Genomic DNA, 57,671 nt, shown 5'->3' with positions numbered 1-57,671 from the left:
GCTATCGCGGCAACTCTTGCAGCTTATGGTTATATTGCTCTTCCAGGATTTGGTCCAGTTATCGCAATGGGTATAGGAGCAGCACTTTCTTCCGGAATAATAATAGGAGCACTGATAGGATCAGGAATGGGAGGGAGTGTCGGTATATGCTGTATTTTATTGGGAAATTTATATGAATCATAATAATTTTTTCTCTTATAAATTACATAATGCATAGAAATTTCTCGTCATTTTTTCTATGAAAAACAATTAAATCATCAACAAATTATATGTTCTTTTTTTGATGAAACGATTATCATATTATAAATGAAATAACATCTAACTTACTAAAATTCCTTATTTAATTTCTTATTATACCTCAAAAAGTAGATTTTTTAAAAACATCTCTTGAAGAAATGTAAGTGAGATATAATTATCCATCCATAAAAGCTGTATTATTTATAGATAATAATCTATTTAAAGATAAGTATAAAGGTACTTCATGAAAAAAATATTATTATCATTATTGTTTTTTATGGCATTTTTAATTCATAAAAATTCTGCATTAGCACTATCAAAACAAGTAAATATTTATAAATTAGAAGATAACAATTCCAAAAAGGCTATTGGTAGCATTAAAATTGAAGAAACCACATACGGTTTGATTTTCATCCCTAATTTATCTACTTTATCAGAAGGAATGCATGGTTTTCATGTACATGTAAATCCTTTATGTGATACAAAAGATGGTATAATTGGTGGAAGCGCAGGTGGACATTATGATCCGGAACATACCGGAAAACATTTAGGACCTTATAATGTCAATGGTCATCTTGGTGATTTACCAGCACTTTATGTTGATAAGCAGGGATATGCCATAATGAGCGTTCTTGCTCCACGATTAAAAAAAATCTCTGAAATTAAAGGGCGCTCTTTAGTCATTCATTTAGGGGCTGATAATCAATCAGATAAACCATTACCGCTTGGCGGAGGTGGAGCACGTTTAGCGTGCGGTATTATTGAAAAATAAAGAGAGTATTGTGGCAGACTCCGACAGTACACACTCCCTTTACCATAAGGTGTGAGAGAAATTTATTTTTTAAATCTATTTCAAGAAATTGAGTAAACTATGTGAATATTTTATAAAATTAATGTTTTTTTGAATGTTTACTTCGGATAACAAAAAGCTTAATAATCATCAAAACGAACAGTAATAGAAATTAAAGAAATAGTAGTGTAAATTCTCCGTAAGAAGACTATAATAGCAAATTTATAATAAATTATAATCATTAAGTCTAGTATCTAATGGAATCACGCTCAATGCACAAAATAAAACAGGACTAAAACAGAATTTTTACTCTTCCCCTACTCATGAGGTACGTGAGAAAAATTTTAATTGATACAATATCAATATAATAAGTCAAACAAAATAGTTAGAGTAATTTTTCATCACTCTGAAAAAAAGTCTTTTAAACAATAGAGTCTTTTTAAAAATACCCCTCATAGATACATATGATCCCAATCTAGTGGACGCATCTCACCAGTTTGATAAAATTGACGAATGAGCTTAATATAATCAAGAAAATCTTTGTTTTCCTCCACTAATCTATTAGCAGTATCCCAATCAATATCACTACGTTCTTTGGCAGGAATTAAGATCTCACTCTCGGAAGAGTTTTCCTTATTAAGTCTTATAAACCCAATTCCATGCAAACTTGAAAGCATCCGAAGCTCTTTTAATGTATCAACTCCTTCAATTTCACTAGCAACTAAATAACTCAAATTAGCCCATGAAGAATTACTAACTGTTTGAAAAAATGCTTTTCGTAAATTTGAACGATTGATGAGAATTTTTACTTCAAAAGACCAAAGCTTTGTCTTTTTATCAAAATATTGCAAAACACAGTCTTTGATTTCACGATTCCATTCCTTGCTTAAATCTTGCATCCCTACGAGATCTGGATAAAGCCATTTATTTCCGCCTGCACCATGTTTATTACGAGAACATTTCTCATTAATGCGTTTGCTATAAACTGCAAGTTCTGACCATAAAAATTTAGATAATAACAGATAAAGATTATGCTCTTTAACAGAGCCATCTTCTGTTCTACTCTTTGCTTTGTCCTCTATTGCATCAATTTCAGCACTATCTGTTTGTTTAGTAAAATAATATTGTCGCGGTCGTCCTTCAGTGGTTTTAATTTCTGGATAACGCTTTTGTAATTGAGGGCGCTGCGATCCTATTTCAGCAACAATTTGCTGAATAAGAGCTGCATCACTATTAAGGGGATTGATTATCGCCGTTGAATGCTTTTGTTTTTGACGGCATTTTTCTGGGTAATTTTCAAATATCCATTGAGCAATTTCTCGAGCTGTAAACTTTTTTGTCGGGTTTTTCTTTAAAAAATTAAAAACAGTGTTTGTTAAATTTAAAGTCATATGAAAAACTCCCCCTTTTATCCTCTGAGTATTTCATTATATTCAGGCGTTTTAAATGAAAGAACAATAAACTGTTTAAGTTTTTTAAAAAAAGAACATTTATCAAATTACTCAATAAAATTAAAGTATTTTTTTAATTTATGACTATAACTCAAAGATCTTTTCACATAACGAAAATAAGATTGTACTTTTATAAAAAATTGTAAATGTACTACAAATCACCATAAAAAAGCATAATCTTGTGTAACTTTTCTATACATTTTTCCTTTTATTTTAACGTCGTTAGAAAAAAGTTAAAAATAATTATTCAAACATTTGATTAAACCTCACACCCGTCAATTAAAAAAACTTATGTGTTTTATTTTTGAAGCAAAAAGTTATAAGCTCTCAAGTATAGATTCTGAAATGGTAAACTCTGCACACAAACCTTCAAAACTACTATTTGCTTTAATAACATCATGGGGAATAAGAACATAATACCATTTTTTATCGCCATAAGTCGCTGCATAGCGCGTTGCATGACAACACCATTGAACTGCAGCTTCTCTCTTTTTTAAAACAATAGGATTTTGCATTTCAGAGGCTTTTTTAGGCTCACAAAGATATTTGGCATCCTTCGTTTCTACAACAAAGTCTGGTTCATAGATTGATCCTTTATCATATTCTATCTTGAAAAAACCTCGAGCGGGTTTCATCCATTTCAAGACTTGTTCATCATCCTCTAATATTTGAGCAAATCGTAATTCCCCTTCTACTGAATCAAACTTTTGTAAAGGATAACAGCATTTTCTAAAGCCGCTGAATACAAGTTTTTTAATATCGCTTTTAATGGCAGGAATATTACGAAAATAAAGAGGAGACGTCCCTTGCGGCAACACATAATGGATAGGTTGTAAAGTTGTAAAACCTCGTGTAACTTTAACCGCATAATCTTTTTGCGTTTCCCATTGATGTTCTCTTAATTGCGCAACAATAAAACTAGTAAGCTTGTGCTGATAGTGAATTAATACGTTCTCAACAGCTGTATCATTGGGTAAATAAGATCGGAAATGTTCTACTATCTGACTAGCTAATTTTCGTAATAAGAGCGTATGGTTATCATAATCGACAAAGTCATTATCAATCAAACCACGAATGATGTAGTTTTCAAGATAAGGCTCTTTGACATATTCATTCTTAGATGTGAGAAAAATGCTTTTATGGGTACGCAATTCTCGAATTAAAAGTTCTTTACTAACAGGTTGAAAATTTAAGTTTTCTAAATTTTCCAAATCAAAATCATAAAAACCATAAGTAACATCACGCGAAGGTATGAGTATAATATTTGGAATATCTATTATCAGTTCTGTTAATTGTTTTGTCAGAATTGTCACCACTTTTGATACAAGAGACTTTTGTGATGAAGGCTTAATATTCATAACTTTATTAGCAATTTTTTCTTGTATCTGTGCAGAACAAAGCATTTGAGAACTTGGCAATTTATCATTCTCTTTGATAAGATCCCACGCGATCGCTGCAATATCTTGCTCTTCAGGCGTTAATGTAGGGGAATCTGTATGACGTAATATGATACCTTGTAAATCAGAAGATGCTCCATTTATATCGGAATTACGTGTTACCATCGTTTGCATCAATAAAGCTTCTACTTGACTTGGAACTGTCACTATATCTGTCTTTTCAGAGGATATATCACCCCCTGTTCCAATCTCAATATGCTTTTTTATAATTGAGTTTGGATCGTTCGCACGATCAATAATATCTTGAAAACGATCATGCGCAATAATTGTTAAACGATCAATAGCTTCCACGCCTGTTCTATACCCATAAGGCAAACGCAATCCACGCCCAATTGTTTGCTCTGTTAAAATTTCTGAAGCCGATGCACGCAACGGTACAATAGTATAGAGATTCGTAACATCCCACCCCTCCTTTAATTTATTAACGTGAATAACAATTTCTGTTGGATCATGAGAATCTTCAATTGCAATCAGTTTTTGAATATTTTGATCTTCTTCTATATTCGACTGTTTTGTATGAATCTCTATAACTTTTCCCTTATAAGCTCCTGCAAAAAAATCATCTGATTCCAATAAATCACGCAATTTCTGTGCATGATTTGTATCTTGAGCGACAACTAAAATAAAAGGCTTAACAAACTTTTTGTTATAATCTTTGGCATAGGCAATTAAATCTGCTTTCACGTTTTCATGGGCATGAATTGCATCTTGTAATTTGATATGTTCTAATTGTTCAGATGTATAATTTTGAGGTTGAAAATCTTTACGTGTAGCAACAGCAGGCTCTTTTACAAAACCATCTCTCATAGCCTCTGCAAGTGAATAACTATAGACAACATTTTTAAAATCTACGGGTTTTGCACCTATTGTTTTTGGTGTCGCTGTAAGCTCTATTCCTAAAACAGGTTTTAACTCATTAATTGCTGCCGCACCAGCAGAAGCTCGATAACGATGTGCCTCATCCATTAACAAAACTAAATCAGGAAGATTTGCGAGATAATCAAAATAACTTTCGCCAATTGTCTCTTGTAAGCGTTTAATCCTCGGCATACTAGATTTTAGTGCGCCTTTTTTATTATCTGTTGTATTAATTTTAGAAATATTAAAAATATTGATAAAGGCCGTATCTCTATTCTCAAACAAACGCTTTTGTCCTTGAAAATGGTGTTCATCAACGCGAATACCTTTACCACTTTCATAATCTTCACCTGTAATAATAACGGGTCTATTGGCAATAAATTCACTCATTCCACTGAAAACATACTTCGGACTTTGGGGACTAAAATCCTGTTTTAACTTTTCATAAATAGTCAAATTTGGCGCTAAAACAAAAAAATGGCGACTGCGACCTGTTAAATAAAGATAGCTGATAAAAGCCCCCATAAGTCGCGTTTTCCCAACACCCGTTGCTAAGGCAAAACAAAAAGAGGGAAAGTTTCGTTCAAAATCTTGTACAGAAGGATAAAGATTTTTTATCACTTCTAACTCTGCAACCAAATCAGCATTTTTAGAAAGCTCTATATTTTCTAAGATTTTTACCAAAATATTTAAAGATTCACGTTGAGGATTACGTAACGATAAGCGAGCAGAAATCCTTTTTTCAACAGTGTTCATGAAAAACTCCGCTTTTTATATATTATTCAAATAGATCTAATTCTGCTTGCGCAATATCTTTATTTTTGCTGTTTTCTTTTACCACAATCACTGGTTCAAGATTGGCTACATTTAAACTGTAATCGTCCCTTCCCCATTCGCATTTTTCTAATATTGCACGGGGGATTTTAGTGAGTGTCAGATTTTCAAAGGATGCTGATTTTGTATCAAAGGCTGTACCACAAATCAGCAACGTGCGATGAGAGCCTACCTCTTCACTCATTATACGGAGTTGTTCATGGGTCATAGCGCTTGTTGTGACATAAATATAATCTGTTTCGGTTGAATACCCTTGCATCCAATAATGATTTTCATCAGGTGCATAGGTAAATCCCATATGTTTACACATTGCTTCTGAAAGCATCGCAGCATTATATTCGCGACTAATAATCCATTGTCCCCATGGATCTTTTTGCAACAGAGAAGGTGCAAGGCGATAATAACGGAATCCACCGCCACCTTGCCAATTGACACTTTTGGAAATTCCCCCTTGATCAGTTCCATCAATGACTTGTTTTAAACGAGGGATAATGTGGGTGTGACAATGCTCACCAAGTTCAATCATAATCCACTTCCTTCCCATTTTATGGGCAACAGCACCGGTTGTGCCAGAACCAGCAAAAGAATCCAGTACAAGATCACCGGGATTTGTAGATATCTTAATAATTCTTTGAAGAAGATGTTCAGGTTTCGGAGTATTAAATAATTCTACTTCATGATTAATAAATATTTTTTTTAATTCATCTTTAGCATTTGCATTATTGGAGAGACCTATCCAAATAGTTTCTGGAATACTTCCTTTATTTTCTGAAAGAAAAAATTTACGGTATAAATTATTTCCTTTAATAAGAAGGCGATCCTCTTTATCTAACTGTTGCATACTTTCTAGATTAACAAGCCAAAGGCGTTTAGAAAAAAACTTCCCTGTTTTGGTGGTGTATTCATATTCAGATCCGCCTTGCTGTCTAGCCCACAACCCAAGAATACGATATGCACCTCTTGAATCATTATCTGGATTTACATATGCTTTTTTTGTTACATCATCTAATTCAATTCGATTAATATAAAATTTTGAAAAGTCTTTTGCATAAACTAAGATATGATCGTGGGTTGTGCTAAAATAACGAGAAGAATTATCCTTTCCTCTTTTTTTATGCCATATGAGATTAGCAACAAAATTATTACGTCCAAATAACTCATCACACAGTATTTTAGCATAATGTATTTCATTGTCATCCAACTGCATAAAAAGCGCACCATCATCCGCCAGTAAATGATGTAACAATTCTAGCCTGTCTCTCATAAGGCTTAGCCATAGGGAATGCTCCAAACCATCTTCATAATGTTCAAAGGCATTGCCTGTATTATAAGGTGGATCGATATAGATACATTTTACCTTCCCCATATATTCTTGTTCAAGCGCTTTGAGTGCGAGTAAATTATCACCAAAAATGAGTTTATTATCAAAAATATCTTGGGTAGATACTTGGTGCGGAGCGTGATAAGATTTTTCAAGATCTTCCAATAAAATACGAGGCTCTAGTTTTGGGCGTTTTTCTTTTCCAATCCAAGTGAGTTCTAGTTTTTGTTTATTATAACTCATGCGATCGTCCTTAAATTCAAATGCTTGTGAAAAGTAAACAGCTTATTCATGAATGGCTAAATTAGAGTCTCTTAACAATACTTTTAGTACCATCCGACAGCAATTTGAGCTTCTTCTGACATACAATCAGGTGTCCATGGTGGATCAAAAGTCATAGTGACTTCAACATACGAAACCCCTTCAACTGCACTGACTGCATTTTCTACCCACCCTGGCATTTCACCCGCAACAGGACATCCCGGTGCTGTAAGAGTCATTTCAATTTTTACTGAACGATCATCTTCAATATCAATACGATAAATCAGTCCTAGCTCATAAATATCAGCAGGAATCTCTGGGTCATAAACTGTTTTGAGAGCAGCAATAATATCATTTGTCATACGATCAATTTCGTCTGCTGGAATTGCTGATATGTAAGATTTTTTATTTTCGCTTACAGTTTCAACGGATTCTGTAGAATGACGCTCTTCAATTGATTCAGCCATTAAAAAATGTCCTTGTTTCTTGCAATGCTTCTACTAATTGATCTATATCCTCTTGAGTGTTATACATGGCTAACGATGCGCGGCAAATAGATGTTAGACCAAAGCGCTGTAATAAAGGCTGTGCACAATGGGTTCCCGCGCGGATTGCAACTCCTTTTCTATCAATAAACATAGCGATATCATGGGCGTGAATCCCTTCAATTGTAAATGATATAATAGCTCCTTTATTGGGAGAATGACCATAAATACGCAATGACTCAACCATTTTAAGTTTTTCCTGCGCATAAGCTAAAAGGGACCTCTCATGGGCATGAATCGTGCTACGACCTTTCTCTTGTATATAATCAATAGCCGCAGTTAATCCAATAGCTTCAACGATAGGAGGAGTGCCTGCTTCAAAACGGTAAGGAGGAGCATTATAAAAAACCTTATCGGTTGTTACCTCCTCGATCATTTCCCCTCCCCCTTGAAAAGGACGCATTTCTTCTAATCTATCTTCTTTACCATACAAAACACCAATACCAGTGGGACCATAAAGCTTATGACCTGTAAAGACATACCAATCACAATCGAGATCTTGTACATCAACGGTTAAATGTACTGCTCCTTGAGAACCATCAACAAGAACAGGAATAGAATTTTGATGTGCTAGCTTAATAATCTCTTTAACAGGAGGCACAGTTCCTAATATATTGGACATATGCGTTATAGCAACAAGCCGCGTTTTTTCGCTTAAAGCCTTTTGGAAATCTTCAATGTGCAGAACACCATTTTCATCGACAGGAACAAAAATAAGTTTAACACCTTTTTGTTCACGGAGAAAATGCCAAGGAATAATATTTGAATGATGTTCCATGATCGTTAGAACAATCTCATCACCTTCTTTGAGTTTTGGCATCGCCCAACCATAAGCAACAGTATTAATAGCTTCTGTTGCATTTTTCGTAAAAACAATTTCTTCAGCTTTTTGAGCATTTAGAAAAACACGAACGGTTTCACGAGAATTTTCATAGGATTGTGTTGCTATATTGGCTAAAAAATACATTCCCCTATGCACATTAGCATAACTATAGTGATAATAATTATTCATTGCATTGAGTACTGACATTGGTTTTTGGGCAGAAGCACTACTATCAAGATATGCTAATCGCTTTCCATAAACTTGATGGTGCAAAATAGGAAAATCACGCCGAATTTCTTCGACATTATAAGTAAATGTTTGTACGTTATTTTCCATTTTTTCTACCTTAAACATTTTTTTCAAGCCATTTACTAATGATATTCTCCAAAACGATTTGAATATTATCTTGCTTGATGTCATCAATGAGCTCAGAGATAAATCCTTTAATCAAAAGCGCACGAGCCGTTTTAAAAGGGATACCACGTGTCATAAGATAAAAAAGATAATCATGATTAATATTAGCAACTGTTGCACCATGACCACATGCAACATCATCAGCAAAAATCTCCAGTTCAGGCTTTGCATTAAATTCTGCATCATCTGAAAGAATAAGGCTATTACAAGCCATGCGTGCATCTGTTTTTTGCGCTTTTTGAGAAACACGTATTATTCCTTGGAAAACACCAACAGCCTTATCTGTAACCACATTGCGTATAATTTCGGTTGATGTTGATTTTTCTTCCACGTGACGAACAGTCATTGTAAGATCACTATGTGTTTGTCCTGATAATAAATTTATGACGCGTAATTGAAAATCAGATTCTTCTCCCTGTAATTCAATATTGATTTCTTGGCGATTTAATTGACTCCCTATATTAATGACATAAAGTGATAACTTCGCTCTTTGATCAAGAACAGCACAAAATCGACCAAATTGTGTAGAATTAAAATCACGATTGCGAATGAGAATCCACGTAACATCACTATCAGCAGCAACACTTAATGAAAATATTGAACTGACAAAGGTATCTTTATCATTGCCAACCTGATGTTCAATAAACATAACTTGACTATTTTTATCAACTTTTATATCCGAAAAAATATGAGATTGTCCCCCCATTTGTATATTTTGTAATTCAATGGGGATATTTAACTTTGTATTTTCAGGGATGTGAAAAAGCCAACCATCTGTAACAAAAGCTGTATTTAACTGTCCAATAAAATCTTCATCAGAAATGTTTTGATTTATCTGTACAGAATTATCTTCTAATGCGTCTGAAAGGCGTTTTACTGCAATGTTGTCTACCTTTGACTCTATCGATGTTTTTCCATTGTTTATGGAGAAAACAGCACTTTCTGAAAGCAATGCATCAACCAATTGATTGTCTTGAACTTTTGAAAAATTGCTAATAGACTTCAGTAAGGTACGCAGATTGGTATAATGCCAACTTTCTATTTTACGGGAAGGAAGCCGTGTCGTTTGAAACTGCTCAATAGTTTTCTTGCGGATTTCTTGTACAGCTTTATCACCAGGTAAGTGGTTTACATACTGATTAAAATTACTGAGTATATTTTCTTCAACCGTTAACAAGTTTTGCTGTGCATTCATATTTAATAACCTCAAACCGCTTCTCTAATAAGATCAGCATACCCATTTTGCTCTAAATAAAGCGCTAAGGATTTATCACCGCTTTTGATAATTTGTCCTTTATAAAGAACATGTACCGTATCAGGAATAATATAATTAAGCAGCCGTTGATAATGGGTAATCACCAAAAATGAACGTTTTGAATCCCGAAGCTTATTAACACCATCTGCAACAATTTTTAGTGCATCAATATCTAAACCAGAATCCGTTTCATCTAAAATGCAAAGTGTAGGTTCAAGAAGTGCCATTTGTAAAATTTCAGCGCGTTTTTTTTCTCCACCTGAAAAACCTACATTTAATGGACGCTTTAGCATATCCATATCTATTTCAAGTTTGGCTGAAACTTCTTTAACACATTTTATAAATTCAGGAATTTTAAGTTCTTCGTCACCTCGCGCTTTGCGTTGAGAATTCATCGCAACTTTTAAAAATTCCATTGTTGCTACCCCTGGTATTTCCATTGGATATTGAAATGCAAGAAAAACACCATATGCAGCACGTTCTGCTGGATCCATTTCTAAAAGTGATTGTCCATTATAGAGAATATCTCCTTCTGTTATTTCATAATCATCACGACCAGCAAGCAAATAAGATAAAGTTGATTTTCCGGCTCCATTTTGTCCCATGATAGCAGCAACTTCTCCATCTTGAACTGTCAAGTTTAAACCACGAATAATTTCTGTATCGGTTTCAGCAATACGGGCGTGCAAATTTTTGATCTCTAACATAATTTAATCCTGTTTTGGCTGTTTTTCAGATATCAATGCGTATTATTTTACCTTAGCATCCATCTACTTTTGTAATTACCATAGAGGTCATTTTTAGCATTATGTGCTACCGTTACAGCCTTTTTACATAAAGTCTTCTATTTATCTAATTAAATAAAATTATCCAACACTACCTTCAAGGCTAATACTAATAAGCTTTTGTGCTTCGACAGCAAATTCCATGGGAAGTTTTTGAATGACCTCTTTTACAAAACCATTTACAATTAATGCGATAGCTTCTTCTTCGGGAATTCCTCTTTGCATAACATAAAAAAGTTGGTCATCAGAAATTTTTGATGTTGTGGCTTCATGTTCAAACTGAGCTGTTGCATTTTTTGCTTCAATATAAGGAACTGTATGCGCACCACAATCATTTCCGATTAACAAACTATCACATTGCGTAAAGTTACGCGCATTTTGTGCTTTTCGATGAGCTGTGACTTGTCCTCGATAAGTGTTATTTGAAAAACCTGCAGAAATACCTTTGGAAATAATGCGACTGGATGTATTTTTTCCCAAATGAATCATTTTTGTACCAGAATCAATTTGTTGATAACCGTTTGCAACAGCAATAGAATAAAATTCTCCACGCGCATTATCACCACGGAGTAAGCAGGATGGATATTTCCAAGTAATCGCAGAACCAGTCTCAACTTGTGTCCATGAAATTTTAGAGCTATCACCTCGACAATCTCCACGCTTCGTCACAAAATTATAAATACCGCCCTTTCCATCTTTATCGCCAGGATACCAGTTTTGTACTGTAGAATATTTAATCTCTGCATTTTCAAGGGCAATAAGCTCAACAACAGCAGCATGAAGTTGGTTTTCATCACGTTGGGGTGCTGTACACCCTTCAAGATAAGAAACATAGGAATCTTCAGCGGCGATAATCAATGTTCGTTCAAATTGGCCAGTGTTGCGTTCATTAATCCTAAAATAAGTTGAAAGCTCCATAGGACAACGAACCCCTTTGGGAATATAAACAAATGAACCATCTGTAAAGACAGCTGCATTTAAGGCCGCATAATAATTATCACTTATAGGTACAACTGTTCCTAAATATTCTTTAATAAGCTCAGAATGTTCAATAATCGCCTCTGAAATAGAACAAAAAATCACACCAGCACGTGCCAGCTCTTTTTTGAATGTTGTTACAACAGAAACAGAATCAAAGACTGCATCAACAGCCACCTGCCCCGATACAGACATACTATCATCAAAAGTGGAGGGATCAGACTGTTTTCTCACTCCTGCCAAAATCTCTTGTTCTTTAAGGGGAATGCCAAGTTTTTCGTACGTTGCTAATAACTCAGGATCCACTTCATCCAAAGATTTTGGTCCTGTATGATTTTTTGGAGCAGCATAATAATAAAGCTCCTGAAAATCAATTTTAGGATATTCAAGACGCGCCCAATGAGGCTCTTGCATTGTCAGCCAACGGCGGTAAGCTTTTAAGCGCCATGTTAACATCCATTCAGGCTCATTTTTTTTAGCGGAAATAAATTTGATAATACCCTCATTTAAGCCTTTTGGAGCTTTATCGGTTTCAATATTGGTTTCAAAACCATATTTATATTGGTCAACATCTATTTCACGTACTTGGCGTATCGTTTCTTGTACTGCCGGCATAAATTTTCTCCATTTTTTGGCGTCAAAAACCGGTAACTAAAGTCTTGTTTTTTACAAGATTAAAGTAAGCAAGTTATCTCCTAGGCTATAGGTAAAGTGCAAAAATTTCAATCAAACTTATTTTATTTTTAAAATAATTCTAATTTTTATAACTTTCTGATGATAAATCTTCCCCTTTTCTCCTGCTTATAATTTGAGAAAAAAACGACAGAAAATCATCAATATCTTCAGAAGTTGTGCCACGCCCTAGCGAAATGCGAATGGCACCATTTGGAACATGATACCCCATTGCCTCCAACACTTTGCTTTGTTTTACTTTTCCCGAAGAACAGGCAGAGCCGGATGATAAAGAAAACCCTTCTAAATCAAAAGCAATTTGCATCGTTTCAGCTTTTATATTTTTCACGGTAAAGTAAGTTGTATTTGGCAAACGTTGAACTCTTTTGCCAAAAATCTCAACATTTTTACTTATTTTTTGTAGTCCATCTTCTAATTTATTGCGTAAATATATTAACTGTTTTATTTCCTCCTGTGTGAAGCAATCAGCCATTGCTGCCCCAAAAGCAGCAATAAGGGGCAATGCTTCTGTTCCTCCACGGAGACCTTTTTCTTGTCCTCCTCCAATAATAAGAGGGTGTGGCATGAGAAGATTACCACATGAAACAAAAGCACCAATTCCTTTAGGACCGCCAATTTTATGGGCAGACAGTATAAAAAAGTCTCCTCCTAACTGATGAATATCCACAAAATTTTTATCTACATATTGTGTCAAATCAACTATAAGAGTGCCTCCTAAATCCCGAACAATAGCGGCGATTTCTGTTAACGGTTGAATAACACCCGTTTCACTATTTGCAGCTTGAATAGCAACAAGAGGTAAACCTTTTGTTTTATCGTGAACCGTTAAGAGTGATGTTAATTTATCTTGTTGTATGAGCCCATCTTGATCAACATCAATGACGCTTATCAATTCTTTAGAAAAACGTCCTCCCTCTGCAACAGAGGGATGTTCAGTCGCTCCAAGGTAAAGATGAGAAAATTTAACTTTTGCTTTCCCCATATTGTAAAAAGGTGTTAACAAAGTCATTGCGGCTTCACTCGCACCAGAGGTAAATACCACGTGATCTGGATCTGTTTTAAGATTTTCAGCGATTTGCCGACGGGACTTTTGCAACAAAGTTTTAGCGGCACGCCCTTCCTTATGAACCGATGATGGATTACCAAATATCTCTAAAGATTCCAGTAACGCTATCCGTGCCACTTTTTTGAGCGGTGTTGTTGCGTTATGATCAAAATATCGGCGTTTTATAACCATTTTACATCGCAATCATTAATCTTATGAATTGATTGAAAAAATAGCGCATTTTTCTTGAAAAGTGCACTAAAAAAAGAATATCTAATAATTATTTAAGAGATTCTATGGTAAAAGTCGACCAGGGTCAAAGAGAGCCTTTTATTGCATTAAGGAGCATTTTATGCCAGAAATTATTTTTAACGGTCCCGCGGGTCGGCTCGAAGGGCGTTATCAACCTTCACAACAAAAAAATGCACCCATTGCGATCATTTTGCATCCTCATCCCCAATTTGGTGGAACTATGAATCATAAAATTGTCTATGACCTCTTTTATATGTTCCAACAACGTGGCTTTACAACTTTACGTTTTAACTTTCGTGGTATTGGTCGTAGTCAGGGTGACTTTGATTATGGAATAGGAGAACTTTCAGATGCTGCTGCTGCTCTCGATTGGGTGCAAACACAACATCCAGACTCTAAAAATTGTTGGGTAGCAGGATACTCATTTGGAGCATGGATTGGTATGCAGCTTTTAATGCGCCGACCGGAAATTGAGGGATTTATCTCAGTTGCCCCTCAGCCTAATGTTTATGACTTTTCATTTCTTGCACCTTGTCCCTCTTCTGGACTTATCATTCATGGCGGTATCGATAAAGTTGCCCCTCCAAAAGATGTTCAAATACTTGTCGATAAATTAAAAACACAAAAAGGTATCATCATTACACAAGAAATATTGGAAGAGGCTAATCACTTTTTCAGTGGATGTCATGAAAAACTTATTGAACGATGTGCCCACTATTTGGATAACCATATCTCCAATGAACTTCTCGCTCCTCCTTCTGAAATACTTTCACTAACTTAGGAAAATACGATAGATTTATAAAAAATTAGCAAAAGCCGTTTCTGATCATAACAAAGTAATTTTTTCAGTTTGCATTTAAAATTTTTCTAAATTTTATTTCAGGATAGAAATGAGAATAACAGCATACCTGTTTTCTATCACTGAAAAGTCTCTTTTTAGCGTAAAAAGGAAATAATACCTGTATTATTATCTTTATATTACCAATAGGTCTCTTTCTCTTGTGAGGTGTGTGTCAGTTATGATAGATAACGCATTAATAATTCATTATATAATCGCCTATTATATAAAATAATGCACTCTTATAATTAGGAAATTAAATCTGTGTTTGCCTTTAAATCTGATTTTTTACACATTATGAGCGAACGTGGTTTTATCCACCAAATTTCAGATGAAAAAGGCTTAGATGATCTTTTTTCAAAAGAAACTGTAAGCGCTTATACTGGATTTGACCCAACAGCATCGAGTTTACATGCTGGAAGTCTTCTTCAGATTATGATGCTTTATTGGTTACAAAAAACGGGTCATCGCCCCATTGCTTTAATGGGCGGAGGGACCGGATTGATTGGTGATCCTTCCTTCAAAGACGAAGCGCGACGCCTTCTGACACAAGATGATATTGCTGCAAATATTGATGGTATTAAAAAGGTATTTGCTAACTATTTGACATTCGGTGACCGAGAAACCGATGCTTGTATTGTGAATAATGCTGAATGGTTATGCAATTTAAACTACTTAGAATTTTTGCGTGATGTAGGAAAGCATTTTTCTGTCAACCGTATGTTGTCATTTGATTCTGTCAGACTCAGACTTGAGCGTGAGCACTCTTTGTCATTCTTAGAGTTTAATTATATGATTCTGCAAGCTTATGACTTTGTTGAACTTTATAAACGTTATGGGTTGCGCATGCAAATGGGGGGCTCTGATCAGTGGGGCAACATTATTAACGGAATCGAATTAGGACATCGTTTAGGAACACCGCAATTATATGCGTTAACATCACCATTGCTGACAACCTCTTCCGGTGCCAAAATGGGTAAATCATTGAATGGGGCTGTATGGCTGAATGCGGATAAGCTTTCACCTTATCAATTTTGGCAATACTGGCGCAATACAGAAGATGCTGATGTAACACGATTTCTAAAGCTCTATACTCCATTGCCGATGGATGAGATTCTTAAACTTTCTCTATTACAAGGAACTGAAATTAACGAAGCAAAAAAAATTCTTGCAACAGAAATTACAGCAATGTTGCATGGACGTGTTCTTGCTGATGCAGCAGCAGAAACGGCTCGCAAGACGTTTGAAGAAAAAACTCTGGGAGAAAATCTTCCAACTGTTGAAATTAATGCCTCAGAATTAAAAAAAGGTGTTGGATTGCTCACTCTTTTAGTACAAGCAGGACTCGCTAGATCTAATAGTGAGGCACGCCGACACATTCAAGGTGGAGGTGTCCGTGTAAATGATCAAATTATTGAGGATGAAACACATCTTATTATTGAAGGGGATGTCAGTGCAGAAGGAACCATTAAACTTTCTTTTGGTAAGAAAAAACATGTTGTGATGAAACCAGTATAATCTTTTGCTGTTTTGTTTATGTTGTTCACGTCGAGCTTGTTCTTTCAATTCAATCGTTGTGATAGGGCGAGTTTTGTTAGGAAAATAAAGGTCTCTTCAAAACAATAATATTTCTAGAGAGTTGAATAGTTCTTTTCTTCTGTGTACTCTGATATCTTATACCTGTTACACAAAAAAGAAAGATGAAAACAATGACAAGACCAATGAAAGGTGCTCTTGCTCCTGATTTTACTTTGCCGCGCGATGGAGGAGAGACAGTGTGTCTTTCTGACTTTAAAGGAAAGCCTGTTGTTTTATATTTTTATCCAAAAGATGACACCAGTGGTTGCACAAGTGAAGCACTTGATTTCACAAAATTAAAGATGAAATTTGATGAAATCGGTGTTGCTGTTATTGGAATCTCTCCAGATAATGTAAAAAAACATGATAAATTTAAAATAAAATATGAACTTGATGTCATCTTGGTTTCTGATGAAGAAAAAACGACCCTCGAAGCTTATGGTGTTTGGGTTGAGAAAAGCATGTATGGACGCAAATATATGGGAGTTGAACGGAGCACTTTTTTAATTGATGCAAATGGAATAATAGTAGAAGAATGGCGCAAAGTAAGCGTATCTGGGCATGCTGAAAATGTTTTAGCTACTGCAACACTTTTATATCATAATGGTAACTTGTAAATTGAGTGTTTGATTTACCTTCAAAAGCAAAAGTTATTCCCCCTAATTGATTTTAGTTTTTAAATGGATTCAATTTTTACAATATATTGATTTATAAGGATAATGAATTGTTTTACATTTATATTAGTCCCCTGAATATCGCAAAATTTTCTTATTTCAGATTCTTCCTATCACTTGCAATATCATAAGCAGAATTAGCGTGTGAGAAAAAATTGAAGAAAGAAACAAGAAAATCCTCCTTTAAACCTTTAAAGTATCAAAGGCTATATAACATCACAGCATCAATAAAACGAACAGCTTAAGAAAAAATCTATATGGCTTGAAGGAAGGATATATATTTAACGAATATCCTCAATTTTTTTGTCTTGTCCATAAATGCGCCGTGCGAGTGCTGCTTCTATAAATGCATCTAAATTACCATTAAGTACGGATTGTGGATCCGTATTTTCAATTCCTGTACGCAAATCTTTGACAAGCTGATAGGGTTGAAGAACATAAGATCTAATTTGATGTCCCCATCCGATTTCTGTTTTAGAAGATTCAGCAGCATTGGTTTCTTCTTCTCTTTTTTTAAGCTCTTCTTCATAAAGCCGTGCACGCAACATCGACCAAGCCGTAGCGCGATTTTTATGTTGAGAACGTTCTGTTTGACATTGAACAACAATACCCGTTTTTATATGTGTGATGCGAACAGCAGAATCTGTCGTGTTAACATGTTGTCCTCCTGCTCCAGATGCACGATATGTATCAATACGCACATCTGCCTCTGAAACATCAACTTCAATATTGTCATCAATAACTGGATAAACCCAAATGCTCGCAAAAGAAGTATGGCGCTTTGCATTCGAATCAAATGGAGAAATCCGCACTAAGCGATGAACGCCTGATTCTGTTTTCAACATTCCATAAGCATTATGCCCTTTTACAAGAATAGTCGCTGACTTTATTCCTGCTTCTTCTCCATCATGAATTTCTAAAATTTCAACCTTCATTTCATGCTGTTCAGCCCATCGCATATACATACGTAAGAGCATAGAAGCCCAATCTTGGCTTTCTGTTCCCCCTGCTCCAGCATGAACTTCTAAATAGGTATCATTCGGATCTGCCTCTCCTGAAAGAAGTACGTCAATTTGCCTTTTATCTATCTCATTTTTAAGATTACGTATTGATCTTTCTGCATCAGCGATAATTTCAATATCACTTTCTTCTTCGCCCATCGCAATAAGCTCAATGCATTCTTCAAGTGTTTTTGTAAATGATAAAAGACCATTGATTGAATCATCGAGACGTTGACGCTCACGCATCATATCCTGTGCTCGTTGTGCATCATCCCATAATGATGGATCTTCCGCTTTTTGATTAAGATATTCAAGACGCTTTAGTGATTGATTCCAGTCAAAGATGCCCCCTTAGCAATTGTATTGCTTTCTGGATTTCATCAACTAATGTTTCTATTTCTGCTCGCATAATTTAACACCGTATTTTAAAAAACTCTTTTTGGTTGTGTCTCTTAGCATTTTATACAAATTTAATAGCTGCTATCAGAAAATGGTACAATTCTATCACTCTATTTACAGAACTGACATTGTAAAAAAGAGATAAAAACCATGACTCATGGCGAAAGGAGATTTTGTTGATTAATAGAGCCCACCTGTCCCACTTTCAAGGGCTTTATTGACTTGTGGAGAAGTCGTTACTGCAGGAACACCTTCTTGAAAAGAATTTGTACTCCCAATAACTTGATATATATCAGCAGGACCAGTCCCTGGTTTAAATGCTTCTATAATGACATCTTGATCTCCTCTTTCCGCAAGCATTCCTGTTTTCCGATTAATTGGCATTAAAATCATACCCTTTGGCATCTTAAAGGGAACATCTGGCTTTCCTTTAAGAGCATCTGCCATAAACTCACCAAAAATAGGTGCAGCTAATGAACTTCCTGTTCCATTATATCCTAACGGAGCTGGTTGATCATAACCGACAAAAATACCAACGACAATGTCAGGAGTAAATCCCATAAACCAGACATCCTTAGAGTCATTGGTTGTTCCTGTCTTAGCGGCAATATGTCGATTAAGATAACGTAAACGTGCTGCAGTACCACGCTGAACAACCCCTTCCATCATCGATGTAATTTGATAAGCTGTCATAGGGTCAAGAACTTGATCTCGCTCATCAATCAATGTGGGTTCACGTTGATTATTCCATGAATTCGTATTACAATTTTCACAAATACGATCATCATGACGATAAATTGTCTTTCCATAACGATCTTGAATTCTGTCTATCAGAGAAGGCTTAATAGAGCGTCCCCCATTGGCAATAACTGAATAAGCTGTAACCATTCGTAATACTGTTGTTTCACCAGCCCCTAAAGCCATGGGAAGATAAGGCTGCAATTTATCTACGATCCCAAAGCGTTCTGCATATTCAGCGACAAGAGGCATTCCCATATCATTGGCAAGCCGTATTGTCATAAGATTACGAGAACGCTCAATACCATAACGCAACGTTGAAGGTCCTGCAAAGGTACCTCCATAATTTTTGGGTTGCCAAACTTCACCATTATATTGACGAACTTCAATGGGACCATCTAAAACAACGGATGCTGGTGTATATCCGTTATCAAGAGCTGCTGCATAAACAAAAGGCTTAAAAGCAGATCCCGGTTGGCGATAAGCTTGGGTTGCACGATTGAATTCAGATGCGGCAAAAGAAAATCCTCCCACCATAGCAAGAACGCGCCCTGTATGAGGTTCCATAGCAACAATTGCACCTTCAACCTTTGGAATTTGTTGTAAACGATAAGTGTTATTTGTATTGGATAGTTTTTCAACAAAAATGACATCCCCAACTTGCAGAACATGAGATAAGCTCTGAACAGTTTTTCGATAACCATTTTCTTTTACAACATGGAGTGCCCATTTTGAATCAGCTTCAGATAAAACAGCAATTTCCCGTTTTTTTGATAATATACCTGAAGCTTCGCGCTGTGGCTGTAAACCAATCTCTACTTTGTTGGGATTAGTAGAAAGAACAACAGCTAAACGCCATTCAGGAACATCACTTAGCCCTGTGATATCTGCAAGTTCTGTCCCCCAATCCCCTTTCTCATCAATATGCGCATAAGCTCCACGCCATCCTTGCGCATGATCAAATCTAATTAATCCATCGTGTAAAGCACGTCGCGCAATAAGTTGTAAATGCGGATCAAGCGTTGTACGAATGGAAAGCCCACCTTCATAAAGTGTTTTAGCCCCATAGCGATGTATTAAACGACGCCGCACTTCTTCAGTAAAATAATCAGCCGCAAAAACATAGCTATCACTCCCACGGATTGTCGCTCCTAAAGGTTTAGCTTTCGCTTTTTCACCTTGTTCACGCGTTACATATCCATTTGCAATCATCCGGTCTATAACCCAATTACGCCGATCAATAGCACGTTGTGTATTCTTAAATGGATCATAATTTGCTGGTCCTTTTGGAAGAGCAGCCAAATAAGCACATTGTTCTAGCGTCAGATCATTGACGGATTTATTGAAATAGGTCAAAGAAGCAGCTGCTATACCATAAGTGCCACGCCCCAGATAAATTTCATTGAGATAAAGTTCGAGAATATGATCTTTTGAATAAGTTTTCTCAATACGCATTGCTAAAATAGCTTCCTTAAATTTACGTTCTAACGTTGTTTCTGAACTTAAAAGGAAGTTTTTAGCGACTTGTTGCGTTATAGTTGATGCACCCTCTGGACGTCTTCCAGAACCAATATTACGAATATTATTGATCAAAGCTCGAGAAAGTCCTTCAGGATCTAAACCAAAATGATGATAAAAGTTTTTGTCTTCAGCCGAAATAAAAGCATTTATAACAAGCTTTGGTATTGATTGAATCGGTAAATAGAGGCGATGTTTTGTTGCAAACTCTGCCATAAGACGGCCATCAGAAGCATGGACGCGGGTCATTACCGGCGGCTCATAAAGTGAAAGAACTTCATAATCAGGGAGTGCATTTGCTTGACCACTGGTCATAACACCCCACGTTATTGCACCACAAAGTCCAATAGCAATAAAAAAACGAAGAAGATATCTTAAAAAAATCATCATAAAAACGGCTATCGCTTTCTTAAGAATTAATTAAAGAAAAAAATACGTTACTTCAAACACACCAAGTGGATATCACCACAAGATTGAGATCAAGAGAAATCGTTTTCTATCTTTTATTTATACTAGGGTACACTAGAAGCCCATATAGATACTCTATTTTCTCACAAATTTAAAGAGGCTGTATCATTTTCTGCCTATAATCAGCAAATTGACGAATAGAATGAGCAATAGAGGCTGCCATTTGTTTTCTCCAATGAGGATCATTTAATAACTTTTCATCCTCTTTATTGGATAAATAACCTATCTCTATCAAGACTGAGGGTATATCTGAAGCTCTTAAAACTTGAAAATTAGCATAACGATGTGGGTTATTAATCAAGTTAATATGATTCTTTGATAAACTTGAAATAACACTATTTGCAAAATTAACCGAAAATGTATGTGTCTCACGTCGTGTAAGATCCATCAAAATATCTGTAACTTCGAGCGTTTCATCTGCAGGCAAACCATCAAGCAAATCAACTTTATTTTCATTTTCAGCTAAAGATTTTGCAATGGCATCAGAGGCTTTGTCTGATATGGTATACACTGTGGCACCGCGAAGAGAATGTAGATCAATCGTATCCGCGTGAATAGATATAAAAAGATCAGCATCAAACTCTTGCGCTTTTTTAACTCTTTCACTTAGTCTTAAAAAAATATTGGAATCTCGTGTTAAAGCAACGGTAATATGAGAATCCTTTTGTAATTCGTCTCGCAATGCACGCGCAAAGTCTAAAGTCACATCTTTTTCTAAAATTCCAGTAACCCCCCGCGCACCACCATCAATACCACCATGACCAGGATCAAGAACAACACGGAAATTATATGCTGGCATTAACTGTGTTTTTGTATCAAAATTGATCCTTTGCTGTTTTTTTAATATCTCATCAAATTTTTCTTGTGTACTTTTACGAATATCAATCAGCAACTGCCATAAACCATTATTTAATTTTTTTACGACATTTTTTTCAACTACAAAAGCCGTTTTACTTGTCAAAACAATGCGTGAAGTCTGTATGTCAGAGAAAGCGTAACGCACATCTGAAAGCATAACGGATAATGTATTCCTTTTCTTTAAAGGCGTATTTTGCATCGAAAAGTCAATTGTAGGTAAATTGATAACCAAACGTGCTGGCCTGTCCAAAATCTGTAAACGAACATTTGGTTTTGAATTAAAAACCGCAATAATACGCGTATGAACACTATCACCAATGGTTCGAAAATTAATAAGTCTCAGAGGATCTCCGGCTTGAAGACTGGTTTGGAGTAGCAAAAAAGATAATAAAAAGTATGTGACGAACACAATAACATCCCCATAAGCTGTTTTCAGCTTTTTGGTAAAAAAAACTCTTATCATAAGCAAAATACTCTACATTACCTTTGTAATAATTTATCTTGGTTACATAAAACGATACACCAATTTATTATCTATTTTTCAATAAAAGCTAAATAAACACCTCAAAACGAAATTAAGGTCATAAAGATATTATAATTATACATGATTTACATTGTTACTTGCCAAACGCATGATATCAACATAAAAGAATATTTATGCTTCCTAGCTGATAATAGTCATCTAAATTATCTGTAACTCATATTAAGTTGTCTTTAGAAGTTTTTTGTCTATTATGCGTTGAGACTTTTTTATGGATGAAAAATTTCTATGTTGTAACATTAGGATTGCATTACTTAAGATTCGTTGGTTCGGATATCCGAACTGTTTTAAAGATTATTTTACCGGAGACTTTTAAGAAATATGAGTCATAAAAAACAGATGGAAATAATGATGAGAAATGGTGTAAATGCAGTCATGCCTTTGCACGTGGTGTTCCGTCCTGTTTTTCTGGTACCTCCCTTTTATGGCAGACAGCCTTTTATATTTACGAATAGTTATAGCATTCGTTTGAATAAAATTGTGCATGTCGCCTTCAGGATATTAACTTATGTCAAACAAAATGCTTATAGATGCCTCCCATCCGGAGGAAACACGTGTTGTTGTTGTTCACGGCAACAAAATTGAAGAACTTGATTTTGAATCAGAACATAGAAAACAGCTCAAGGGGAATATTTATCTCGCACGTATTACGCGTGTAGAACCGTCTCTCCAAGCGGCTTTTGTTGAATATGGTGGAAACCGACATGGTTTTTTAACATTTTCTGAAATTCATCCTGATTATTATCAAATTCCTATTGCTGATCGCCTTGCTCTTCTTGAAGAAGAAGAAAAAGAAGCTGTAGGAGAAAATTCTGTAGATACCTTTACGGAAGAAGCAACTAAAAATAAAAAACGCTCCAGAAGAACAAAAAAAAGTGAAAAAAACAATGTTATAGCAGCCGATATTGAAAATGATATCACATCTGAAGCGATAATAATTGATAATACAGAAGAAGCATTAAATGCCAATATCTCTTATGATGAGATTGAAATGGTCGGTGCTGAGGACATCCGTGAAGAGCTCCCGATTTATCAAAGAAAACAAGGGCGCCAGTATAAAATTCAAGAAGTCATTAAACGACGTCAAATTTTGTTGGTACAAGTTATCAAAGAAGAGCGTGGTAATAAAGGTGCTGCCCTTACAACATATCTATCTCTAGCTGGTCGTTACTCTGTTCTAATGCCCAACACAGCACGTGGTGGTGGTATTTCACGAAAAATTACGAACGTACAAGACCGTAAGCGTCTTAAAGAAATCGTAAAAGAATTAGCCGTTCCAAAAGGTATGGGCGTTATCTTACGAACCGCTGGTGCCAATAGAACAAAAGCTGAAATTAAACGTGATTATGAATATCTTATGCGGTTATGGGATACTATTCGCACTTTGACACTCGAGTCAACGGCGCCATGCCTTGTCCATGAAGAAAGCAATCTCATCAAGCGTTCTATACGAGATCTTTACAATAAGAACATTAGTGAAATTCTTGTCTCTGGAGACCAAGGATATCGTGAAGCGAAAGACTTTATGCGTATGCTCATGCCAAGTCATGCAAAAGTTGTGCAACCTTACCGTGATCCTACGCCCATTTTCGCAAGAAATAATATTGAAATTCAACTTGATAAAATGTTGCAACCACAGGTTTCTTTAAAATCTGGTGGTTATCTTGTTATTAATCAAACAGAAGCACTTGTTGCTATTGACGTAAATTCTGGCCGCTCTACGAAAGAATTCTCTGTCGAAAAGACAGCCTTACAAACTAACCTTGAAGCTGCTGAAGAAGTAGCGCGTCAATTACGCTTGCGTGACCTTGCTGGTTTAATTGTGATTGATTTTATTGATATGCTTGAAGAACGCAATGTGAAGCTGGTCGAAAAAAAATTAAAAGATTGTTTAAAAAATGATCGTGCTCGTATTCAAGTAGGTCATATTTCACACTTCGGCCTTTTAGAAATGAGTCGTCAACGTATTCGCATATCGGTTTTAGAAAGTACGACACAGCCCTGCCCACATTGCGCAGGAACAGGAAATATACGTTCTGAATCATCAATTGCGTTACATGTCATGCGCTCAATTGAAGAATATCTTCTTCATAATTCGCAACATAATATTATCGTGCGCACCCCCGTAGCAACAGCGCTTTATGTATTAAATCATAAACGCAATATTCTTGTTAATTTAGAAGCTCGCTTTAAACTTAATATTAGTATTGAAGCAGATGATAGTATTGGAACACAACATCTTGTTATTTCTAAAGGCTCAATAGCAGAGAGAATTTTTCAATCTTCATTGGAAGATGACAATAAGCAAGAAATTGAAGATTCTGTTTTCATAAAAAGTGAATCTATTGAAAATCCTTCTCCCATTGAAACAAACCAAAAGCGTCGGCGCAAAAATCGTCACGGTGAAATTACTGATCATTCTCTCTCCAACGTTCATAAAAAAGAAGATACCTTGAATGATGATTCTTATCGTCGAGGACGTCGTCGAGGACGTCGTGGTGGTCGACGCAATCAAGATAATAGTTTTCATCAGATTCGCGTTCCTTATGCAGAACCAGTGGGAGATTTTGCTAAGCAAGCTTTAGCAGAAATTAAAGCAGCGCATCGCAAACGTCGTGTTTCACCTGCTAAATCTTTTGAACTTGAAGAAACAAAGAATAATACACAAGCTCTAGATATACAACAACAGAGTGAATCTGAAAAAAATGATACAAGTATTAAACGTAAAACACGTTCTTCAAAAGTAGTAGAAAATCAACTTTCTTTAGAGAATGATCAAAATATTGCAGAACAAAAATCTCTTGAAGAAAAACCTACAACCAGTTCGGTGCGTAAAACTAAAACAAAAAAAGCAGATAAAGCTATTCATGAGGTAGAAGATAAAGCTCTTGAAAAGAGTAAAAAATCAACACGTGGAACACGTAAAAAATCATCTTCTAAAGAGACAACGCAAATACAAAAAATATTAGAGCAAGAAACTGTAATCGAGATGGAGAAAGTTATCGAAACCTCTCCTTCCCAAATTGAAGAAACAATTAATCAACCCGTTGTTATTTCATCAACGCCTAATGATTCTTCCAAAACTGAACGTATTGGTTGGTGGAAACGCAGAATTCTTTCGAAAAATTAAGGATTAAAAAAACCGCCACAGAAAATTGTGGCGGTTCAAATAAACAATTATAGAAGACGTTTTGACCAACTTCTATGGTGTGGGTTTATTACTTTTGTTTTGCTTTTTCTTGCTCATCCCGCATACGCTCTTCAATTTCTTTTTGCTTTGATTGAATGGCTTGCTGCAGCTTTATTTGTTCTTGTTGAAAATCTTTTTCCTCCATACCAGGACCGGTATAGGCTGCTGTAAACCCATTAAGAGAAAACTCAATAGGATTAGCTGAACCACGGAAATTAACTGTGGTTACAACCATTTTTGTACCACTTTTCATAGCTGCTATAAGCTTATCATCTAAGACATCATTAGCAATACAACTTGGTCCATTACAAATAATATAAGGAATTTTTTTAGAGAACTCGTCACCAATTTTAATGTGAACACCTTCTGGCAAAAAACGACCTGTAGGTACTTGAATACCTATACGTTTCTCATTTTGCTTCCCTTTTATTTCAACAAGATTAAAAGCCGTTAAAGGTTGTCCCGTATTCGATAATACAGTATTCATTGTATTACAAATATCAACATCATGCTGCTTACTGCAAACTTTGTACCAACCTTGTGATAAAGTTTGCGCATTTGCAGAAATACCAGCTATAAGAAAAAGGGCAGCGGCTCCAACTAATACTGAAACAGCAGAATAAACATTTTTATGCGACATGATTAAGTTAATCCTTTCAACGCGCTCTTAAGTAACTTCAAAAAAATATTAAATATAATTCCAACTTAATTTATTAAATTATAATGAAATAACAATTAATTTTACTATTTTTACTTCAATATAAAAAAAAAAAGTCAAATTTAGAGAAAAAATACGACGAGCCATTCTAATTTTTATACACTCATATCATTTCCCCTCTTCATCACATTGGTATTTGATGCAATCTATCCATAAAACACCTCTGTGCATTTAAACTAAGATTACACAAACGAATCAATATTGCAATGCTAATTAAAATAAACTCTGATACTACTCTAAAAAACTTACTAATTAAAATTTTTACATTTATTACTCTTCATGTTAAGCTTATAGAACATTAGCAACAGGTGTTGCAATGCATTAAGCTCCAAAATATCAGATAAGTTTTACAGTTTTCCTTATGTGCCTCGTGTGATACACAAAAACAAAATCATCTACGGTATTATTGAAACATTTGATGAATTAAAACCACTGATTGTCTAAAATTTCTGCCCTTGTTTACAAAACAATGGTGATACGCTTTTGTAATAAAAATTTTATATTCTATAGCGTTTAACTAAACAGTTTAGTTTAAAAATACGCTACTAAAGAAGCGCTTTTTTCTTAATTAAACAACACATTTTCTTAGAGAGAAAATCTATAACTGCTGAAAATATTTTATTTATAATAAACTTTCTTAAAATATAATAACATATTAATTTATAATAATAATTTATCTTTTTTCTATTTCTATATTGTATGAAAGATCCTAATAGCGCAAACCTCTCTTATATTGTATCAATAAAATTTATTCCACTTGTACATCACAAGCAGAGTTAGTTTTATAGATAAAACTACTGAACAAAGGGATTCCCCCTATGAATCATCTCACGTGCCTAAAGCCATAATAAATTTATGCTCATATATTATACATCTATTATTGCACTTCTGTACAAATATCATCTCTCAGCTTTATAACATGAATAAAAAATATAGCTTTTATCAATTTATTTTAAGTTATTTCTCAAATAAAATAATTTACTAAAATGATAAATTCTTTTCATCTTTTACAACATCAAAGATATAAATCGTTAATGATTTAAGTTTTAAGAAAAAATGAATTCAAAATATCATTTTATTTTCCTATATAACACAACTTAGAGCTATAAAACATCTCTCTTATCGTATTAATAAAACAAGATTTAAGATATGAAATGTATCGTCATTAAAATAATTAAACAGATAAAAATAAAAAACTACAAGCACAAAAAATCATGCATAAAAAGAAAACATAAAAAAGATATATGAGTTTATTATTTAATATATATATTAAATCTTATATGATAAGAATAATAGATAATATCTTATGTGTATAAATTACTTTATTATAAATAATGATAAAAACAAAAAATTAAAATATATTTTACTAACATATTTAAACTATTATTTAGTATATTATCTTAATTTCTCTGTATTTGTATAATTAATTTTTTAATTGAATAATTCTTCAACATGAGAACGCATACGATCTATAATATTCTTTTTCTTGTTTGGCAGCATTATATTATGTACTTCTTTAATGGTTCTACAAAGCTCAGGTGCATTTTTAACAAACCAATTATCTCCTGTAAGACTATTTTTTATATCGTCAAATATTTGTTTTTCATAACTATAAGAGCCATCTGTTAGTAATTCTTTAATATCCCTGACTAAACTAGGACTTATTGAATTATTTGCGCCTTTAGCCCAACTAAAATCTTTATCTTTCCAATCAAAACCTTTGCGCAAAATAGCACCTATATCACTCTGCAATATATCCGCTAACGTGTTGCAAGCAATAATAAACATGAGATAATTTTTCATTATCTCATCATCACCTCCACTTTTCTCATTCATTCCCCATTCATTAAACATTTGAGTTTTTTTAAATAGTCTTTTGTTTTAATCAACTTTTCTTCATACTCCCCTACTTCGTACTCTCTCGCTATATGTATTCTAGAGATAATTTTTTGTTTTTTTTCAGCTAGATCCTGTAATTTCGAACCAAGATTATAATATTCATCCTTCAGAGTTTTCAGTTTTTTGTATAACTTATTCTGTTTCTGCAAACGCTTATAGTATTCTGCTTTAGAAATATTTTTTTCCAAATATCTAAATGAGACATACTTTCTTCAATAAATTGTATGCTCTCTTTAATATTCTTTCTTTTGTTTTTTAAATGTTGGTATTGTTCATCAGAAGATAACTCAGCATAAGCGTGTTTTTCGCCATGTATTAAAGTGAGTAATAAAAAAACTATCGTTAGCAACTTTTGTAATGAAGAAAGCATGTTATCTTTACCTAAATTTTTTCTTTCTAAAAAATTTACAGGAGCTTATTAGCTTATTATATGAAAGTACTATTTATTGCAGTTAAACCGTCTAATCTATTTTCTTCATTAATATCAATACGTATATAAAAAAATCAAATAAATATATAAATGCTTCTTTATTATAAACTTAAATTTTATTCTTATACAAAATCAATAACTGTTTGTTTTTATAGAATGTTTATAAAAATGAGTAACAGTTCTGAAACAATAAAGAAATTTTTTAAACAGAATGTTGTTCTGCCATTTCGACAAGCTGTGTCATAATATTCGCTGCTCCAACAAGCCTTTCATCCGCTGTGGACCAATCACGAATAAGAGCAATACTTTGATCTGGTCGAATTTTTGCCATTGAACCTTGTTTCCCCACCCACTGAACAAGAGCAATGCTATTTGCGAAATAGTTATTACGAAACTGTATAACAATCCCCTTTGGTCCTGTATCTAATTTCTCTACATGCGCTTTTCGACACAATATTTTGATATAAAAGACTTTAAGAAGGTGTTGAACCTCAAGGGGTAAAGGACCAAAGCGATCAATTAACTCCGCTGCAAATTCATCAATTTGTTCTAAATCATCAAGTTCTGTTAAACGATGATAAAGTCCCATACGTAATGATAAGTCAGGCACGAAACTTTCTGGTATCATCACTGTTGTACCAAGTGAAATTTGAGGGGACCATTGCTTATCTTCATTTAGCTCTCCATCTTTTAATTCAGCAACAGCTTCTTCAAGCATTTTTTGATAGAGTTCAAATCCAACTTCTTTGATATGCCCCGATTGCTCTTCACCTAAAAAATTGCCTGAACCGCGGATATCCATGTCATGGCTTGCCAATTGAAAACCGGCCCCTAAGGTGTCAAGAGATTGTAAAACCTTAAGACGGCGATCGGCAGCAGCTGTTAAAACTTTACCAGCAGGAAATGTAAAGAGAGCATACGCACGTTGTTTTGAACGTCCTACCCTACCACGTAACTGATAAAGAGCAGAAAGGCCAAACATCTCAGCACGATGCACAATTAGGGTATTGGCTGTTGGAATATCAAGCCCCGATTCAATAATGGTTGTTGAGAGCAGCACATCATATTGCCCATCATAAAATGCATTCATGATATCATCAAGTTGTCCAGCCGGCATTTGTCCATGAGCCACAACGAATTTCAGTTCTGGCACATGTGTTTTGAGATATTCTTCTACAAAAGCCAGATCAGAAATACGAGGACAAACATAGAAACTTTGTCCACCACGATAATATTCTCGAAGCAGAGTCTCTCGTATAACAAGTGCATCAAAGGGTGAAATAAAAGTACGAACCGCCATTCTATCAATGGGGGGTGTTGTTATCAATGAAAGTTCACGTACACCCGATAAGGCTAACCCTAAAGTGCGTGGTATGGGAGTTGCTGAAAGTGTGAGAACATGAATATCACTTTTAAGCTCTTTTAAACGCTCTTTGTGTTTGACACCAAAATGCTGTTCCTCATCAATGATAAGAAGGCCTAACCGTAAAAAATTAACTGCACCACTTAATAATGCATGGGTTCCAATGACAATATCGATTGTACCATCTGAAACACCTTTTTTTACTCGTGCAAGTTCTTTCGCTTTTACAAGCCTCGAAGCATGTCCAATTTTAACTGGTAATCCTTGAAAACGCGCAATAAATGTTTTGTAATGTTGACGTGAAAGCAAAGTTGTTGGTACAACAACCGCAACCTGATATCCATTTAATGCTGCAACAAAAGCACTTCGAATGGCTACTTCAGTTTTTCCAAAACCAACATCACCGCATATCAAGCGATCCATCGGCTTGCCTGAGGCTAGATCATCCAAAATAGCATCAATTGCATTCATTTGATCTTCCGTTTCTTCATAGGGAAAGCAAGCAACAAACTCATCAAATGGTCCAACTGGTGGAAGTAAAGCAGGCGCAGCACGAGTCATACGCTCTGCAGCTATACGGATTAATTGCCCTGCCATTTCCAATAAATGTTTTTTAAGCCGAGCTTTACGTGCTTGCCAAGCAACACCTCCTAATTTATCTAAAGTTACCTCTGTTCCTTCTGAGCCATAACGTGAGAGAAGCTCAATATTTTCAACAGGTAAAAAGAGGAGATCACCTCCAGCATATTTAATTTCAAGGCAATCTCGTAAAATTCCAGTGGTTGTGATGGTTTTAAGACCAACAAATTGGCCAATACCGTGGTCGATATGCACAACAATATCACCAGAATTTAAAGCAGAAACTTCAGAAATAAAATTTGTATTATTCTTACGCCGCTTTGGCGATCTTATAAAACGATCGCCAAGGATATCTTGCTCTGCTATAATAGCCAAATCTTCAGCCACAAAACCATGTTCTATCATGATAACAGCTGCTAATATGCGATCTCGAGGTGTTGCTTTGACAGTTTGCAAAGATTTTGCAACATCTATTTTTTTCAATCCATGCTCGTCGAGAACTTGTACTAAACGATTCAGAGATCCTTCACTCCAACACGCTAAAAGTACTTTTTTGCCCGCAGCGCGTAAAGATGCGATGTGATCAATAACACTTGAAAAAACGTTTTTTTCCTGCGCATTACGCTCTTTTACAAAATCATATCCCTGTTTAACATGTGCGTGAATAACAGTTTGTTCCAAACTTTGTGGAATATTAAAAGGCGAAAAATCAATACGCTGTGAAGATTGTTGCACACATTCTAAAACACGCTCTGGCGTTAAATAGAGAAGACTAGGGTCTATTGGATGATAAGAAGTAGAATTTTCTTTATCATTTTCGCGCTCTTTGCGCGCATTATAATAGTCTTCAATAAGATGATAGCGCTCAATGAAGACTTCTTCTATGAGATGCTCAAAAACTATCGGTAAGTTGCCACAATGGTCAAAAAAGCTATCAAGGTTTTCATAAAAAAATGGAAGCCAATGTTCCATACCAACAAAACGCCGACCTTGAGAAATTGCTTCATAAAGCATGTTATTTTTTTGTGATACACCAAATGTACGGGTATAATTGCTTTTAAAACGGCTGATGCGTTCTGGTGTAAGAACAACCTCACTCATTGCCTGTAATAAAAGTTCAGTTTTTTGGCCTGTTGTCCTTTGACTTTCTGGATCAAATACGCGGATACTTTCTAGGGTATCTCCAAAAAAATCAAGACGTAAAGGTTCAACATCCATCGGAGAAAAGATATCAAGTATTCCTCCTCTTACAGCAAACTCACCAACATCACGGACAACCGTAACACGTTCAAAACCATTGGTTTCTAGAAATTGAATAAGATTTCCCATGTTATTGCGCTGGCCAACACGTGCGTGAATAAGCTGAGCTTCTATCATTTCACGAGGAGGCAACTTTTGCATAATTGCATTTGCTGTAGTTAATATAATTGCAGGATGTGGATCTTTCCGTAAATTTGCTATGTGTGCCAATGTTGATAGTCGACGTGCCATAACAGCAATTCCTGGTGATACGCGATCATAAGGCAAACAATCCCATGCAGGAAATTGAAGTACGGGTAAATTGGGTTCAATAAAATTTAAAACTTGTTGTAAATGCGCAATTTTTGTTCCGTCACGGACAACATAGATGAGCGGTTTACCTTGTGCAATTTCTGAACTTAATTTAGCAAGCGCAAAGGCTTCAAATCCATCAGTAACGCCATCTAAAATCATACGAACAGAATTATTTTTGGGAATAACAATTTTTTTAAATATAGGCATCGGGATTAATAACTTAAGCAAGTACGATAATTGGCAATATCACGGAAAAGTGGACTATCAACTTCAGAGGGGGGCAAAATTTCTCCAGTAATCCATGTGAGTAAATCACGATCATCAAAAGACATAATATACTCAAGCTCAGAGAGCGTTCTATCATTCATCTCAGTGATATGAGCATCGACATAATGTCCAAAAATGAGATCCATTTCACGAATACCGCGATGCCATGCACGAAAAATCAATCGACGACGACGAGCATCTAATTGATTTTTGTCAACGACAAAAACTGTCATAAACAATCTCCTTGAATAAAATAATATAAACTATTCAATTAGTCGTAAAAATTTGTACCTTGCTTTAAGGAAGTTCTATAATCTTTTGTTCTTTAAGTGTAATTCGACGATGCATTTGCTTAGCCAAAGCGTAATTATGTGTTGCAATAAGAGCAGAAAGACCAGACTGACGAACAAGGATAGATAAAGCTTGAAAGACATAAGCTGAAGTTACTGGATCAAGATTTCCTGTAGGTTCATCAGCCAAAAGAACCGAAGGGCCATTTGCTACTGCACGTGCAATAGCAACACGTTGTTGTTCTCCTCCCGATAACTCTGAGGGACGATGGTTCGCACGATGAGAAATACGCAGATACGTTAATAATTTGCGCGCACGATCTTCTGCTATGGATTTTTTTAATCCTGCTATCATTTGCGGTATCATGACATTTTCTAACGCCGTAAACTCTGGAAGTAAATGATGAAATTGATAAACAAAACCAATATCATTTCGTCTTATAGCTGTTCGCTCACTATCAGAGCGCTTTGCACAAGAAACACCCCGTAACATCACATCACCAGCTGTTGGTTTTTCTAATAATCCAGCAATATGAAGAAGTGTTGATTTTCCAGCACCAGATGGTGCAACAAGTGCGACAAGCTCTCCACGATTAAGAATAAAATTGGCTTTATCTAAAACAATGAGAGGCTTATGACTCTCGAAAAAGTGTCTTTCAATCTCTACAAGCTCTAAAATAGCTGTCATTATTCATACCTCAAAGCTTGTACGGGATCTAGCTTAGCAGCACGCCATGCCGGAATGAGAGCAGCAAGAAACGACAAGAATAAAGCCATCATAGCAACCAAGACGGTCTGTTTCCACTCAATTTGTGCAGGCAATTTTGTTAAAAAATAAAGTTGAGGATTAAAAACGTCGACATTAAATAACCAAGATATAAAATCTTGGATATGATTAATATTCGTGGTCGCGATAACACCTAAAACTAACCCCAATATAGTTCCAATAAAACCAATCATCATTCCTGTAATGATAAATATACGCAAAATTGCACTCTGTTGAGCCCCCATCGTGCGTAAAATTGCAATATCATGACTTTTATCTTTTACAAGCATAATCAGCCCTGAAATAATATTTAAAGCAGCAACAAGAACGATCAGAGAAAGAATGAAAAACATAACATTTCGTTCAATCTGTAAGGCTGAAAAAAAAGCCTGATTGCGTGTACGCCAATCAATTAAATAGACCTGTTGATCAACTGCTTTTTCTACAACAGGTTTTATTTGATCAACAGCATCAGGATCATTTAGAAATAATTCTAAAGACTGAACCTTATCTCCCAAATTAAAAAACATTTGTGCTTCATGGAGAGGCATAAAGATAAATATTGAATCATATTCAGACATACCAACTTCAAAAATAGCAACGACTTTATAAGCTTTCACACGTGGGGTAACGCCAAAAGGAGTCTCATCACCATCTGGAGTAATAATACGAATATCTCTTCCAACTGTCAGTCCTAATTTTTCTGCTAAGCCACTTCCAATTGCAACACCTTCTTCTTGATCAAACCGAGAAATCGATCCTAATTTAATGTTTTGAGAGACTGTTTTAAGCTTTTCTAGATCTTGTTTGCGCATACCACGAACTAACGCGCCAGAGCCACCTTGAACTTCACCTTGAACAAGCGCTTGACCTTCAATAACAGGTAAAGCAAACTTCACACCATTTGTAGTTTCTAAAGAAGAAATAAGAGTCTTATAATCAGAAAAACCAGAATCAACTGTTTGAATAATAAGATGCCCATTCATACCAAGAATACGATTGAGAAGTTCTGTACGAAAGCCATTCATCACCGCCATAACAACAACCAGAGCAAATACGCCCAACATAATCCCAATAAGAGAAATAATTGAAATAACAGATGCAACGACATGTTTTTTATTGGGAATCATATAACGAAAAGCGATCATCCACTCATAAGATAAAAAGCATTTGTTTTTCAGCCTCTTCATAATATTTCCTATTAAATTATAGAAAGTTGGCTGAGCACATCTTCAACCTTTAGAGATTTTTTTATTCCTGTTTTTCGATCTTTAATTTCAACTTCATTTTGTGCAATGCTGTTAGGACCAACAATGATTTGCGTTGGCAAACCAATCAAATCCATTGTTGCAAATTTTGATCCAGGGCGTTCATTTCTATCATCTAATAACGGATCAAAACCAACCTTCTTTAATCCCTGATAGAGAAACTCACATGCCTGTGTGCATTTTTCATCATCGGGCTTCATATTGATAATCCCAAAATCAAACGGTGCCATCGACTTTGGCCAAATAATACCATTTTCATCATGAGAAGCCTCAATAGCGGCCGCAACAAGACGCGAAGGCCCAATACCATAAGATCCCATAGAGACCACATGCTCTTTTCCATCTTGTCCCATAACTTTTGCTCCCATTGGAGCGGAATATTTAGTACCAAAGTGGAAAATATGCCCTACTTCAATACCACGCGCTGAAAGACGATTATGATCAGAAACTTTAGCCCACTCCTCTTCGTTATGCATTTCTTCCGTTGCTGCATAAAAAGATGTCCATTGCTTAACAATATCATCTAAAACAGCTTTATCACTAAAATCGATTGAACTATCTGGAACGGTAAGTTCAAGAAATTGTTTATCACAGAAGATAGCACTCTCTCCTGTTTCAGCCAAAATGATAAATTCATGACTGAGTTCCCCCCCTATTGGACCTGTATCTGCACGCATAGGAATTGCTTTTAAGCCAATGCGAGAAAAAGTGCGTAAATAAGCAACAAACATACGATTATAAGATGTTTCAGAGCCTTCATAATCAAGATCAAAAGAATAAGCATCTTTCATTAAAAATTCTCGTGCTCGCATCACACCAAAACGTGGACGAATTTCATCACGAAATTTCCATTGAATATGATATAAATTAAGCGGAAGATCTTTATAAGAACGAACATAAGAGCGAAAAATATCTGTTACCATCTCTTCATTGGTTGGACCATAAAGTAAATCACGCTTTTGACGATCTTTAATGCGGAGCATTTCCAAACCATAATCATCATAACGACCGCTTTCACGCCAAAGATCAGCAGACTGAATTGTAGGCATCAATATTTCTATTGCACCCGCACGTTCTTGCTCTTCACGAATAATTTTACAAACTTTATCAAGCACTTTTTTTCCCAAAGGAAGCCAAGAATAAATCCCTGATGTTTGTTGTCGAATCATTCCAGCGCGCAACATGAAGCGATGAGAAACAATTTCTGCTTCTTTAGGATTCTCTTTTAAAAGTGGAAGGAAATATTGAGAAAGACGCATTGAAATAATTAACTCCTAATCAGACCTATCATATCGGAACAATTTATCACACCCTCTATTCATCTATAGCCGCATTCTGAATACTTGCAAATATAACGATCTTATCATTTAAAAATTTATTGTGCTTTATTCTCTATTTTTCTTATTTAGCAATAAAATAAAAATGCTCTTCTCTTTTTAAATAACGTAATAGGAAAGTTTTTTTATTTTGACCGATGTAAAAAAACTGTACAGATAGGTTTTTTTTGCCAAATTTCATGAACAGCCGCTCTTACTGCACGTCGTGTTGCCTCTCGAATAAGTTCATTATTTTTCTGTTTCATGCGTGGGATATTATAAACTGTATTTTCTACGATATCTAAAAGAATATCTTTTAAACTTTCCCCCTTTCCATTACTTTCAGGTAACCCGAATGTTGTTAGACCTATATCCCCTAATAATTCATGCTTACTATTTATATGGAGAGAAATAGTAACATGACCAGCATAACTTAGTTTGCGGCGTTCACGAATCCCTAATTCATCTTCATCTCCAATTAGGCAACCATCCTTATAGATGCGGCCAACAGGAACTTGATCAATAACTTCTACAGGCTCTGGTGCAAGACGTAACATATGGCCATTTCTGATATCCATAACAGTTTTAATACCCGCTTGACGTGCTAAAGTTGCCTGAGCCTTAAGATGCATTGCTTCCCCATGTACAGGGACAAGTATTTGTGGCTTTATCCAATCATACATCTGTAAAAGTTCTGAACGACGGGGATGACCTGAAACATGAACAAGTGCATCTTCATTCGTAATAATTTTAATACCCAAATCAATGAAACGATTTTGTACCTCAATAATCGCTTTTTCGTTTCCTGGAATACTTCGTGATGAATAAATAACGGTATCACCAGCGGAAAGTGCAATACTTTTCATTCCATCACGTGACAGTTTAGCTAAAGCAGCACATGGCTCACCTTGGCTCCCTGTGACAATTAAAACAAGATCTTTTCGCGAGATGTAGCCATAATCATCTTCCGTTACAAATGGTGCTAAACCATTCATATAACCAAGCTCTTGTGCAACCATAATACTTCGCTTAAGGGAACGCCCAATGACAAGCACCTTACGTCCAGCAGCTTCAGCTGCAAGAGCAATAGAACGTATCCGACCAATATTAGAAGAAAAAGTCGCTATCGCAACACGCCCTTCAGCTTTAGAAATAATCTCTGAAAGACTGGCTTGAACTTGCTGTTCTGAAGGAGATATACCATCCCGACATGCATTTGTGGAATCACAAAGTAATGCTAAAACACCTTTTTTGCCTAAAGCACGAAATCTTTTTTCATCGGTTACAGCCCCGAGTGAAGGGGTATAATCAATTTTCCAATCACCAGTATGAATCACAGTCCCCAAAGAGGTTGTAATTGCTAAAGATACAGATTCTGGTATTGAATGGTTAACGGCTATAGCCTCTACAGCAAAGGAACCTACCTGAAAACAATCACCAGCTTGAAAAATATTGAGTAAAATTTTTTGAGATTCAAAATCTAATTGTTTTTTAGTTTCCAATAATCCTGCCGTAAAAGGCGTACAGTAAATCGGCACTTGTAACTTTGGACATAAATCAAGAACGGCCCCATAATGATCTTCATGTGCATGTGTTAAAACAAGACCCCGTATATTATGTTTTTCACTTTCTAGAAAACGAATATCAGGCAAAACAAGATCGACACCTGGTAATTCAGAACCAGCAAAACTAATCCCCATATCAACCAGCAGCCATTCACGAAGATTTTGGGGACCAAATCCGTAAGCAGCTAAATTCATCCCTATTTCACCTACACCTCCCAGAGGTAAAAAAACAAATTCACATCTATTGGCTGCAACCATAAACATCTCCCAAATCATTAAGGTATCTGATGATAAAATAATTTTTTAATAACGACCTGCATTAATAGAAGCAGCCGAACCAAAATGAACATCTCCAGCTGTTATAATGGCTGTCTGACCATTTTTTTGCTTTATGATGCAGTTAAAATCACTATCAAGACCATCAAAAACACCCTCAATGACTTTTTCATCATTCACCACTTTGACATGTTTCCCAAGATGAGCGGAATATAAAAGCCATTTTTTTCGGATTATTTCACATCCTTTTGGTTGTTTCCAAAGAAGGTAATTTTTAGAAAAACACTCCGTCAAAACCGTAAATAATTGTTCTGCATCAATACGCAAACCGATATTCTTTAAGCTTGAAGTGGAATAGGGTGCATCTTCATAATTATATTTCACATTTATTCCAATACCAATAACCAAGGCATATTGTTGTGATGACAATTTAAAAATCTCAAGCAAAACTCCAGAGCTTTTTTCTCCTCTGAGCAAAATATCGTTTGGCCATTTTAAGCTCACAATATTGTTTGTCTGCTTTTCCTCTTTTATCAATTGTTTTATTGCCTCTGCCACACTTACTCCAGCAACAAAACCAAGTTGAGCTGCAGTTTGATGAACAATATCATCAATTAATAAAAGACTAGAATAAAGGTTCCCTTTTGGACTAGACCAAGTCCTCCCTCTTCTTGCTCTTCCCTGTGATTGTTCTTGTGCAACAATCCAAAGATTACCTTGATGACCAGTTAGCGCTTTTCGTTGCGCAATGAGATTTGTTGAATCAACACTATCGTACGCTTCAATAGTGTATCCCTGTTTTTGTGCAAAATCTGATAAAGTATAAACCATATTCATTAAAACAATACTGTTGCTGCTTTTTCTGCTAGCTCAGCGAACCAAACTCCAAAAAGCGCGTAAAATAAAATAAAGAATACAGAAAGACCAAGACAAAATTGAAGCTCTTTCGATAAAGCAACAAAATGCGCTTTTGCATCATCAAACCACATAATTTTAATGACTCGCAAATAGTAAAAAGCCCCAACAACAGACGCTATCATCCCAACGACAGCAAGTGGCGTAAGTCCAGCGTGGACAGCAGCAGAAAATGTATACCACTTTCCAAAAAAACCAGCCATAGGAGGTATGCTTGCTAAAGAAAAAAGCTGTATTGTCATCACAACAGCCATAAACGGATTCGTCTTTGCTAACCCTGAAAGATCATAAATATTTTCAACATTTCCATTCTGAGAGCGCATTCCAAGAATAAAGGCAAATGAACCAATCGTCATTCCAAGATAAATAGTCATATAAAGGATAACGCTTTTTATCCCAAGCATATCTCCAGCAGATAAACCAACAAGTGCATAACCCATATGACTGATCGACGAATAAGCCATTAAGCGCTTAATATTATTCTGACCGATTGCAGCAAAAGCACCCAGTATCATTGATGCAATCGCCATGAACACCAAAATTTGTTGCCATGCAGGCATCACGTTATCAACACGCCCTAGGGGAATAAAGGTCACCACAATAATACGGATGATTAAAGCCATTGCAGCAACTTTAGGGGCACCAGCAAAAAATGCTGTAATCGGTGTGGGCGCTCCTTCATAAACATCAGGTGTCCACATATGAAACGGAACAGCAGAAATTTTGAAAGCCAAACCAGCTAAAATAAAGACAATTCCAAAAATAACCCCCAATTGTACATTTTTATCTTTTAAAGCAAGAGCAATTTCGTGAAAACCAATTTGACCGGTAAAACCATAAAGCAAAGAAATACCATAAAGAAGCAACCCTGAAGATAATGCTCCTAAAACAAAGTATTTTATACCGGCTTCAGAAGATTTTACATTATTACGATTAATCGCTGCTAAAACATATAAAGCTAAAGATTGCAGCTCTAACCCCATATAAAGCGACAGCATATTACCCGCTGAAATCATAAACATCATTCCAAGGGTTGCTAAAAGAACAAGTACTGGAAACTCAAATATATTAAACTTTTGTGCATTGGCAAAACCAACAGACATGATAAGAGAAAAGAGTGCACCAATAAGCATTAAAATTTTCATATAACGACTAAAGGAATCGATAACGAGCGCATTGGTTTGAAATGAACCATTTTTCGGAAAAATTATAAGAATAATAATAGTTGCCACAAGAAGTGCTATGGCTAAACCTGTCACTGTTAAAGAAGCACGTGTATTGGAATAAACACCAATCATAAGCAGCACGACAGCTCCTAATGCAATTAAAAGCTCTGGAAGAATTAAGACTAATTGCGCTATTATTTCAGTTTGCATGTGCATTCTTCCCTTATCTAGTGCAGTTTATTGATGAGGGTTTCTACAGAAAACGCCGTTGCCTTAAGAATAGGCGTTGGATAGATACCAAAGAATATTGTAAGAATAACCATTGGATAAAGGAGGAATTTTTCTCTTAAAGAAAGATCTATTAATACTTTTAAATTCTCTTTATCCAAGGAACCAAAAACCACACGCCGATAAAGATAAAGGGCATAGGCTGCCGATAAGATAACACCTGTTGTTGCTAAAACAACAACCAATTTATTTACTTGAAAAACACCTATTAAGGTTAAAAATTCACCCAAAAATCCTGAGCTTCCAGGCAAACCAACATTTGCCATGGTGAAAATTAAGAAAACAACAGCATATTTAGGCATATTATTCACTAAACCACCAAACGCTGAAATTTCACGTGTATGCAAGCGATCATAGATAACCCCAACACAAAGAAACAATGCTGCTGAAACAATTCCATGGGATAGCATCTGATAAATAGCCCCTTGTATCCCCTGTTCATTCGCAGCAAAAATACCCATCGTTACATATCCCATATGCGCTATTGAGGAATATGCAATAAGTTTTTTGATGTCACTTTGAACAAGTGCAACCAGTGATGTATAAATAATAGCGATAAGCGATAATGTGAAAACAAAAGGCGCAAAATCTGCTGAAGCGATAGGAAACATAGGCAAAGAAAAACGAAGAAAACCATACCCACCTAATTTAAGTAAGACACCAGCTAAAATAACAGAACCCGCTGTCGGTGCTTCTACGTGAGCATCAGGGAGCCATGTATGAACTGGCCACATTGGCATTTTAACTGCGAAAGAAGCAAAAAATGCAAGCCATAACCATATTTGCATATGAGCAGGAAACTGATAATTGAGTAAAGTTGGTATATCAAGTGTCCCAGCCTCCCAATACATAACCATAAGAGCAACCAGCATAAGCACTGAACCAAGTAGAGTATATAAGAAAAACTTTATACTTGCATAAACACGACGTGCTCCTCCCCATACACCTATAATGATAAACATTGGAATGAGGCTGCCTTCAAAAAAAACATAGAATAGCATTGCATCAAGAGCACAAAAAACACCAATAATCGCAACTTCTAGAAGAAGAAACGCAATCATATATGCTTTTAATCTCTCTTTAACATTCTCCCAACTTGCTAAAATACAGAAAGGCAAAAGAAAAGCCGAGAGAACAACAAAAAGAATAGAAATACCATCGACCCCCATATGATAGCTAATACCACCCCCTAACCAACTGGATTTTTCAACCATTTGAAAATTTTGGTTGCTAGAATCAAATCCTATCCAAATAATTAAAGAAATAATAAAAACAAATAGAGTCGTAAAAAATGCGACATTACGTATATTATGGCGTGCTACTTCACTATCATCTTTGATAAACAAAATCAGAAGAACACCAACAAGCGGCAAAAATGTAACCGTAGAAAGAATAGGCCAATCGGTCATTAGTTTACGCCCCCGATCATCATCCATGTAATGAGCAATGCAACGCCGATAAGCATTGCAAATGCATAGTGGTAAAGATAGCCTGTTTGCATTCGAACAACTCTATTTGTAATATCAACAACACGCGCTGCAATACCATTGGGACCTAGACCATCAATAATCTTACCGTCTCCCACTTTCCAAAGAAAAGAACCAATTCTAAAGGTAGGACGAACAAATAAAAAGTTATATAATTGATCGAAATACCACTTTTGGTAAAGAAAGTGATACACTCCTGGCATAATACGCGCCATTTTCTTGGGAAGAGAGGGAGCCACAATATAAAATAAATAAGCCAACATAAACCCAAGAATCATTGCTATAAAAGGCGACCATTTTACCCAATTAAAAACATGGTGAGCATCATGAAGAATATGATTATGGCTGCTTGTAAACAATGCTCCCTTCCAAAAAGCATTATACAAGTCACCAAAAAAGTAAGGTTGGAAAACGACACCAGAAAATATTGCTCCAATAGATAAAAGAAAGAGTGGAATCAACATAACTGGAGGCGATTCATGAACATGATGCATCACATCAACTGTTGCCCGTGGTTTACCATGGAATGTCATAAAGATAAGTCGCCATGAATAGAAACTTGTTAAAAAGGCAGCAAAAACAAGAAGATAAAAAGCATATCCTGAAGCAATATTATGAGATGCAAAAGCAGACTCTATAATCGCATCTTTTGAGAAAAAACCTGCAGTCCCGAAAAGTGTTCCTGGAATTCCAACTCCGGTCAAGGCAATGGTCCCGACCATCATCATCCAATAGGTGATCTTTATATGTTTGCGTAACCCACCCATTTTTCGCATATCTTGTTCATCAGACACAGCATGAATCACAGAACCTGCACCAAGAAACAATAAGGCTTTAAAAAAAGCATGCGTAAAAAGATGAAAGACAGCAGCGCCATAAGCTCCAACACCTAATGCCACAAACATATAACCAAGTTGAGAGCATGTAGAATAAGCAATAACACGCTTAATATCATTCTGCACCAACCCCACAGTTGCTGCAAAAAACGCTGTTGTTGCACCAACAATAATAATCACGGTCAAAGCAGTTGAAGAAAGTTCAAAAATTGGCGACATACGCGCAATCATAAAAACACCAGCCGTTACCATTGTAGCGGCATGAATAAGCGCTGATACAGGGGTTGGCCCTTCCATTGCATCAGGCAGCCAAGTATGTAAAAGAAATTGTGCGGATTTTCCCATCGCACCAATAAATAATAAAAGACATGTAATGGTAATTGCCGTCTGCCCATCAAATTGCCAATCTAAAAATGTCATATTTTGTATAAAGCTCTTGTCGGCAGCTTTTGCAAAAATAGAGGCAAAATCAACCGATTGGAACAAAACAAAAATACTAAAGATTCCTAAGAGAAAACCAAAGTCTCCAACACGGTTAACTACAAAAGCTTTCATTGCGGCCTTATTAGCAGAATCGCGCTGAAACCAAAAACCAATGAGTAAATAAGAAGCAAGTCCGACACCTTCCCATCCAAAAAACATCTGAATCAAATTATTGGATGTGACCAACATAAGCATCATAAATGTAAACAAAGAAAGATAAGAAAAAAAACGAGACCTTGAAGGGTCATGGTGCATATAACCAATTGAATAAATATGCACTAATGCCGAAACACTATTCACAACAATAAGCATGACAGCTGTTAATGCATCAACATGTAAAGCCCAATTAAAGCTTAAGTCACCAACAGTCATCCAATGTAATACCAATACATCAATCGCTGGAATATGACCAAGTGCAGTACTGAAAAATACTATCCACGATAATATGGCAACAACAACCATAAAGCTACATGTTATCAATTCACTCGCACGATCTCCTATCGTTTTTCCACCTAGTGCAGCAATTAAAAAACCCAAAAGCGGAAGAAAGACAATCGTATAATACATCACTGGTTAGCCTTTCATTACATTAACATCTTCAACCGCAATGGAACCACGATTACGGAAAAAAACGACCAGAATTGCTAAACCAATGGCAGCTTCAGCAGCTGCTACGGTTAAGACAAATAAAGCGAATACCTGACCAACGAGATCATGAAGAAATGCTGAAAATGCAACAAAATTGAGATTAACTGAAAGCAATATAAGCTCAATGGACATCAAGATAATAATCACATTTTTTCTGTTGAGAAAAATTCCAGCAATACCAATTGTAAACATTAAAGCAGAAACAGTGAGATAATGTGTAATATCAATATACATCTGCATAGCCCCCCTTACATACCTTTGCCTGATTCAACTTGTTTGATTTCAATGGCACTTTCTACCGTTCTAGAAACTTGCTCCGCAATAGATTGCCGCTTTACTCCTAATTTATGACGAAGTGTTAAAACAATAGCTCCAATCATTGCAACCAATAAAATCATTCCAGCAATTTGAAAATAGAAAACATAATCCGTATAGAGAATATCACCTAATGCTTGTGTATTTGTTCGCTGCGCTAAATCTGGCATTGGTTGCGTAACATGCGTTCTCAAGACTGGAGAAAAATAGCTACTCATAAAAACAACAATCAATTCTACAGCGATAATAACACCAATAAGAGCTCCAATAGGAGCATACCGAAGAGTTCCACTCTTTAACTCAGCAAAATCAACGTCAAGCATCATAACGACAAATAAAAATAAAACAGCGACAGCTCCAACATACACAACAAGCAGAATAAGCCCTAAAAACTCTGCTCCTGCAAGTAAAAACAAAGCTGCTGCATTAAAAAATGCGAGGATTAAAAACAAAACAGAATGCACTGGATTGCGTGCTGTAATAACAATAACTGCACTTGTTAGCATAATAAAAGCAAACAAATAGAAAAATGCCGCCGCTAGATCTGTTAGCATAGGCTTCTCCTTAATTATTCAAACAATTGGTATAAACTTCATACCAGATTACAATTTATCGGAAAAATATCCGACACCTCATTTAACGATACACTTAACGATAAGGCGCATCCATCAATATATTTCGAGCAATTTCTCGCTCCCATCGATCTCCATTCAATAAAAGTTTTTCTTTATCATAATAAAGTTCTTCACGTGTTTCCGTCGCAAACTCAAAATTTGGACCTTCGACAATAGCCTCAACCGGACAGGCTTCTTGACAAAAACCACAGTAAATACATTTAACCATGTCTATATCATAACGGATAGTTCTACGTGTACCATCATTGCGCCGTGGCCCAGCTTCAATTGTAATCGCTTGAGCAGGACAAATCGCTTCACATAATTTACAAGCAATACACCGTTCTTCACCATTTGGATAGCGACGCAATGCATGCTCACCGCGAAAACGCTGAGATACAAAACCTTTTTCATAAGGATAATTAATCGTGGGTTTTGGTGAAAAAAATTGACGCATAGCTAAGAAAAAAGCACTCACAAATTCCAATAGAAGAAGTGACTTTGCCGCCTGAATAAAACCTGACATCGTAACATCTCCTCTTAAACGAAATCCGTAAACTTTAAAAAAGCAGCAGTTATCACAACCATTGCTAGTGAGAGAGGAAGAAAAACCTTCCAACCAAGCCGCATAAGCTGATCATAGCGATAACGTGGAACAAATGCTTTGACCATAGCAAACCAAAAAAATACAAAACAGACTTTTAAAACAAACCAAATGATACCAGGAACCCAATTAAGCCACCAAACATCTAAAGGAGGCAGCCAACCGCCTAAAAATAGAATAGTTGTTAATGCGCACATTAAAACAATCGCAACATATTCACCAAGAAAAAAGAGCATGTAAGGCGTTGAAGAATATTCAACCATATGACCAGCAACAAGTTCAGATTCTGCTTCCACCAAATCGAATGGAGGACGGTTTGTCTCTGCGAGCGCAGAAATAAAAAATATAATAAACATTGGAAAAAGGACCAACCAATTCCAATCGAGAAAGCTGTTAAAAGGAAGACCAAGAGTTGTACCAATTCCAGAACTTTGTTTATGAACAATTGTTGTGAGATCCAACGAACCACTTATTAAAATGACAGTCACAAGCACAAAACCAATGGAAACTTCATAAGAAACCATTTGTGCCGCCGAACGAAGAGCTCCTAAGAAAGGATATTTTGAATTTGATGCCCATCCCCCCATAATAACACCATAAACTTCAAGAGATGAAATGGCTAAAATATAAAGCAAGCCAACATTAATCTTTGCAACCTCCCAACCCTCATTGACAGGAATAACAGCCCAAGTTGATAAAGCAAGTGTCGCTGAAACAAAAGGAGCTAAAAGAAAAACACCCTTATTTGCACCTGCAGGGATAATAGGCTCCTTAACAACAAATTTAATTAAATCTGCAAAAGACTGTAACAAACCCCATGGTCCAACAACGTTTGGTCCACGACGCAATTGTACCGCTGCCCAAATTTTTCTATCTGCATAAAGAAGATAAGCAACTAAGACCAAAAGAACGACCAAAAGAAGAAGTGTTTTTCCGATTATAATGAGTAATGGCAACAGCCAAGTCATAAAGAAATCATACATCATTATTCCTTTTCCTTTGCCCTTACTTTACTGTTTGTGTAGCATGGTTTTTTGCAAGAGATGAACATTCAGCCATAACAGCAGAAGCACGTGCTATCGGATTTGTTAAATAAAAATCTTTAACCATAGAAGTAAATGCTTGACTCTCGAGAGAAACCATTTTTGAACCAAGCGCCTTAAGACCACTTATATCAGAAGGCACTATATCATCAACAGCACAAAGGTGTGGATAATCGTTAAACAAGCATTGCCTTAATTGAGAGAGAGAATCAAAAGGGAGCTTTTGTCCTAAAATATCCGATAAAGCACGCAAAATAGCCCAATCTTCTTTTGCTTCACCTGGAGCAAAACCAGCCCGATTTGTCATTTGAACACGTCCTTCTGTATTCACATAAAGCCCTGATTTTTCAGTGTAAGCAGATGCAGGCAAAATAACGTCAGCAGCATGTGCACCATTATCACCATGGCTCCCAATATAAACTGTAAAAGCTTTTGTATTGGCTAATTCTAGTTCATCAGCACCAAGCAAAAATAGAACTTCACAGGTTTTAAGTATATTTGCAACCCCAAGCTTAGAAGTAAAGCCTATGTCCAACCCTCCAACAATCGATGCTGCATTATGAAGAACCCCAAACCCATTCCATGTCTCACTAAGAGCACCAATATTATCAGCTAATTTAGCAAGACTTTTTAAAACAGATAAACCTTCATTTCCTGAAACCGCTCCCTCTCCGATAAGAATAAGGGGCCTCTTCGCTTCTTTTAAGACATTAAAAAAAACATCCTCTCCACGAATAAGTGTCGTTAATGTATCACTCCCAGATCCAAGGTAAGAATAAGGATAACGTAAATCGACTTTCTCTCCAATTAATGCAATAGGAAAATTGCCCATCCGTTGGCGCTTTAAAATACGCGCATTTAAAACAGCTGCTTCATGACGTGGATTAGATCCCACAATAAGCAGTGCATCAGCCTGTTCAATACCTACAATTGTAGGATTAAAAATATAACTCGAGCGCCCAAACTCTGGCGATAAAGCCCCCCCTCTTTGACGACAATCAAAAAGCGTTGAGCCCAAAGAGCTCAATAATGCTTTAAGGGCATACATTTCTTCAACAGAAGCAAGATCCCCCGCAATGGCTCCAATTTTTTCTGGAAAAATTTTAGAGATTACCATTTTGATTTTTGCAAAAGCTTCTGTCCAACTGACAGGTTGAAGCTTTCCATCTTTGCGTACATATGGCTTATCAAGCCGCTGAGTCCGTAATCCATCCCAAATAAAACGCGTTTTATCAGAGATCCATTCCTCATTTACATCTTCATTTGTACGCGGCATAATCCGCATAACTTCACGGCCGCGGCTATCAATACGGATAGCACTACCAAGCGCATCCATCACATCAATCGATTCCGTTTTTACCAATTCCCATGGACGGGCATGAAACGCATAAGGTTTTGAAGTTAAAGCTCCCACTGGACAAAGATCAATAACATTTCCCTGTAATTCAGATGTCATAGCTTTTTCAAGATACGTCGTAATTTCAGCATCTTCACCACGACCGATCAAACCAAGCTCAGAAATACCTGCAACTTCCGTTGTAAAACGAACACACCGTGTACAATGAATACATCGTGTCATAACAGTTTTGACAAGAGGTCCAATATATTTATCTTCTACAGCACGTTTATTTTCTGTATAACGAGAACAATCTCGTCCATAAAGCATTGCTTGATCTTGAAGATCACACTCTCCCCCTTGATCACACACTGGACAATCCAAAGGATGATTAATGAGAAGAAATTCCATAACACCTTCACGTGCTTTTTTTACCATCTCCGTATTGGTAAAAATCTCAGGTACCTCACCGTTAGTCCCTAATCGTAAATCACGAACCCCCATAGCACAAGAAGCCTGAGGTTTTGGAGGACCACCTTTAACCTCAACTAAACACATACGACAATTTCCAGCAATTGACAAAGATTCATGAAAACAAAAACGTGGAATTTCTACCCCAGCCGCCTCAGCAGCCTGAAGCAACGTGTAGTAATCAGGAACTTCAATCTCTTTGCCATCAACTTTGATATTTATCATCACCCATCCAACCTGCAGATAACCCACTTAAAATTTGCATTCGGTTGCTCTTAAAACAAAATCCTTTATTAAACCGCTTCTAAAGCAATATTTTTGCTTTGGACTACATTTCGCGTGTATTCATCAATTCTACGCTCGATTTCCGGACGAAAATTACGTATCAACCCTTGTACAGGCCATGCGGCAGCATCACCAAGCGCACAAATAGTGTGTCCTTCAACCTGTTTAGACACTTCAAACAAAAGATCAATCTCGCGTTTTTGCGCTCTTCCCTCAACCATACGCCCTAAAAGACGCATCATCCATCCCGTCCCCTCACGACACGGTGTACACTGACCACAACTCTCGTGCTTGAAAAAAGCAGCTATACGCCAAATTGCCTTGATAATATCGGTTGATTTATCCATAACAATCATTCCCCCTGTGCCAAAAGAAGACCCGACATCTCGCATCCCATCAAAATCCATGATCGCATCGATAATATCCTCACCACGAACGACTGGACAAGAAGCCCCCCCTGGAATAACTGCTAAAAGATTATTCCATCCACCACGAACACCACTCGTATGTTTTTCAATTAATTCACGGAATGAAACACCAAGAGCGTCTTCAAATGTACAAGGTGCATTAACATGCCCTGAAACCATAAATAATTTCGTTCCAACATTATTTGCTCGTCCGATTGATGAAAACCACGAAGCCCCCCGCCGCAAAATCGTTGGAACAACGGCAATAGACTCTACATTATTTACTGTTGTTGGACAGCCATAAATCCCCATATTGGCAGGAAATGGCGGTTTAAGCCGAGGTTGTCCCTTTTTCCCCTCAAGACTTTCAAGAAGAGCCGTTTCTTCACCACAAATATAAGCACCAGCTCCATGATGAATAACAATATCACAAGCATGCCCATATTTCGTTTTTTTACCAAGTAAACCCGCATCATAGCATTCATCAACGGCAGCTTGAAGCGCTTCACGTTCACGAATATATTCACCACGAATATAAATAAAAGCAACATTGGCTCCCATAGCAAAAGTAGCGATTGCACATCCTTCAATCAAAGTATGGGGGTCATGACGTAAAATATCACGGTCTTTACAAGTTCCAGGTTCAGATTCATCGGCATTGACAACCAAATAATGAGGACGCCCATCACTCTGCTTTGGCATAAAGGACCACTTCATTCCAGTAGGAAAACCAGCACCACCACGACCGCGTAAACCCGATGCCTTCACTTCATCAATGATCCAATCACGACCTTTGTCAATCATTTCTTTCAGACCATTCCAATGCCCACGCAACATCGCAGCCTTTAATGATTTGTCTTTTAAACCATAAATATTGGTGAAGATACGATCTTTATCAGCTAGCATACCCCACCTTTTTTTCTATTACCCATAGCATTTTCCGCTTTTCCTCAAATGCAATTTTTAAATATCTTTTCAAGACTTCTTACTTTTCGTTAAATGTTGCCATCATGGGTAGAATAATAAAATATTTTCTCAAGAAAAATACTTAATTATGTTCCCCATTCTTTCCTTATCCTTTTTTGGTGAAGACTTGAGAGATCTTTTTTTCTTTCTCATCATCAATAAGAGAAGTTAAACCACTAATCGGTTCCGACGATTTACGACTATTTTGCGGACCAACCGCTATCTCAGAACCCTTCCCTGCTTCAAATGCATCAATAATTTCTTCAAGGCGTTCAGCTGTAAGATCTTCATAAGTATCTTTAAAAATCATAATCATCGGAGCATTCACACAAGCACCAAGACACTCTACCTCTTCCCATGATAAGGTTCCATCCTGATTGGTCGCAAAAGGTTCATGATGAATTTTTTTCTGACAAACTTTAATCAATTCATCAGAACCACGTAACATACAAGGCGTTGTACCACAAACTTGAATATGCGCTTTTGTTCCAACAGGCTTAAGCTGAAACTGAGTATAAAAAGTCGCAACTTCTAAGACACGGATATAAGCCATGGAAAGAATCTGAGCAATATGCTCAATTGCAGCACGTGTCACCCAACCATCTTGCTCTTGAGCACGCATTAATAATGGAATTACAGCAGACTGCTGACGCCCTGCAGGATATTTTTTTATGGTATTTTTTACCCATATCTGATTTTCTTTTGTAAAAGAAAACTCCGCAGGCTGATAAACATCATCTGCAAGACGGCGTACGGACATTAGCGATCAACCTCCCCAAAAACAATATCAATCGAACCCAAAATAGCTGTAGCATCTGCTAACATATGACCTCTGGTTAAAAAATCCATAGCTTGGAGATGAGCAAACCCAGGAGCACGCAACTTGACACGATAAGGCTTATTGGTTCCATCAGAAACAAGATAAACACCAAACTCACCCTTCGGAGCTTCCACAGCAACATATACTTCTCCAGGAGGTGTATGAAAACCTTCCGTATAGAGTTTAAAGTGATGAATCAGTGCTTCCATCGAGCTTTTCATTTCACTCCGCGTCGGTGGTACAATTTTGCGATCCAAGCTCGAAACCGGTCCATTTTTTTCAGTACTCAGTAAACGCTCCACACATTGGCGCATAATTTTCGCTGATTGACGCATTTCTTCCATACGAATAAGATAGCGATCATAACAATCGCTATTTTTACCTATAGGAATATCGAATTCCATTTCATCGTAACATTCATAAGGCTGACTTTTACGCAAATCCCATGGAACACCAGCTCCACGAATCATAACCCCAGAAAAACCGCGTGCCCAAGCTTCATCAATACTTACAACGCCAATATCCACATTACGCTGCTTAAAAATCCGATTTGGGGTCACAAGCGCATCAAGTTTTCCGAGAGAAACAAGAAATGGATCAATAAAATCACCAATATCCTCAACTAAAGATTCTGGTAAATCTTGATGCACGCCACCAGGGCGAAAATAATTTGCATGAAGACGAGCACCACAGGCACGCTCATAAAAAATCATCAATCTTTCACGTTGCTCAAATCCCCAAAGCGGTGGTGTTAAAGCACCAACATCCATTGCCTGTGTCGTTACATTAAGCAAATGATTAAGAATACGCCCAATTTCAGAAAACAAAACACGTATTAATTGCCCTCTTTTAGGAACTTTTATATCTAATAACTTTTCAATAGCAAGAACAAAAGCATGTTCCTGATTCATAGGAGCAACATAATCCAAACGATCTAGATAAGGACCAGCTTGGAGATAAGTCTTTGTTTCCATTAATTTTTCAGTACCGCGATGCAACAACCCAATATGTGGATCTACACGCTCAACAACTTCACCATCCAGCTCCAGAACCATGCGCAAAACCCCATGCGCGGCAGGGTGCTGCGGACCAAAATTGATATTAAAGTTTCGAACATTGACCTCAGCCACAATCAACCCCTTGCTTTTTAAAAAACTTCATATCAAATATCAAAAAATCTATCACGCTAAAAAATATTTAATTATTTAAGAAATACAGTACTCTAATATAATGCCTTATCAAAACCAATATTATTTTTTTTCATCTGCTTTCCCATCATATGGCAAAGTATACTGTCCTCCTTCCCAAGGAGAAAGAAAATCAAAATTACGCATCTCTTGGCGCAAAACAACAGGCTCATAAATCACTCTCTTTGCTTCATTATCATAACGGCATTCAACAAATCCTGTCACAGGAAAGTCTTTGCGTAAAGGATATCCTTCAAACCCATAATCTGTTAAAATCCGTCTCAAATCCGGATGTCCTGAAAATAAAATCCCATACATATCATACGTTTCACGTTCATACCACTCTGCGCCAGGATAAACCGTGCAAGCTGAAGCAACAGGAGTATTTTCATCTGTACGAACTTTTACACGTAAGCGTAAATTCTCACGAGGAGATAACAATTGGTAAGAAACATCAAAGCGCTTATCGCGAGAAGGATAATCCACACCACTAATGTCTGTAAGATTAATAAATTGACAGCGAGAATCATCACGAACAAACATTAAAACATCGATAATTGCATCAAGACGTACCACAATGGTCAATTCACCAAAAGCAAGAACAGTCTCTTCAAGCTTATTTTTTAATTTGTTTTCCAAATAAGCAGCAAGCTCAACCAATGTTTCATCCACCATGACAAGAAAACTCTCTATCGCTCTATGGATCCGGTACGACGGATTTTTTTCTGTAGCAACAATATGCCGTATAATAATGCCTCTGCTGTAGGTGGACACCCTGGGACATATATATCGACAGGCACGATACGATCACATCCCCGCACTACTGAATAGGAATAATGATAATATCCCCCACCGTTTGCACATGATCCCATAGAAATCACATAACGTGGCTCTGGCATCTGATCGTACACTTTTCTTAAAGCAGGAGCCATCTTATTTGTTAGAGTACCTGCCACAACCATCACATCTGACTGGCGGGGTGAAGCTCGTGGTGCATATCCAAAACGCTCATTATCATAATGAGGCATTGAACATTGCATCATTTCGATAGCACAACAAGCCAAACCAAAACTCATCCACATTAAAGAACCGGTACGTGCCCAAGTAATCAAAGCATCTGCCGAGGTAACTAAAAAACCCTTATCTGACAATTCAGCATTGATATCACGAAAAAACTCATCGTCAGATCCTATCAGCCCACCAGTATTTGGATCAATGATTCCTTTTGGTTTTAGAGCCTCAATCGTTGAATTATTAGATCTTAATTCCATTCAAGGGCTCCTTTTTTCCATTCATATATAAATCCAATAGTCAAAATCGCTAAAAACACAATCATCGACCAAAAGCCAAACATACCTATTGATTCGAATGAAACAGCCCAAGGAAAAAGAAATGCAACTTCAAGATCAAAAATAATAAATAAAATTGATACCAAATAGAAACGAATATCAAACTTCATGCGTGCATCACTAAATGAATTAAACCCACATTCATAAGCCGATAATTTTTCAGGATCGGGGGAACGATATGCTACAATATAAGGTGTAATCAACAAAACTCCAGCAATAACCGCTGACACAATAATGAAAATCAAGACTGGCAAATAAGAGCTCAATAAATAAGCCATAACCCTCTTCCATCGTAACGAAATGCCTGAGTTTAACACAATGATTCAATATTGCGTGACCAAACAGACAAATTTAACAATCGCTCTATTAACTCTATTCATACTGCTTCAAAGGCATACAGAGCGATACTTTTCTTATCGGCATAGGTAACGCAGAGCAAAGAAAGACGCAAGCCCTATTCTTATAAACCATATAAAAAGAAAGAAAATATTATTCCCCAATCAAACACTCCACCACATTACTCATAGCATATGGATATTTTAAAAAGGAAATTTTATAAGGAATCACGAAATGGCGCGAGTGACGGGGCTCGAACCCGCGACCTCCGGCGTGACAGGCCAGCACTCTAACCAACTGAGCTACACCCGCGCATTTTTTTTCGAACCAATTTAATTGGGTACAAGCGGTCGTGTAAGGGGTTCATGCGTTTATGTCAAGAAGGATTATGCATTTTTAAAAAAAATTATCAAATCCTATCTTTATTCTTGCGTTTAGAAAAATTTTTCCTTAAAGAGTTTCCATTCAATTGCTGATCATTGCATTGGGCGATTAGCTCAGCTGGTAGAGCGCCTCGTTTACACCGAGGATGTCGGGAGTTCGAGTCTCTCATCGCCCACCATATAGCTTTATATTCCTATTCAGTTATTGATTCTTCATATATTTTTTAAAGATTAAGGGATGCCTAAATAAAGTTAGGGGAATATGGTTTTTACTCTTTCCTTTACAAAGCGCATTCTTTTTGCCAGCTTTCTCTAACAATTTTTTAATAGTTCTAAATCTTCTTGTGAAATAATGTTTATCAGTCTAGCAAACATACCAACAGCTTCACATCTAAATATATCAGAAGACTTTATAGTGAAACTTTTACAACAAGAATCCGATTCTCTTTTCAAAATTTCTGCTACCTCTTGATCTAAATCATAGAGTTCAATGATCTTTTTTTCCATGCCAATAGGTAGAGATTTTTTGCTAATCTCTACAGAAGATAAAAATGATACAGATATGTCTAATTTCTTAGCCATATCTAAGAGACGTTCGGAGTGATCAATACGAAGTTTGCGTAAAGTTTTACAAAAGGGTGTTAGCATTTAAATAAAACTCGTAAGAGTATAAGCTTTACGGCATAAACTGAGAAAATTATCCACCAATAATATGTTTCACGCAATCAGCAATGTGATTTACTTTCTTTGCATTAGCAGCAACTCCATTAAATTTTTTTATAATCCAATCAGCTCCTGTTCCAAGGTGTGTAATCCATGTTTTTTGAACAATAGGCTCAACAGCCCTCACAGTTTCTTCAGTAGATGTAGTTAATTCCAGAAATCTTTCACAAACAATTCGAGGCGCTTCAAAATCATTTGCTTCATTACGTACGGTAAACAAATTATCCAAATTATCGTCGTTAATAAGATAAGGGGAATGCGTCGAATAAATTACTTTATTGCCCTTTATGCTCGATAAAGTTTGTAAGGAGCTTAATATTTTTCTCTGTGGGTGAATATGTAAATTATTTGCTGACTCATCCAATAAAAAATTATTCCATTTTTGCTTCTATGCCTGCGAACTTCTGTAAGGACTTAAAAACAAAAAACCAACTAACCCCTTTACTTCTCTCATGTAAATAAAAAAAGAGGTTATTTGCTTTAATTTGTAAACAATAATCTACAAAACCACTATTAGATTTTTCTATTATACAATCATCAAAAGGCTCTTCCCTTCAGTAATATCCACCCAACCTTCCTTCACTACTGACTTCAAATAACCATTGATCAATCCTATACGCTGCTTAACAGCATCGTTGTCATCACAATCAACAATATCTTCCTGAAAACCAATACCAAGATTTTTTTCTTATTTTGTACTCGATTGGATGAGCCATAAACATACCGACATGCTTGGCTCGCATCTCCAAGGCAAGTATGGAGATTGTAAGTATTTGTGAACATGTTCCATGTTTCTTTCCACCAGTTACTGCCAGCAGGTATTGTCTCATAAGTATAGCCATTGCCGCTAATAATTCTGCTTACAAAGTCATATCTATTCCCATCAAAACCAATAGTGGTTTGTTTGCCATCACTCACATAACCTAACAGACCGGATGCAACTAAAACATTAGCCGCTGGTCCATGGAAACTGATCGTTGTATTGCCAGCTATATCATTTACACCTTCTTGTTTGAAAGAATTCATCATAATTAAAGCCTGTCAAACTGCCACGACTATGGGCATCAAAATGCAATCCTGTGTTACCATAGCGAGACATTATATCTTTTGCTTCTTGTGTTGAATTGGTCAAACCCCAAAAGTTATTTTCCATAAACTTCTGATAGCCCGCGACCAGAAGTTCTGAGATAGCAGAATTGGCTTCTGGGAACACAACAAAATAAAGCGGTGCATTTTTATCCTTCGCATATTGAACCACATAAACAGCGGCTTCCTCTGGTGGAGTAAAGATGCCATTAAAGGAGACATGAACCTTGCCATCAGAACCTTTTTGTAAATTCTGTTGTTTTTCATCCGTTAAATAATGATATTGCAGCTGTGGGTTTCCATGACTGTCTCTTATAGGATTTCCATTTTCATCGTGATCCACGGTAGCTAGATGACAAGACATTGATTTATAATGATAATTCACTGTTTTGTATGTTGAATGAGAGTCTCGAATAACGTAAGATTCTCTCATTTCAAAGCTGTTTATGTTGAAACAATCAAAATCATTCGCTTGCACGTCAAAAGCAGGATGAATGTGTGGATCAAATTTGTATAAGAAAGGACTAAAAATGGCTCTTATGAACCGTCTTAATGCAAGATCTGTCGCAACATTGGGGGCTGGCAAATATAATGATGGCGCCGGCTTGCTTCTTCATAAGCGTAAAAATGGAGGTGCTCAATGGATTTACCGTTATACCATTCACGGTCGGCGCCGTGAAATGGGCTTGGGCGCCTTAAGACATGTCTCTTAAAAAAAGCCCGTGAATTGGCAAACCAATGGCGTGCTGTTTTACATGAGGGTCGTGACCCCATTAAAGAACGCGATAAACAAAAGCGTGAGGCAATGCGTAATCTTCATTATTTAAAAAACATTGCTTTAGATGCTTTTGAAAGCCGTAAAGCTGAATTAAAAAGAGATGGTAAAGCTTGTGATTGGTTTTTACCATTACGCCTTCATATTCTCCCTAAATTAGGCTGCCTGCCCGTTTCAGAGATTACACAAACAGAGATACGCAATACCCTTGCTCCTATCTGGCATACAAAAGCTGCAACAGCAGAGAAAGCACTAAATCGTCTTAATCTTTGTCTCAAACATGCGGCTGCATTAGGGTTAGATGTTGATTTACAAGCAACAGAAAAAGCACGCGCGCTCTTAGGTAAACAACGTCATAAAACCACTAATAGACCTGCAATGGATTGGAAAGATGTCCCCGCCTTTTATCAGTTACTCTGTAAAACACAAAACATAACACGACTGGCTTTGCGTCTGCTTATCCTCACAGGGGTTCGTACTAATTCCTTGCGTCATATTCGTGAAGATCAAATTGATGGCGATATATGGACAATTCCTGCTGAAAATATGAAAGGCAAGCGTGATACAACAACAGAGTTTCGCGTGCCTTTATCATCAGAAGCAATGAAAGTAATTGAACAAGCCCGCTGTATCTCTAAAAGTGATTTCATTCTGTCTTTTTCTGGTCGTGCTCCCATTGCTGAAAATCGTATGGCTCAATATATGAGAGATAATAAACTTGAAGCTTGCCCCCATGGATTTCGCTCTAGTTTACGCGATTGGCTAGCAGAAACAACCGATGCCCCCTATGAGGTCGCTGAAACCATTCTAAGTCATACCGGTCGGAGGACAAGTAGAGCGCTCCTATCGTCGTACTGACTATCTAGAACAGCGCCGTGTCTATATGAATAAATGGGCGGCTTATGTCACTGGTCAATCTTAAGATATGGGGTGAATAGCCCCATTATCTGTGGATAACTTTAGCTCTCTTTTCTCTCATTCTTTCTCAATAAGAGTCATGAACTATCACATCAGAAATTATATGATAAAATATTGTTTTCTATAAATAAAATACC

General features: G+C 36.4%; 43 protein-coding genes, 2 tRNA genes and 3 pseudogenes (1 of these 48 running past the window's edge). 8 read left to right on the top strand and 40 right to left on the bottom strand.

What is annotated here, in order from left to right; translation table 11 throughout:
* A protein-coding gene (locus ACFIME_RS09510; protein WP_375684854.1) for a hypothetical protein crosses the window boundary here: on the top strand, positions 1-183 show its 3' portion. It extends 126 nt beyond the left edge of the window; 183 of the gene's 309 nt are visible here — the last part of the coding sequence; its start codon lies beyond the left edge, outside the window; the stop codon is at positions 181-183.
* A gap of 298 nt (positions 184-481) precedes the next feature.
* Positions 482-1,009: a superoxide dismutase [Cu-Zn] SodC gene (sodC, locus tag ACFIME_RS09505; protein WP_375634661.1), complete on the top strand. Its 528-nt coding sequence runs from the start codon at positions 482-484 to the stop codon at positions 1,007-1,009.
* Positions 1,010-1,479: 470 nt separating this feature from the next.
* On the opposite strand, the gene ACFIME_RS09500 is transcribed toward sodC, so the two are convergent.
* The 9 genes from ACFIME_RS09500 to ACFIME_RS09460 all read right to left on the bottom strand — a co-directional run bounded on the left by ACFIME_RS09500 (position 1,480) and on the right by ACFIME_RS09460 (position 13,939).
* Positions 1,480-2,418 (bottom strand): COG2958 family protein, encoded by a 939-nt coding sequence (locus tag ACFIME_RS09500; RefSeq protein WP_375684853.1) that lies wholly within the window; start codon positions 2,416-2,418, stop codon positions 1,480-1,482.
* Between the two features lie 377 nt (positions 2,419-2,795).
* Positions 2,796-5,549 (bottom strand): DEAD/DEAH box helicase, encoded by a 2,754-nt coding sequence (locus tag ACFIME_RS09495; protein WP_375684852.1) that lies wholly within the window; start codon positions 5,547-5,549, stop codon positions 2,796-2,798.
* Between the two features lie 22 nt (positions 5,550-5,571).
* Positions 5,572-7,191 (bottom strand): site-specific DNA-methyltransferase, encoded by a 1,620-nt coding sequence (locus ACFIME_RS09490; RefSeq protein ID WP_375684851.1) that lies wholly within the window; start codon positions 7,189-7,191, stop codon positions 5,572-5,574.
* 83 nt (positions 7,192-7,274) lie between these two features.
* Positions 7,275-7,676, bottom strand: a complete 402-nt coding sequence (locus ACFIME_RS09485; protein ID WP_273787976.1) for an SUF system Fe-S cluster assembly protein — start codon at positions 7,674-7,676, stop codon at positions 7,275-7,277.
* Positions 7,669-8,913, bottom strand: coding sequence for a cysteine desulfurase (locus tag ACFIME_RS09480; protein WP_375618154.1), 1,245 nt, complete (start codon positions 8,911-8,913; stop codon positions 7,669-7,671). Before ACFIME_RS09480 ends, ACFIME_RS09485 begins: the two co-directional genes overlap by 8 nt.
* Before the next feature lie 10 nt (positions 8,914-8,923).
* Positions 8,924-10,186 (bottom strand): Fe-S cluster assembly protein SufD, encoded by a 1,263-nt coding sequence (gene sufD / locus ACFIME_RS09475; protein WP_375662529.1) that lies wholly within the window; start codon positions 10,184-10,186, stop codon positions 8,924-8,926.
* A gap of 11 nt (positions 10,187-10,197) precedes the next feature.
* Positions 10,198-10,953 carry a Fe-S cluster assembly ATPase SufC gene (gene sufC / locus ACFIME_RS09470; protein ID WP_375618156.1) on the bottom strand — a complete coding sequence of 252 codons (756 nt, stop codon included), beginning with the start codon at positions 10,951-10,953 and terminating at the stop codon, positions 10,198-10,200.
* Positions 10,954-11,112: 159 nt separating this feature from the next.
* Complete coding sequence (gene sufB, locus ACFIME_RS09465) at positions 11,113-12,624, bottom strand: Fe-S cluster assembly protein SufB (protein WP_375662528.1); 1,512 nt, start codon at positions 12,622-12,624, stop codon at positions 11,113-11,115.
* Between the two features lie 139 nt (positions 12,625-12,763).
* A complete protein-coding gene (locus ACFIME_RS09460) occupies positions 12,764-13,939 on the bottom strand; it encodes a cysteine desulfurase family protein (protein WP_375662527.1) in 1,176 nt (391 codons plus the stop codon).
* Between the two features lie 160 nt (positions 13,940-14,099).
* On the opposite strand from ACFIME_RS09460, the gene ACFIME_RS09455 reads away from it, so the two are divergent.
* The 3 genes from ACFIME_RS09455 to ACFIME_RS09445 all read left to right on the top strand — a co-directional run bounded on the left by ACFIME_RS09455 (position 14,100) and on the right by ACFIME_RS09445 (position 17,032).
* Complete coding sequence (locus ACFIME_RS09455) at positions 14,100-14,780, top strand: alpha/beta hydrolase (protein WP_375662526.1); 681 nt, start codon at positions 14,100-14,102, stop codon at positions 14,778-14,780.
* A 321-nt stretch (positions 14,781-15,101) separates the two neighbouring features.
* A complete protein-coding gene (tyrS, locus tag ACFIME_RS09450; RefSeq protein ID WP_375662525.1) occupies positions 15,102-16,355 on the top strand; it encodes a tyrosine--tRNA ligase in 1,254 nt (417 codons plus the stop codon).
* 191 nt (positions 16,356-16,546) lie between these two features.
* Complete coding sequence (locus ACFIME_RS09445) at positions 16,547-17,032, top strand: peroxiredoxin (RefSeq protein ID WP_375662524.1); 486 nt, start codon at positions 16,547-16,549, stop codon at positions 17,030-17,032.
* 338 nt (positions 17,033-17,370) lie between these two features.
* Here ACFIME_RS09445 and prfB read toward each other — a convergent pair.
* The 3 genes from prfB to ACFIME_RS09430 all read right to left on the bottom strand — a co-directional run bounded on the left by prfB (position 17,371) and on the right by ACFIME_RS09430 (position 22,534).
* Positions 17,371-18,499 (bottom strand): peptide chain release factor 2 gene (prfB, locus tag ACFIME_RS09440; RefSeq protein ID WP_375684850.1). Its coding sequence is split into 2 segments (ribosomal slippage): positions 17,371-18,429 and positions 18,431-18,499, totalling 1,128 coding nucleotides; the frame shifts between segments, so codons are not numbered across the junction.
* Between the two features lie 170 nt (positions 18,500-18,669).
* Positions 18,670-21,135: a penicillin-binding protein 1A gene (locus tag ACFIME_RS09435; RefSeq protein ID WP_375662523.1), complete on the bottom strand. Its 2,466-nt coding sequence runs from the start codon at positions 21,133-21,135 to the stop codon at positions 18,670-18,672.
* 169 nt (positions 21,136-21,304) lie between these two features.
* Positions 21,305-22,534 carry an N-acetylmuramoyl-L-alanine amidase gene (locus ACFIME_RS09430; RefSeq protein ID WP_375684849.1) on the bottom strand — a complete coding sequence of 410 codons (1,230 nt, stop codon included), beginning with the start codon at positions 22,532-22,534 and terminating at the stop codon, positions 21,305-21,307.
* A 586-nt stretch (positions 22,535-23,120) separates the two neighbouring features.
* Between ACFIME_RS09430 and ACFIME_RS09425 the strand changes: the two genes are divergently transcribed.
* Positions 23,121-25,742, top strand: a complete 2,622-nt coding sequence (locus ACFIME_RS09425) for a ribonuclease E/G (protein WP_375684848.1) — start codon at positions 23,121-23,123, stop codon at positions 25,740-25,742.
* An 88-nt stretch (positions 25,743-25,830) separates the two neighbouring features.
* On the opposite strand, the gene ACFIME_RS09420 is transcribed toward ACFIME_RS09425, so the two are convergent.
* The 24 genes and pseudogenes from ACFIME_RS09420 to ACFIME_RS09305 all read right to left on the bottom strand — a co-directional run bounded on the left by ACFIME_RS09420 (position 25,831) and on the right by ACFIME_RS09305 (position 53,961).
* Positions 25,831-26,442 carry an invasion associated locus B family protein gene (locus ACFIME_RS09420; RefSeq protein ID WP_375634064.1) on the bottom strand — a complete coding sequence of 204 codons (612 nt, stop codon included), beginning with the start codon at positions 26,440-26,442 and terminating at the stop codon, positions 25,831-25,833.
* 1,509 nt (positions 26,443-27,951) lie between these two features.
* Entirely contained in the window at positions 27,952-28,356 is a 405-nt protein-coding gene (locus ACFIME_RS09415; RefSeq protein ID WP_375662520.1) for a hypothetical protein, read from the bottom strand.
* Between the two features lie 695 nt (positions 28,357-29,051).
* Positions 29,052-32,552 carry a transcription-repair coupling factor gene (gene mfd / locus ACFIME_RS09410; protein WP_375662519.1) on the bottom strand — a complete coding sequence of 1,167 codons (3,501 nt, stop codon included), beginning with the start codon at positions 32,550-32,552 and terminating at the stop codon, positions 29,052-29,054.
* Between the two features lie 5 nt (positions 32,553-32,557).
* Complete coding sequence (locus tag ACFIME_RS09405) at positions 32,558-32,845, bottom strand: succinate dehydrogenase assembly factor 2 (RefSeq protein WP_375634061.1); 288 nt, start codon at positions 32,843-32,845, stop codon at positions 32,558-32,560.
* 64 nt (positions 32,846-32,909) lie between these two features.
* The gene (locus ACFIME_RS09400) at positions 32,910-33,590 is read right to left on the bottom strand and encodes an ABC transporter ATP-binding protein (protein WP_375621231.1); all 681 of its coding nucleotides are present in this window, start codon (positions 33,588-33,590) and stop codon (positions 32,910-32,912) included.
* Complete coding sequence (locus tag ACFIME_RS09395; RefSeq protein WP_375662518.1) at positions 33,590-34,858, bottom strand: lipoprotein-releasing ABC transporter permease subunit; 1,269 nt, start codon at positions 34,856-34,858, stop codon at positions 33,590-33,592. The genes ACFIME_RS09400 and ACFIME_RS09395 overlap by 1 nt, the downstream gene beginning before the upstream one ends.
* A gap of 11 nt (positions 34,859-34,869) precedes the next feature.
* A complete protein-coding gene (gene proS / locus ACFIME_RS09390; RefSeq protein ID WP_375662517.1) occupies positions 34,870-36,195 on the bottom strand; it encodes a proline--tRNA ligase in 1,326 nt (441 codons plus the stop codon).
* A gap of 203 nt (positions 36,196-36,398) precedes the next feature.
* Entirely contained in the window at positions 36,399-38,075 is a 1,677-nt protein-coding gene (locus ACFIME_RS09385; RefSeq protein ID WP_375662516.1) for a ribonuclease J, read from the bottom strand.
* A gap of 45 nt (positions 38,076-38,120) precedes the next feature.
* Positions 38,121-38,930 (bottom strand): biotin--[acetyl-CoA-carboxylase] ligase, encoded by an 810-nt coding sequence (locus tag ACFIME_RS09380; protein ID WP_375634054.1) that lies wholly within the window; start codon positions 38,928-38,930, stop codon positions 38,121-38,123.
* A complete protein-coding gene (gene nuoN, locus ACFIME_RS09375) occupies positions 38,930-40,384 on the bottom strand; it encodes an NADH-quinone oxidoreductase subunit NuoN (RefSeq protein ID WP_375643139.1) in 1,455 nt (484 codons plus the stop codon). The genes ACFIME_RS09380 and nuoN overlap by 1 nt, the downstream gene beginning before the upstream one ends.
* Positions 40,385-40,401: 17 nt before the next feature.
* Complete coding sequence (locus ACFIME_RS09370; RefSeq protein ID WP_273791287.1) at positions 40,402-41,871, bottom strand: NADH-quinone oxidoreductase subunit M; 1,470 nt, start codon at positions 41,869-41,871, stop codon at positions 40,402-40,404.
* Positions 41,871-43,835: an NADH-quinone oxidoreductase subunit L gene (gene nuoL / locus ACFIME_RS09365; RefSeq protein WP_375634676.1), complete on the bottom strand. Its 1,965-nt coding sequence runs from the start codon at positions 43,833-43,835 to the stop codon at positions 41,871-41,873. Before nuoL ends, ACFIME_RS09370 begins: the two co-directional genes overlap by 1 nt.
* 6 nt (positions 43,836-43,841) lie before the next feature.
* Positions 43,842-44,150, bottom strand: coding sequence for an NADH-quinone oxidoreductase subunit NuoK (gene nuoK, locus ACFIME_RS09360; RefSeq protein WP_273791275.1), 309 nt, complete (start codon positions 44,148-44,150; stop codon positions 43,842-43,844).
* Between the two features lie 14 nt (positions 44,151-44,164).
* Positions 44,165-44,785, bottom strand: coding sequence for an NADH-quinone oxidoreductase subunit J (locus ACFIME_RS09355; RefSeq protein ID WP_375611880.1), 621 nt, complete (start codon positions 44,783-44,785; stop codon positions 44,165-44,167).
* A 94-nt stretch (positions 44,786-44,879) separates the two neighbouring features.
* Positions 44,880-45,371, bottom strand: a complete 492-nt coding sequence (gene nuoI / locus ACFIME_RS09350) for an NADH-quinone oxidoreductase subunit NuoI (RefSeq protein WP_375634047.1) — start codon at positions 45,369-45,371, stop codon at positions 44,880-44,882.
* Positions 45,372-45,385: 14 nt separating this feature from the next.
* Positions 45,386-46,432 carry an NADH-quinone oxidoreductase subunit NuoH gene (gene nuoH, locus ACFIME_RS09345; protein WP_375618184.1) on the bottom strand — a complete coding sequence of 349 codons (1,047 nt, stop codon included), beginning with the start codon at positions 46,430-46,432 and terminating at the stop codon, positions 45,386-45,388.
* A gap of 22 nt (positions 46,433-46,454) precedes the next feature.
* Positions 46,455-48,524, bottom strand: a complete 2,070-nt coding sequence (gene nuoG / locus ACFIME_RS09340; RefSeq protein ID WP_375634045.1) for an NADH-quinone oxidoreductase subunit NuoG — start codon at positions 48,522-48,524, stop codon at positions 46,455-46,457.
* A gap of 68 nt (positions 48,525-48,592) precedes the next feature.
* On the bottom strand, positions 48,593-49,897 hold the full coding sequence (gene nuoF / locus ACFIME_RS09335; RefSeq protein ID WP_375662514.1) for an NADH-quinone oxidoreductase subunit NuoF: 1,305 nt from the start codon (positions 49,895-49,897) through the stop codon (positions 48,593-48,595).
* 129 nt (positions 49,898-50,026) lie between these two features.
* Positions 50,027-50,717, bottom strand: a pseudogene (nuoE, locus tag ACFIME_RS09330) (NADH-quinone oxidoreductase subunit NuoE).
* Positions 50,717-51,907: an NADH-quinone oxidoreductase subunit D gene (locus ACFIME_RS09325; RefSeq protein ID WP_375613457.1), complete on the bottom strand. Its 1,191-nt coding sequence runs from the start codon at positions 51,905-51,907 to the stop codon at positions 50,717-50,719. The pseudogene nuoE and the gene ACFIME_RS09325 overlap by 1 nt, the downstream one beginning before the upstream one ends.
* 120 nt (positions 51,908-52,027) lie before the next feature.
* The gene (locus ACFIME_RS09320) at positions 52,028-52,639 is read right to left on the bottom strand and encodes an NADH-quinone oxidoreductase subunit C (RefSeq protein WP_375684847.1); all 612 of its coding nucleotides are present in this window, start codon (positions 52,637-52,639) and stop codon (positions 52,028-52,030) included.
* 14 nt (positions 52,640-52,653) lie between these two features.
* Positions 52,654-53,235, bottom strand: coding sequence for a NuoB/complex I 20 kDa subunit family protein (locus ACFIME_RS09315; RefSeq protein ID WP_375662512.1), 582 nt, complete (start codon positions 53,233-53,235; stop codon positions 52,654-52,656).
* Positions 53,226-53,591, bottom strand: a complete 366-nt coding sequence (locus ACFIME_RS09310) for an NADH-quinone oxidoreductase subunit A (RefSeq protein WP_005773599.1) — start codon at positions 53,589-53,591, stop codon at positions 53,226-53,228. Before ACFIME_RS09310 ends, ACFIME_RS09315 begins: the two co-directional genes overlap by 10 nt.
* A 293-nt stretch (positions 53,592-53,884) precedes the next feature.
* Positions 53,885-53,961, bottom strand: a tRNA-Asp gene (locus tag ACFIME_RS09305).
* A gap of 174 nt (positions 53,962-54,135) precedes the next feature.
* Between ACFIME_RS09305 and ACFIME_RS09300 the strand changes: the two genes are divergently transcribed.
* Positions 54,136-54,211: transfer RNA gene (locus tag ACFIME_RS09300), tRNA-Val, on the top strand.
* A gap of 23 nt (positions 54,212-54,234) precedes the next feature.
* Here ACFIME_RS09300 and ACFIME_RS09295 read toward each other — a convergent pair.
* From ACFIME_RS09295 to ACFIME_RS09280, 4 genes and pseudogenes are all read right to left on the bottom strand, one after another.
* Positions 54,235-54,680 (bottom strand): annotated as a pseudogene (locus tag ACFIME_RS09295) (XRE family transcriptional regulator).
* A gap of 49 nt (positions 54,681-54,729) precedes the next feature.
* A complete protein-coding gene (locus ACFIME_RS09290; RefSeq protein ID WP_375662511.1) occupies positions 54,730-55,119 on the bottom strand; it encodes a hypothetical protein in 390 nt (129 codons plus the stop codon).
* Positions 55,120-55,367: 248 nt separating this feature from the next.
* A complete protein-coding gene (locus ACFIME_RS09285; protein WP_375662510.1) occupies positions 55,368-55,784 on the bottom strand; it encodes a hypothetical protein in 417 nt (138 codons plus the stop codon).
* Complete coding sequence (locus ACFIME_RS09280; protein ID WP_375684846.1) at positions 55,750-56,274, bottom strand: hypothetical protein; 525 nt, start codon at positions 56,272-56,274, stop codon at positions 55,750-55,752. The genes ACFIME_RS09285 and ACFIME_RS09280 overlap by 35 nt, the downstream gene beginning before the upstream one ends.
* A 97-nt stretch (positions 56,275-56,371) precedes the next feature.
* On the opposite strand from ACFIME_RS09280, the pseudogene ACFIME_RS09275 reads away from it, so the two are divergent.
* A pseudogene (locus tag ACFIME_RS09275) lies at positions 56,372-57,538 on the top strand (tyrosine-type recombinase/integrase).
* Positions 57,539-57,671 lie beyond the last annotated feature (133 nt).

The organism is Bartonella sp. AP1QHHD (assembly GCF_042196265.1).
Classification (GTDB): Bacteria; Pseudomonadota; Alphaproteobacteria; order Rhizobiales; family Rhizobiaceae; genus Bartonella.
Note: the sequence above shows the minus strand (reverse complement) of the source record. Positions and strands in the feature narration are given on the sequence as shown.

Coding starts and splice junctions, on each gene's coding strand:
- sodC (WP_375634661.1), top strand. CDS start 482: ATGAAAAAAATATTATTATCATTATTGTTTTTTATGGCATTTTTAATT.
- ACFIME_RS09500 (WP_375684853.1), bottom strand. CDS start 2,418: ATGACTTTAAATTTAACAAACACTGTTTTTAATTTTTTAAAGAAAAAC.
- ACFIME_RS09495 (WP_375684852.1), bottom strand. CDS start 5,549: ATGAACACTGTTGAAAAAAGGATTTCTGCTCGCTTATCGTTACGTAAT.
- ACFIME_RS09490 (WP_375684851.1), bottom strand. CDS start 7,191: ATGAGTTATAATAAACAAAAACTAGAACTCACTTGGATTGGAAAAGAA.
- ACFIME_RS09485 (WP_273787976.1), bottom strand. CDS start 7,676: ATGGCTGAATCAATTGAAGAGCGTCATTCTACAGAATCCGTTGAAACT.
- ACFIME_RS09480 (WP_375618154.1), bottom strand. CDS start 8,913: ATGGAAAATAACGTACAAACATTTACTTATAATGTCGAAGAAATTCGG.
- sufD (WP_375662529.1), bottom strand. CDS start 10,186: ATGAATGCACAGCAAAACTTGTTAACGGTTGAAGAAAATATACTCAGT.
- sufC (WP_375618156.1), bottom strand. CDS start 10,953: ATGTTAGAGATCAAAAATTTGCACGCCCGTATTGCTGAAACCGATACA.
- sufB (WP_375662528.1), bottom strand. CDS start 12,624: ATGCCGGCAGTACAAGAAACGATACGCCAAGTACGTGAAATAGATGTT.
- ACFIME_RS09460 (WP_375662527.1), bottom strand. CDS start 13,939: ATGGTTATAAAACGCCGATATTTTGATCATAACGCAACAACACCGCTC.
- ACFIME_RS09455 (WP_375662526.1), top strand. CDS start 14,100: ATGCCAGAAATTATTTTTAACGGTCCCGCGGGTCGGCTCGAAGGGCGT.
- ACFIME_RS09445 (WP_375662524.1), top strand. CDS start 16,547: ATGACAAGACCAATGAAAGGTGCTCTTGCTCCTGATTTTACTTTGCCG.
- ACFIME_RS09435 (WP_375662523.1), bottom strand. CDS start 21,135: ATGATGATTTTTTTAAGATATCTTCTTCGTTTTTTTATTGCTATTGGA.
- ACFIME_RS09430 (WP_375684849.1), bottom strand. CDS start 22,534: ATGATAAGAGTTTTTTTTACCAAAAAGCTGAAAACAGCTTATGGGGAT.
- ACFIME_RS09425 (WP_375684848.1), top strand. CDS start 23,121: ATGTCAAACAAAATGCTTATAGATGCCTCCCATCCGGAGGAAACACGT.
- ACFIME_RS09420 (WP_375634064.1), bottom strand. CDS start 26,442: ATGTCGCATAAAAATGTTTATTCTGCTGTTTCAGTATTAGTTGGAGCC.
- ACFIME_RS09415 (WP_375662520.1), bottom strand. CDS start 28,356: ATGAATGAGAAAAGTGGAGGTGATGATGAGATAATGAAAAATTATCTC.
- mfd (WP_375662519.1), bottom strand. CDS start 32,552: ATGCCTATATTTAAAAAAATTGTTATTCCCAAAAATAATTCTGTTCGT.
- ACFIME_RS09405 (WP_375634061.1), bottom strand. CDS start 32,845: ATGACAGTTTTTGTCGTTGACAAAAATCAATTAGATGCTCGTCGTCGT.
- ACFIME_RS09400 (WP_375621231.1), bottom strand. CDS start 33,590: ATGACAGCTATTTTAGAGCTTGTAGAGATTGAAAGACACTTTTTCGAG.
- ACFIME_RS09395 (WP_375662518.1), bottom strand. CDS start 34,858: ATGAAGAGGCTGAAAAACAAATGCTTTTTATCTTATGAGTGGATGATC.
- proS (WP_375662517.1), bottom strand. CDS start 36,195: ATGCGTCTTTCTCAATATTTCCTTCCACTTTTAAAAGAGAATCCTAAA.
- ACFIME_RS09385 (WP_375662516.1), bottom strand. CDS start 38,075: ATGGTTGCAGCCAATAGATGTGAATTTGTTTTTTTACCTCTGGGAGGT.
- ACFIME_RS09380 (WP_375634054.1), bottom strand. CDS start 38,930: ATGAATATGGTTTATACTTTATCAGATTTTGCACAAAAACAGGGATAC.
- nuoN (WP_375643139.1), bottom strand. CDS start 40,384: ATGCAAACTGAAATAATAGCGCAATTAGTCTTAATTCTTCCAGAGCTT.
- ACFIME_RS09370 (WP_273791287.1), bottom strand. CDS start 41,871: ATGACCGATTGGCCTATTCTTTCTACGGTTACATTTTTGCCGCTTGTT.
- nuoL (WP_375634676.1), bottom strand. CDS start 43,835: ATGTATTATACGATTGTCTTTCTTCCGCTTTTGGGTTTTTTAATTGCT.
- nuoK (WP_273791275.1), bottom strand. CDS start 44,150: ATGTATATTGATATTACACATTATCTCACTGTTTCTGCTTTAATGTTT.
- ACFIME_RS09355 (WP_375611880.1), bottom strand. CDS start 44,785: ATGCTAACAGATCTAGCGGCGGCATTTTTCTATTTGTTTGCTTTTATT.
- nuoI (WP_375634047.1), bottom strand. CDS start 45,371: ATGTCAGGTTTTATTCAGGCGGCAAAGTCACTTCTTCTATTGGAATTT.
- nuoH (WP_375618184.1), bottom strand. CDS start 46,432: ATGTATGATTTCTTTATGACTTGGCTGTTGCCATTACTCATTATAATC.
- nuoG (WP_375634045.1), bottom strand. CDS start 48,524: ATGATAAATATCAAAGTTGATGGCAAAGAGATTGAAGTTCCTGATTAC.
- nuoF (WP_375662514.1), bottom strand. CDS start 49,897: ATGCTAGCTGATAAAGATCGTATCTTCACCAATATTTATGGTTTAAAA.
- ACFIME_RS09320 (WP_375684847.1), bottom strand. CDS start 52,639: ATGGTGGATGAAACATTGGTTGAGCTTGCTGCTTATTTGGAAAACAAA.
- ACFIME_RS09315 (WP_375662512.1), bottom strand. CDS start 53,235: ATGGAATTAAGATCTAATAATTCAACGATTGAGGCTCTAAAACCAAAA.
- ACFIME_RS09310 (WP_005773599.1), bottom strand. CDS start 53,591: ATGGCTTATTTATTGAGCTCTTATTTGCCAGTCTTGATTTTCATTATT.
- ACFIME_RS09285 (WP_375662510.1), bottom strand. CDS start 55,784: ATGATGAATTCTTTCAAACAAGAAGGTGTAAATGATATAGCTGGCAAT.
- ACFIME_RS09280 (WP_375684846.1), bottom strand. CDS start 56,274: ATGAGAGAATCTTACGTTATTCGAGACTCTCATTCAACATACAAAACA.